The 53,396-nt window shown below is 58.3% G+C and carries 53 protein-coding genes, 1 tRNA gene, 1 other RNA gene and 1 pseudogene; 40 read left to right on the plus strand and 16 right to left on the minus strand.

Annotated elements, in window-relative coordinates:
- Positions 1-37: 37 nt before the first annotated feature.
- The 4 genes and pseudogenes from IV91_RS0106040 (at position 38) to IV91_RS0106055 (ending at position 3,256) form a co-directional block, all read left to right on the plus strand.
- Positions 38-364: a type II toxin-antitoxin system PemK/MazF family toxin gene (locus IV91_RS0106040; protein ID WP_031596839.1), complete on the plus strand. Its 327-nt coding sequence runs from the start codon at positions 38-40 to the stop codon at positions 362-364.
- A gap of 170 nt (positions 365-534) precedes the next feature.
- Positions 535-969, plus strand: a complete 435-nt coding sequence (locus IV91_RS16715; protein WP_150112405.1) for a c-type cytochrome — start codon at positions 535-537, stop codon at positions 967-969.
- Between the two features lie 26 nt (positions 970-995).
- Positions 996-1,106 (plus strand): annotated as a pseudogene (locus IV91_RS17140) (OsmC family protein); the annotation flags it as partial.
- A gap of 14 nt (positions 1,107-1,120) precedes the next feature.
- Positions 1,121-3,256, plus strand: a complete 2,136-nt coding sequence (locus IV91_RS0106055; protein ID WP_031596843.1) for a DUF748 domain-containing protein — start codon at positions 1,121-1,123, stop codon at positions 3,254-3,256.
- A gap of 7 nt (positions 3,257-3,263) precedes the next feature.
- Here IV91_RS0106055 and IV91_RS0106060 read toward each other — a convergent pair whose 3' ends face one another.
- Together IV91_RS0106060 and IV91_RS0106065 are read right to left on the minus strand one after the other, a co-directional pair.
- Complete coding sequence (locus IV91_RS0106060; RefSeq protein ID WP_031596844.1) at positions 3,264-3,905, minus strand: response regulator; 642 nt, start codon at positions 3,903-3,905, stop codon at positions 3,264-3,266.
- A 78-nt stretch (positions 3,906-3,983) separates the two neighbouring features.
- Positions 3,984-4,568, minus strand: a complete 585-nt coding sequence (locus IV91_RS0106065; RefSeq protein ID WP_084189949.1) for a chorismate--pyruvate lyase family protein — start codon at positions 4,566-4,568, stop codon at positions 3,984-3,986.
- A gap of 109 nt (positions 4,569-4,677) precedes the next feature.
- Here IV91_RS0106065 and IV91_RS0106070 point away from each other — a divergent pair, with 109 nt between their 5' ends.
- The 3 genes from IV91_RS0106070 to ribA all read left to right on the plus strand — a co-directional run bounded on the left by IV91_RS0106070 (position 4,678) and on the right by ribA (position 6,982).
- Positions 4,678-5,664: an NAD(P)H-quinone oxidoreductase gene (locus IV91_RS0106070; protein ID WP_031596847.1), complete on the plus strand. Its 987-nt coding sequence runs from the start codon at positions 4,678-4,680 to the stop codon at positions 5,662-5,664.
- Between the two features lie 7 nt (positions 5,665-5,671).
- Positions 5,672-6,319 carry a YjbE family putative metal transport protein gene (locus IV91_RS0106075; protein WP_031596848.1) on the plus strand — a complete coding sequence of 216 codons (648 nt, stop codon included), beginning with the start codon at positions 5,672-5,674 and terminating at the stop codon, positions 6,317-6,319.
- 69 nt (positions 6,320-6,388) lie between these two features.
- Positions 6,389-6,982 (plus strand): GTP cyclohydrolase II, encoded by a 594-nt coding sequence (ribA, locus tag IV91_RS0106080; RefSeq protein WP_035417296.1) that lies wholly within the window; start codon positions 6,389-6,391, stop codon positions 6,980-6,982.
- A gap of 2 nt (positions 6,983-6,984) precedes the next feature.
- On the opposite strand, the gene ispF is transcribed toward ribA, so the two are convergent.
- Both ispF and ispD read right to left on the minus strand, forming a co-directional pair.
- Positions 6,985-7,458, minus strand: coding sequence for a 2-C-methyl-D-erythritol 2,4-cyclodiphosphate synthase (ispF, locus tag IV91_RS0106085; RefSeq protein ID WP_031596850.1), 474 nt, complete (start codon positions 7,456-7,458; stop codon positions 6,985-6,987).
- Entirely contained in the window at positions 7,436-8,137 is a 702-nt protein-coding gene (ispD, locus tag IV91_RS0106090) for a 2-C-methyl-D-erythritol 4-phosphate cytidylyltransferase (protein WP_031596852.1), read from the minus strand. The genes ispF and ispD overlap by 23 nt, the downstream gene beginning before the upstream one ends.
- A 29-nt stretch (positions 8,138-8,166) precedes the next feature.
- On the opposite strand from ispD, the gene mltF reads away from it, so the two are divergent.
- Positions 8,167-9,681 (plus strand): membrane-bound lytic murein transglycosylase MltF, encoded by a 1,515-nt coding sequence (gene mltF / locus IV91_RS0106095; protein ID WP_051862185.1) that lies wholly within the window; start codon positions 8,167-8,169, stop codon positions 9,679-9,681.
- On the opposite strand, the gene serS is transcribed toward mltF, so the two are convergent.
- The 8 genes from serS to IV91_RS0106130 form a co-directional block, all read right to left on the minus strand.
- Positions 9,648-10,928: a serine--tRNA ligase gene (gene serS, locus IV91_RS0106100; RefSeq protein ID WP_031596856.1), complete on the minus strand. Its 1,281-nt coding sequence runs from the start codon at positions 10,926-10,928 to the stop codon at positions 9,648-9,650. The genes mltF and serS overlap by 34 nt on opposite strands.
- A gap of 16 nt (positions 10,929-10,944) precedes the next feature.
- Positions 10,945-11,547 carry a recombination mediator RecR gene (recR, locus tag IV91_RS0106105; protein ID WP_031596859.1) on the minus strand — a complete coding sequence of 201 codons (603 nt, stop codon included), beginning with the start codon at positions 11,545-11,547 and terminating at the stop codon, positions 10,945-10,947.
- A 6-nt stretch (positions 11,548-11,553) separates the two neighbouring features.
- Positions 11,554-11,877, minus strand: coding sequence for a YbaB/EbfC family nucleoid-associated protein (locus IV91_RS0106110; protein WP_031596861.1), 324 nt, complete (start codon positions 11,875-11,877; stop codon positions 11,554-11,556).
- The gene (gene dnaX / locus IV91_RS0106115; RefSeq protein WP_031596863.1) at positions 11,874-13,466 is read right to left on the minus strand and encodes a DNA polymerase III subunit gamma/tau; all 1,593 of its coding nucleotides are present in this window, start codon (positions 13,464-13,466) and stop codon (positions 11,874-11,876) included. The genes IV91_RS0106110 and dnaX overlap by 4 nt, the downstream gene beginning before the upstream one ends.
- Before the next feature lies 1 nt (position 13,467).
- Entirely contained in the window at positions 13,468-14,091 is a 624-nt protein-coding gene (locus tag IV91_RS16720; protein ID WP_084189959.1) for an acyloxyacyl hydrolase, read from the minus strand.
- A gap of 36 nt (positions 14,092-14,127) precedes the next feature.
- An RNA gene (gene ffs / locus IV91_RS17145) (signal recognition particle sRNA small type) lies at positions 14,128-14,226 on the minus strand.
- Positions 14,227-14,285: 59 nt separating this feature from the next.
- Entirely contained in the window at positions 14,286-15,659 is a 1,374-nt protein-coding gene (locus IV91_RS0106125; RefSeq protein WP_031596867.1) for a phosphomannomutase/phosphoglucomutase, read from the minus strand.
- A gap of 26 nt (positions 15,660-15,685) precedes the next feature.
- Positions 15,686-16,798 carry a YheT family hydrolase gene (locus tag IV91_RS0106130; protein WP_233418403.1) on the minus strand — a complete coding sequence of 371 codons (1,113 nt, stop codon included), beginning with the start codon at positions 16,796-16,798 and terminating at the stop codon, positions 15,686-15,688.
- Here IV91_RS0106130 and alr point away from each other — a divergent pair.
- The 8 genes from alr to IV91_RS0106170 all read left to right on the plus strand — a co-directional run bounded on the left by alr (position 16,792) and on the right by IV91_RS0106170 (position 24,061).
- A complete protein-coding gene (gene alr, locus IV91_RS0106135) occupies positions 16,792-17,865 on the plus strand; it encodes an alanine racemase (protein ID WP_031596869.1) in 1,074 nt (357 codons plus the stop codon). The two genes, IV91_RS0106130 and alr, sit on opposite strands and share 7 nt — an antisense overlap.
- Before the next feature lie 76 nt (positions 17,866-17,941).
- A complete protein-coding gene (locus IV91_RS0106140) occupies positions 17,942-18,922 on the plus strand; it encodes a CpaF family protein (protein WP_035417299.1) in 981 nt (326 codons plus the stop codon).
- Positions 18,897-19,247, plus strand: a complete 351-nt coding sequence (locus tag IV91_RS0106145) for a TrbC/VirB2 family type IV secretion system protein (protein WP_031596871.1) — start codon at positions 18,897-18,899, stop codon at positions 19,245-19,247. Before IV91_RS0106140 ends, IV91_RS0106145 begins: the two co-directional genes overlap by 26 nt.
- Entirely contained in the window at positions 19,247-19,564 is a 318-nt protein-coding gene (locus IV91_RS0106150) for a VirB3 family type IV secretion system protein (RefSeq protein ID WP_031596872.1), read from the plus strand. The genes IV91_RS0106145 and IV91_RS0106150 overlap by 1 nt, the downstream gene beginning before the upstream one ends.
- Complete coding sequence (locus IV91_RS0106155; RefSeq protein ID WP_031596873.1) at positions 19,558-22,011, plus strand: VirB4 family type IV secretion system protein; 2,454 nt, start codon at positions 19,558-19,560, stop codon at positions 22,009-22,011. Before IV91_RS0106150 ends, IV91_RS0106155 begins: the two co-directional genes overlap by 7 nt.
- Positions 22,008-22,787, plus strand: a complete 780-nt coding sequence (locus IV91_RS0106160; protein ID WP_031596874.1) for a TrbJ/VirB5 family protein — start codon at positions 22,008-22,010, stop codon at positions 22,785-22,787. Before IV91_RS0106155 ends, IV91_RS0106160 begins: the two co-directional genes overlap by 4 nt.
- A 6-nt stretch (positions 22,788-22,793) precedes the next feature.
- Positions 22,794-23,804, plus strand: coding sequence for a type IV secretion system protein (locus IV91_RS0106165; protein ID WP_031596875.1), 1,011 nt, complete (start codon positions 22,794-22,796; stop codon positions 23,802-23,804).
- Positions 23,801-24,061 (plus strand): hypothetical protein, encoded by a 261-nt coding sequence (locus tag IV91_RS0106170; protein ID WP_031596876.1) that lies wholly within the window; start codon positions 23,801-23,803, stop codon positions 24,059-24,061. Before IV91_RS0106165 ends, IV91_RS0106170 begins: the two co-directional genes overlap by 4 nt.
- Here IV91_RS0106170 and waaF read toward each other — a convergent pair.
- Genes waaF through IV91_RS0106185 form a run of 3 tightly spaced genes read right to left on the minus strand, consistent with a single transcriptional unit; the run spans position 24,058 to position 26,183 of the window.
- Positions 24,058-25,062 (minus strand): lipopolysaccharide heptosyltransferase II, encoded by a 1,005-nt coding sequence (waaF, locus tag IV91_RS0106175; RefSeq protein WP_031596877.1) that lies wholly within the window; start codon positions 25,060-25,062, stop codon positions 24,058-24,060. The two genes, IV91_RS0106170 and waaF, sit on opposite strands and share 4 nt — an antisense overlap.
- Positions 25,059-25,253 carry a zinc-finger domain-containing protein gene (locus IV91_RS0106180; RefSeq protein WP_031596878.1) on the minus strand — a complete coding sequence of 65 codons (195 nt, stop codon included), beginning with the start codon at positions 25,251-25,253 and terminating at the stop codon, positions 25,059-25,061. The genes waaF and IV91_RS0106180 overlap by 4 nt, the downstream gene beginning before the upstream one ends.
- Positions 25,254-25,256: 3 nt before the next feature.
- Entirely contained in the window at positions 25,257-26,183 is a 927-nt protein-coding gene (locus tag IV91_RS0106185; RefSeq protein WP_031596880.1) for a branched-chain amino acid transaminase, read from the minus strand.
- A 76-nt stretch (positions 26,184-26,259) separates the two neighbouring features.
- Between IV91_RS0106185 and IV91_RS0106190 the strand changes: the two genes are divergently transcribed.
- From IV91_RS0106190 to IV91_RS0106305, 24 genes are all read left to right on the plus strand, one after another.
- Positions 26,260-30,516 carry a YhdP family phospholipid transporter gene (locus IV91_RS0106190; RefSeq protein WP_031596881.1) on the plus strand — a complete coding sequence of 1,419 codons (4,257 nt, stop codon included), beginning with the start codon at positions 26,260-26,262 and terminating at the stop codon, positions 30,514-30,516.
- Positions 30,517-30,545: 29 nt separating this feature from the next.
- A complete protein-coding gene (locus IV91_RS0106195; RefSeq protein WP_197456359.1) occupies positions 30,546-31,439 on the plus strand; it encodes a carbon-nitrogen hydrolase family protein in 894 nt (297 codons plus the stop codon).
- A 53-nt stretch (positions 31,440-31,492) separates the two neighbouring features.
- The gene (gene tldD / locus IV91_RS0106200) at positions 31,493-32,932 is read left to right on the plus strand and encodes a metalloprotease TldD (RefSeq protein ID WP_084189961.1); all 1,440 of its coding nucleotides are present in this window, start codon (positions 31,493-31,495) and stop codon (positions 32,930-32,932) included.
- A 57-nt stretch (positions 32,933-32,989) separates the two neighbouring features.
- Entirely contained in the window at positions 32,990-34,060 is a 1,071-nt protein-coding gene (locus IV91_RS0106205) for a 3-deoxy-7-phosphoheptulonate synthase (RefSeq protein WP_150112406.1), read from the plus strand.
- Between the two features lie 3 nt (positions 34,061-34,063).
- Positions 34,064-34,639, plus strand: coding sequence for a DUF4337 domain-containing protein (locus IV91_RS0106210; protein ID WP_031596886.1), 576 nt, complete (start codon positions 34,064-34,066; stop codon positions 34,637-34,639).
- Positions 34,640-34,648: 9 nt separating this feature from the next.
- Complete coding sequence (locus tag IV91_RS0106215; RefSeq protein ID WP_031596887.1) at positions 34,649-35,611, plus strand: acetyl-CoA carboxylase carboxyltransferase subunit alpha; 963 nt, start codon at positions 34,649-34,651, stop codon at positions 35,609-35,611.
- Positions 35,586-36,578 carry a tRNA lysidine(34) synthetase TilS gene (gene tilS / locus IV91_RS0106220; RefSeq protein WP_051862192.1) on the plus strand — a complete coding sequence of 331 codons (993 nt, stop codon included), beginning with the start codon at positions 35,586-35,588 and terminating at the stop codon, positions 36,576-36,578. The genes IV91_RS0106215 and tilS overlap by 26 nt, the downstream gene beginning before the upstream one ends.
- 84 nt (positions 36,579-36,662) lie before the next feature.
- Entirely contained in the window at positions 36,663-37,088 is a 426-nt protein-coding gene (gene ndk / locus IV91_RS0106225; RefSeq protein WP_031596889.1) for a nucleoside-diphosphate kinase, read from the plus strand.
- 11 nt (positions 37,089-37,099) lie between these two features.
- Positions 37,100-38,182, plus strand: a complete 1,083-nt coding sequence (rlmN, locus tag IV91_RS0106230; RefSeq protein ID WP_031596891.1) for a dual-specificity RNA methyltransferase RlmN — start codon at positions 37,100-37,102, stop codon at positions 38,180-38,182.
- Positions 38,179-38,841: a helix-turn-helix domain-containing protein gene (locus tag IV91_RS0106235; protein WP_031596892.1), complete on the plus strand. Its 663-nt coding sequence runs from the start codon at positions 38,179-38,181 to the stop codon at positions 38,839-38,841. The genes rlmN and IV91_RS0106235 overlap by 4 nt, the downstream gene beginning before the upstream one ends.
- Positions 38,838-40,079, plus strand: coding sequence for a flavodoxin-dependent (E)-4-hydroxy-3-methylbut-2-enyl-diphosphate synthase (gene ispG, locus IV91_RS0106240; RefSeq protein WP_035417302.1), 1,242 nt, complete (start codon positions 38,838-38,840; stop codon positions 40,077-40,079). Before IV91_RS0106235 ends, ispG begins: the two co-directional genes overlap by 4 nt.
- A complete protein-coding gene (gene hisS, locus IV91_RS0106245) occupies positions 40,076-41,344 on the plus strand; it encodes a histidine--tRNA ligase (protein WP_031596894.1) in 1,269 nt (422 codons plus the stop codon). The genes ispG and hisS overlap by 4 nt, the downstream gene beginning before the upstream one ends.
- A gap of 4 nt (positions 41,345-41,348) precedes the next feature.
- On the plus strand, positions 41,349-41,981 hold the full coding sequence (locus IV91_RS0106250) for a YfgM family protein (RefSeq protein ID WP_031596895.1): 633 nt from the start codon (positions 41,349-41,351) through the stop codon (positions 41,979-41,981).
- On the plus strand, positions 41,978-43,105 hold the full coding sequence (gene bamB, locus IV91_RS15665) for an outer membrane protein assembly factor BamB (protein ID WP_031596896.1): 1,128 nt from the start codon (positions 41,978-41,980) through the stop codon (positions 43,103-43,105). Before IV91_RS0106250 ends, bamB begins: the two co-directional genes overlap by 4 nt.
- Entirely contained in the window at positions 43,092-44,525 is a 1,434-nt protein-coding gene (der, locus tag IV91_RS0106260) for a ribosome biogenesis GTPase Der (protein WP_031596897.1), read from the plus strand. The genes bamB and der overlap by 14 nt, the downstream gene beginning before the upstream one ends.
- A gap of 11 nt (positions 44,526-44,536) precedes the next feature.
- A complete protein-coding gene (gene thrS, locus IV91_RS0106265; protein ID WP_031596898.1) occupies positions 44,537-46,456 on the plus strand; it encodes a threonine--tRNA ligase in 1,920 nt (639 codons plus the stop codon).
- 62 nt (positions 46,457-46,518) lie between these two features.
- The gene (gene infC, locus IV91_RS0106270; RefSeq protein ID WP_082783237.1) at positions 46,519-47,112 is read left to right on the plus strand and encodes a translation initiation factor IF-3; all 594 of its coding nucleotides are present in this window, start codon (positions 46,519-46,521) and stop codon (positions 47,110-47,112) included.
- Between the two features lie 92 nt (positions 47,113-47,204).
- Positions 47,205-47,402, plus strand: coding sequence for a 50S ribosomal protein L35 (gene rpmI, locus IV91_RS0106275; protein WP_031596900.1), 198 nt, complete (start codon positions 47,205-47,207; stop codon positions 47,400-47,402).
- 12 nt (positions 47,403-47,414) lie between these two features.
- Positions 47,415-47,774: a 50S ribosomal protein L20 gene (gene rplT / locus IV91_RS0106280; RefSeq protein WP_031596901.1), complete on the plus strand. Its 360-nt coding sequence runs from the start codon at positions 47,415-47,417 to the stop codon at positions 47,772-47,774.
- A 56-nt stretch (positions 47,775-47,830) separates the two neighbouring features.
- A complete protein-coding gene (pheS, locus tag IV91_RS0106285; protein WP_031596903.1) occupies positions 47,831-48,853 on the plus strand; it encodes a phenylalanine--tRNA ligase subunit alpha in 1,023 nt (340 codons plus the stop codon).
- A 10-nt stretch (positions 48,854-48,863) separates the two neighbouring features.
- The gene (gene pheT / locus IV91_RS0106290; protein ID WP_031596905.1) at positions 48,864-51,239 is read left to right on the plus strand and encodes a phenylalanine--tRNA ligase subunit beta; all 2,376 of its coding nucleotides are present in this window, start codon (positions 48,864-48,866) and stop codon (positions 51,237-51,239) included.
- Between the two features lie 10 nt (positions 51,240-51,249).
- Positions 51,250-51,555 carry an integration host factor subunit alpha gene (locus tag IV91_RS0106295; protein WP_031596908.1) on the plus strand — a complete coding sequence of 102 codons (306 nt, stop codon included), beginning with the start codon at positions 51,250-51,252 and terminating at the stop codon, positions 51,553-51,555.
- Positions 51,533-52,006 (plus strand): MerR family transcriptional regulator, encoded by a 474-nt coding sequence (locus tag IV91_RS17150; RefSeq protein ID WP_082783236.1) that lies wholly within the window; start codon positions 51,533-51,535, stop codon positions 52,004-52,006. The genes IV91_RS0106295 and IV91_RS17150 overlap by 23 nt, the downstream gene beginning before the upstream one ends.
- Before the next feature lie 20 nt (positions 52,007-52,026).
- Positions 52,027-52,103 (plus strand) — tRNA-Pro (locus IV91_RS0106305).
- 14 nt (positions 52,104-52,117) lie between these two features.
- Here the strand turns inward: IV91_RS0106305 and IV91_RS0106310 are convergent.
- Positions 52,118-53,278, minus strand: coding sequence for a site-specific integrase (locus IV91_RS0106310; protein WP_051862193.1), 1,161 nt, complete (start codon positions 53,276-53,278; stop codon positions 52,118-52,120).
- Positions 53,279-53,396: the final 118 nt, after the last annotated feature.

The following is a 53,396-nucleotide window of genomic DNA, read 5'->3' on the forward strand; positions in this document are numbered from 1 at the left end:
TGGATGAAGCCTTGGCGGACATGGAAGGCTGGACGGAATGATGCGGGGTGATTTTGTAACCATTGTCATGCAAGGCGACTTTGGTAAACCAAGACCCGCCTTGGTAATTCAGGCCGATCAATTTGGCGAGCACGCAACTGTTACGGTGTTACCGATGACAAGCACGCTGGTTGCTGCTCCTTTGCTACGTACCCCTATTCAGCCAAGTGCCGAGAATGGCTTGAATAAGCCTTCGCAGGTGATGATTGACAAAGCCATGACCGTGAAGCGGGACAAGTTGGGTCAGGCCTTTGGACGCATCGATGGGGTGGTGATGACGGAAGTTGAGCGTTGCCTGGCCGTGTTCTTGGGGATCGCCAAGTGAGGTACCTCACCGTTTATGGGCGCGATGAAGGTGTCGTCATTACTATTCGGGTATCATCACTGCATCGAAAATTGTTTGCAACAGGAGTGGCGGACCCCCCTCTGTCAAGACGGAAATACGATGGGTTCAAGGGTGAAAAAATCATTGGTTTCAATTTCGGAGGGAAGATCATGACAGGAAGAACGAACATCAAGGGGTTACTGGGGTTGGTGTTGGGAAGCTGGATGGTGGTGGCCCAGGGGGCGGGACTGGATCCCGAGTTGGACAAGGTGGCGCAACAGGGGAAAGATCTGTTCAGTCATGCAACCTTTGACGGGAATGGCGCCTTTTGTGAATCCTGCCATCGCAATGGCGGGGTGGGACCAGGACGTCGTCCCGACGGCCAAGCCATTCCCAGTCTGACCAATGCAGCGGCCATCTTTCCCCGTTACAAGGCGAAGGCGGGGCGGGTGTTTACGTTGCAGGACCAGATTCGGGGCTGTGTGGGCATGGCCCTCCAGGGCAAGGCGCCTGCTTATGGCAGTGATGAACTGACGGCCCTGACCGTGTATGTGACCAGTCTGGCGCAGGGAAAACCTTTGGATATGGGTGGAAAACCCCAGTGAGTCCAGAGGGTCTGACGAAGTATGCCCATCTTGACCGTATCCTGGGTCAGTTTGAAGAATTTTGTACGGTGGGGCGTAGTGTGGCTCAGGGGATTCCGGTGCGGATGACCGTAGTGAACACTGCGGGGTCGTCTTGAAGGCTGTTTGAATCATGCGCCAGTTAGGGTGGGGGCTGGGGATCCTCTTGGGCGGCTTGTTGGTGGGCTTGCTGACCATGCCTGAGTGGTTGCCTGGGGTGATCCACCGGCAAGCGCAACACTGGGCAGAGGAGACCCATCACCGGTTGGAGATCGGCTCGCTCAAGGTGGAGATTTTTCCTTTTCGGGTCCAGGTGCATGGGGTTAGGCTCTACGAAGCCGATGGGCAGACTCTCGTTCTGGGGCTTGAGGATCTGGAAGCGTCCCTGGCGCTCCATTCGGGCCTGCGTCTCCTCCCTGTCATCGATGAACTGACCCTGACCCATCCCGTGGTTCATTTGGTACGTAATCCTGCGGGAGAATGGAACCTGGCAAGTCTGGCAGGACCCTCTTCCGGCGGTGGGTTCCCTTTTGTCGTGGAAAAGGTCCGGATCCTGCGCGGCGAAGGATCGGTGTGGGATCAGGGGAGCGATACCCATCACGATATTCGCAATCTTCAATTCCACTTGCCTCAACTGTTTTCCCGGCTTCGGGATAAAGACTCCTGGCTATCCCCTTCTCTTCATGCCGAGGTGGATGGTGCCTCCCTTGACCTGAAGGCACGGATTCGTCCTTTTTCCTCGGAATTGAGAGGAGAAGGAGACTTGTCCGTACAGGGACTTGATCTGGCGCCCTGGATTCCGTCGTGCTCGGTTTCTCCCGGTGCTCTGACCACGCACTTTGCCTTTTGGGGTCCTAACTGGGGCGCATTGCAGAGAGAATTGAGCGGACTTCGCTTATCCGTTCCTCAGATCAAGGGGCGGGTCGCCGGCCTGGAGATCCTCCTGCAAGATGTCCAGTTGAGCGCCCCGAGTGTGCGCTATAACGGGGGGGCGGTGAATTTTGGAGTGATTCACCTGATGGGGCATGATGGGCAGATTCGCCCGGTGGGGGTATCTGAAGCGGCGTTTCCCCCTTTGCCGCTGAGCAAACTCGAGGGAACCGTGGAAAAACTGGCCTGGCCTGTTTCCGTGCGGACTCCACTGCCCCTGTCGCTGACATTGCAGGTGGGGGCGCAGGGCCGTCTTCAAATTGCCGGTCCCGTGGACCTGAGGGCACAGGGGGCGCACTTGACCGTGCATGCCCAACATCTGGATTTACGACCGGTACAGCCCTGGTTGGCACGCTATGCACAGGTTCGGTTGGAAAGCGGGCAGTTATCCCTGGAGGGGGTGTTGGATGGGTCTTTCTCTTCGCCCCAGGTTTGGCAAGTGCGCTATCGAGGGCAGGCTCAGGCCGATGAGTTGGCGGTACGTGAAGGGCGCCGCGGTCAGTGGCTGTGGCGCAGCAAGACTCTGTTTGCACAGGGGGAGGCCACCTTGAATCCCCTGCGTTTGCGCTTGGATCAGGTAGCGCTCAGCGATTTTTATGTCCGGCTCCACCTCTTGCCGGATGCTACCCTGAACTGGGTGAATTTGCTGAATCCCTTGCCCGTCTCTTCTCCCTCTCCCTCGGTGCCAAAATCCGCAGGATCTTCCCCGCCCGAGAGTTCATCGGTGGTTGCGCAGGCGGCGGTGGTGATCCGCAAAGTCACCTTGCAGGGGGGGACGATCCACTATCGGGACGACTATGTGCATCCCCCCTATAAAGCCAATCTCACCCGTCTGGGCGGAAAAATCGAGGGACTGTCCTCGGCGGAAAATACCACGGCCCGTCTGGAATTGCGTGGACGGGTTCATGATGCCCCGTTGTTGATTGAAGGACAGATCAATCCGCTGGCGCAGAATCTGTTTCTGGACATGACGGCTCAGGTGACTGGAATGGATCTGATGCAGTTCAGTCCCTATTCAGGAAAATATGTGGGGTATGACATCGAACGGGGGAAATTGTCCTTCGATGCGCATTATTCGGTCCGGAATCATGACCTGCAAGCCACCAATCACCTGGTGTTGAATGAACTGACTTTTGGAAAACCGGTGGCCAGTCCCGGAATCACCCACTTTCCCGTGGCGTTGGCAGTTTCCCTGCTGCAGGATCCCCAGGGCAGGATCATGGTGAATCTGCCCATTGCCGGGTCGCTGGATGATCCCCAGTTTTCAGTGGGGGGGGTGCTGGCGCGTACGCTGGTTCAGGTGCTGGAAAAGGCAGTGGAATCGATTTTCGTCCACTGAGGGAGGATCAGGGAACCAGATGGTGCGTGATGGCATAATGGATCAACTCGGCGTTGGTGCGCATTTTCATTTTTTCCAGAAGACGGGCCCGGTAGACGCTCACCGTTTTAGCGCTCAGGATCATGATTCCGGCAATTTCACTCAATTTTTTCCCGGAAGCGATCAGACACAGGGTCTGGTATTCGCGGTGAGACAGGGTCTGATGGGGGAGATCCTGATTTTGATGAGTCAGGTTCTCCGCCAGTTGAACGGCCAGTTCGCTGCTGATGTACTTGCGTCCGGTGGAAACCTGGCGAATCGCAATCACCATCTGGCTCAGGGCATCCTGTTTGTTGATGTACCCGGCGGCACCCGCCTTGAGAGAACGGATGGCGTACTGATCCTCGGGATACATGCTGAGGATCAGGACCGGCAGGTTGGGTTTGAGGTCCTTGATCTTGATCAGTACGTCGATGCCATGTTCGCCGGGCATGCTGATGTCCAGCAAGACGACGCCATAGGCATTGTCCCGAATCAATTGCAGGGCTTCCGCCCCGTTTTGTGCTTCAGCCACCACTTCCATGTCTTCGGTGTCACGGAGGAGTTGGGTGATGCCTTTGCGAATGATGGCGTGATCGTCCACCACCAGAACTTTTATTTTTTCAGACATAAATCCTTGAGGCCGAAAGTTTGATGGGGTATGGGAGTAGCAGATTGAACATCCCAAGTATATAAGAAAACCTTAAGGTTATGCAAAAAAAGACAGTGCCTGGGCAGGGTCGGAACGGTGGGGGGGGAGTGTGAGAAAAATTTCGGTGACCAGCAAGGCGGATCCCTGACGCACATGCAGGGAACGGCGCGCCCAGGGGGGCAAGTCCAGGGGAAACCGGTCCAGTCGTACACGGAGGGGGTGGTTCAGGGAAAGTTTTTGGAAATGTAGGGGGGTACGCCGGATCCGGGCATCGGTAAAGAGGAACTCCCCGAGGGGGCGAGGATCACGGGCATCCAGAGTGGGCCAGGCGCGCGGCAAGTCCCTCAGGGACAGGATGCTACGGGCAAAAACCAAGGGCAACGCCCCGTTGCACAACAGGACTTCACGGCTCCAGACCTGTTGGTGACAGGAAATTTTGAGCAGACGCGCCTCGTCGGGAAAGGGAAAGCGGGTGCCGGTTTCCAGGATTTTGACCTGAAACCGGGGGCAGACGGTTTTGAGGGCGGACGTGAGGGAATCCGGCGTGGTCAGCCAGTTTCGATGGGCCTGGGACAGGTTTGAGCGCAAAGGACGAGCTGTCCATGTATCCCTGGGCCAGACAGGGGAGTTAGGGGGGATCATGGGCGGATTATCCCACAGACATGCTATGCTCCGCCTGCAGGATGGGCGAGTGACTCGCCCGGAGGATCTCTTCAGGGGGGAAAGGATTATGTGGGATGTACCGGTGAATATGGGGTGTGTGGAAATTTCCAGGGCGGGGGGGCCGGAGGTTCTGGTTTGGAACCATCGTCCCGTGCCGCGCCCGGGATTGGGGGAGGTTTTGATTCGGGTGGAAGCGGCAGGGGTCAATCGCCCGGATTGTTTTCAACGCGCCGGGTTTTATCCCGCGCCGCCCGATGCTTCTGACCTGCCGGGATTGGAAGTGGCCGGGGAAGTGATGGCAGTGGGCGAAGGCGTGACCCTGTGGGAGGAAGGAGACCGGGTCTGTGCCCTGCTGGCCGGTGGAGGGTATGCCGAATATTGTGTGGCGCCGGCCTTGACCTGCCTGCCCTGGCCCCGGGACTTTACCGCAATCATGGCGGCGGCCCTGCCCGAGACTTTCTTTACTGTCTGGAGCAATGTGTTTGAACGAGCCGCGCTCAAACCCGGAGAAACCCTGCTGGTGCAGGGAGGGTCCAGTGGCATCGGGACCACCGCCATTCAGATGGCGCATCACCTGGGACATCGGGTTTTCGTCACGGCGGGGTCTGCCGAAAAATGTGCGGCCTGTGTGGACCTGGGGGCCGAGCGCGCCATCAATTACAAGGAAGAAGATTTCCTTGAGGTGATCCGGGAGGTCACGCAGGGTAGGGGGGTCGATGTCATTCTCGATATGGTGGGGGGGGATTATCTGCCCCGGGAAATCAAGGCGCTGGCAGAGGATGGACGGCTGGTACTGATTGCCTTCCTGCGGGGTTCCAAGGGACAACTGGATTTGGCCGATCTGATGCGCCGCCGTCTGACGGTTACGGGTTCCACCTTGCGTTCCCGTTCCACCGGGTTCAAGGGTGAAATTGCCCGGCAACTTCAGGCACGCATCTGGCCGCTGCTGGACCAGAAACTCATCCAGCCGGTGATTCACCAGACTTTCCCCCTGCAACACGCATCCCTGGCCCATGAACTGATGGAATCCAGTGCCCATACCGGCAAGATCGTTCTGACCGTGAGACCTTCCTGATCCTCCCATGGACATGACGTTCTGGCTGGCTCTGGGACAGATCATCCTCATCAATCTGATCCTGAGCGGGGATAATGCAGCGGTCATTGCCCTGGCAGCCTGTCGGCTCGAGCCGGCCCAACGCAGCATCGCCCTGTGGTGGGGCAGTCTGGGCGCGGTGGGATTGCGCATTGGGTTGACATTATTGGCCACCTCCCTGTTGGCCTGGCCGGGGATTCAACTGTTGGGTGGCGCGGTGCTTCTGTGGGTGTCCTACGGGTTGGGGGCACCTGAAGCACCTTCGGAGATCGGAGAGTCTCCGGTGCAAGGGCGCTGGCGGGCCATTCGTACCATTCTGGTGGCCGATGTGTTCATGAGTCTGGATAATGTACTTTCCTTGGCGGGCGTGGCGCGCGGCGATCATCTGCTGCTCATTCTGGGTTTGCTCACCAGTTTGCCCCTGGTGGTGATGGGCAGTTCCCTGTTGCTGCGTCTCTTCGAACGATTTCCCTGGGTGGTGGTGCTGGGCGCTGCCCTGCTCGCCCAGGTGGGGGGGGCGATGTTGGCCAGCGATAGTCTCTGGCAGCGGCTGCCCTGGGGACCCTGGCCCCATGCTGCTCTGGTTTTTTCCCTCTTTTGTGCGTTTCTGGTGGGGCTGCTGCGCCTGCGTTCCTGAATGGGGAGCGCAGGGATTTGTTAGAATGCCTCTTTTGATGGGTTTTTCATCAATTTCTGGAGTTTATGGATGTCCTTCGATTCTTCCGCGATGCCTTGGGTGCGGATGCCAACGGTTCATGGCGAATTCAGCGCCCGGGTGTTTTCCGTGCAGGGCGAAGAACATCTGGTGCTCAAACGGGGGGATGTGGCCGGCACACCCGGCGTGCTGGTGCGGATTCACTCCGAATGTCTCACCGGGGATGCCCTGTTCTCCCGTCGTTGTGACTGTGGACCCCAGTTGGCGCGTTCCCTGGAATTGCTGGGGCAGGCCCAGGCCGGGGTGCTCGTGTATCTGCGCGGACAGGAAGGGCGCGGGATCGGGTTACGGGCCAAGTTGGCGGCCTATGCCTTGCAGGATCAGGGATTGGATACGGTGGATGCCAATCTGCATCTGGGCCTTCCCGTGGATGCCCGCAGTTATGAAGGCGTAGTGGAGATATTGACTACCCTGGGGGTGCGCCAACTGCGTTTGTTGACCAATAATCCGGACAAGATTCGCCAGTTGGAACAGCCGCCACTGGAAATCGTGGAACGGGTGGCCTTACAAGTGGCAGTGGACGAAGAACATCGTGCCTACCTGGAAACCAAGCGCCAGCGCCTGGGACATTGGCTCGATCTTTAAAATCAGAGCGGCATGAGCAGGCACACGGCCTGTGCTGCGACGCCTTCACCCCGTCCGGTAAACCCCAGTTTTTCAGTGGTGGTGGCTTTCAAGTTGATTTGCGGGCGCGGCGTTTCGAGATCGGCGGCCAGGTGGTCCAGCATCTGCGCCAGATAGGGTGCCACCCTGGGCGCTTGCAAGATCAGCGTGGCATCCAGATTGCCCAAACGATACCCACCTTCCCTGACGCGTCGATAAACGTCGCGGAGCAGGACACGACTGTCGGCATTTTTCCAGCCTGGGTCGCTGTCCGGAAAATGATGTCCGATATCGCCCAGTGCCGCGGCACCCAGCAAGGCATCGCAAATGGCATGGAGCAGGACATCTGCATCGGAGTGCCCCTCCAGTCCCCGCTCGAAGGGGATGGTTACGCCGCCCAGGATGAGCGGACGTCCAGGCACCAGAGCGTGTACGTCAAATCCCTGACCGATGCGCATGGCAAACCTCCAGGATGGCTTGGGCCAATATCAGGTCGGCGGGCCAGGTGACCTTCAGATTGGTGATTTCTCCCATGACCAGACGAGGCTCGAGGCCCATGCCCTCCAGTGCGGAAGATTCGTCTGTGGCGGCGGGGTGAGCGCGCAGGGCTTCCAGCAGACTTCCCAGACGAAACATCTGGGGGGTCTGGGCTGCCCACAGTCCGGTACGATCCAGGGTGGTTGCCACGCAGTCGTGATCGTTCTGGCGCTTGAGGGTGTCGCTCAGGGGAATGGCCAACAGTCCGCCCACCGGGTCGCCCTGCAGGGTCTGGATCAATCGGTCGAGTGCGGCGCGGGACAGGCAGGGGCGGGCGGCATCATGGACCAGCACCCAGGTGTCCGGCGGATGAAGGGACTGAAGGGATTGGAGGGCATTGAGCACGGTTTGGGCCCGGGTGGGGCCGGCGCAGGCCAGGGGTTGGACCCGCGTGGAAGAGAAGGGCCAAGCCAGACCGAGATCCTCGGGCAGGGCGGAGAGTACGGGATAAATCTTGAAAATGCGCGGGTGTGCATCAAAAATACGGAGTGTATGATGCAGAAGGGGAACCCCATCGAGCAGGGAGAATTGCTTTGGAACCGGACCACCAAACCGGCTTCCCGAACCGCCGGCGGGAATGATAACCACGCAAGGAGACATGATCGATCTTGAATAAAGGACAACACGGAATGGTAACACAAGCCCGGGTGATGACCCTGGGGCAGTGGCTGGGCGCACACCTGTGGCGTCGTCCGGAACGGCTGTTGCTATTGATTCTGCTGGTGCTGGGTGGGGGTGTGTGGTTGCGCCACAGCGAGCATCCCCCCGATCCGGGCGAACAAACCCTGGAAGAGGCACCCGTGCTTCCCCCGCTGACGGCCTTGGGCTCCCTGCCCGAGTTGGTGGTGGCAACCCGCCGGGCACCCGGCAGTTACTGGACCGAGCCAGACGGGCGGACGCTGGGTATCGAGCATGATCTGGCCCTTGGGTTGGGGGCGTTTCTGGGAAAACCGGTGCATTTCCTGGTCCTGGATGATCAGGAGCAAGTCGTGCGCGCACTGCGCACGGGAAAGGCCCATTTTGCCGCCCTGCCCGAAGGGGGGAAGGAATCCACCGCCCAGGGCTTCCTGTTCACCCCTCCTTACTATCACAGCCGTTTTCAGATCGTCTTCAATGCCTCGCGCCAGTCTGCCCCGCACTCCCTGGCTGATCTCGTGAAGGATCCGCTGACTCTGGTTCATAACCCGCAAATGGAGACCCAATTGCAAAATCTGCGTACCCAGGTGCCTGGGCTGCGCTGGAAATGGGCTCCGCGAGGTATGGGAGAAGAGGATTTGCTGCGCCAGGTTTATGAGGGACAGGTGGAGTATGCCGTGGGGGCCTCGGAGGAAATTGCTCTGGCCCAAAATGATTACCCTGATCTGGCGGTGGCTTTCGGCATTGGGCAGGAAATCCCTCTGGCATGGGCTTTTCCCGTCGGGTCATCCCTGTTGTACGAGGCGGCCCTGCATTTCATGGAAGGATTCCGGAATAGCGGAGGACTGGCCCAGGTGGTGGAACGTTATTATGGATCGGTGGGGGCGTTATCCCATGACGATGCCCTGGAATTTTTACAGAAGCGGGTGATTCGCCTGCCCAATCTAAGTCCGATATTCCGGGCGGCTGAACGTTTGTCGGGACTGGACTGGCGTTTGCTGGCTGCCTTGTCTTTTCAGGAATCGCGCTGGAACAATCAGGCCGTATCCCCCACCGGGGTGCGGGGACTGATGATGCTCACGGCAGATACGGCGGATCATCTGGGCGTGACGGATCGTCTCGACCCGAATCAGGCGGTGCCTGCTGCTGCGCGCTATCTGGCGCAGATCCGCAACGAACTTCCTCTGTCCATCGAGGAACCGGACCGAACCTGGATTGCTTTGGCGACCTACAATGTGGGGCAGGCCCATGTGGAAGATGCACGCCGACTGGCACGGCAAAAGGGACTGGATGACCGGACCTGGAATGCCCTGCGCCAGACCCTGCCGCTGCTGGCGGAACCACGGTATTACGAGAAGGTACGGTATGGGTTTGCACGGGGCGGAGAGCCCGTGCGGTTAGTGGAGAATGTACGGAGTTACTACGACGTTCTCGTGCATACCGAGCCGAATTCCCGCGTTTTTCCTGGGATGAGTCACGGCCCGATCAGATTTTCTCCGCCCATGTAGGGCTGCAGTACCGTCGGGATGCGCACGGCCCCGCTGGCGGTCTGATAGTTCTCCAAAACAGCCACCAGGGCACGTCCCACGGCAACCCCCGAACCATTGAGGGTGTGAACCAGTTCCGTGCGTCCCGCCTCATTGCGAAAACGGGCCTGCATGCGGCGTGCCTGGTAAGCCTCGCAGTTGCTGCAGGAAGAGATTTCGCGGTAGGTTTGTTGCGCCGGCAACCAGACTTCGAGGTCATAGGTCTTGCTGGAACCGGCACCCATGTCGCCGGTACACAGGACGATGACCCGATAGGGGAGTTCGAGCAGTTGAAGGATGCGCTCGGCGTGGCCCGTCAGTTCTTCGAGGGCCTCATAGGAACGGTCGGGATGAACGATCTGGACCAGTTCCACCTTGTCGAATTGGTGCTGGCGAATCAAACCGCGAACATCCTTGCCATAGGCCCCGGCTTCGGAACGAAAACAGGGCGTATGGGCGGTGAGGCGCAGGGGCAGGTCGGTTTCCTTGAGGATTTCGTCCCGTACCAGATTGGTGAGGGGGACTTCGGCCGTGGGAATCAGATAGTGGGTTTCCTGTTCACCGCGCGGAACCGCAAACAGGTCGGCTTCAAAACGGGGCAACTGGCCGGTGCCGCGCAGCGTTTCAGCATTCACCAGATAGGGGACATAGGCTTCCGTGTAGCCATGGGTCTGGGTATGGGTATCAAGCATGAATTGGGCCAGGGCCCGGTGCAGCCGTGCCAAACCGCCCTTGAGAACCGAGAAACGGGCGCCGGACAATTTGCTGGAAGCCTTGAAATCCAGTAACCCCAGGGTTTCGCCAATCTCCACATGGTCGCGTACCGGAAAATCAAAGACGGGGGGGGTGCCCACCTGGCGGAGTTCCACGTTGTCCTGTTCGTCACGGCCCACGGGAACGGATTCGTGGGGGAGGTTGGGCAACATCAAGAGCAGGGTTTCCAGGCGTTTTTGCAGGTCGGCCAGACGGGCTTCCAGTTCGCCCAACTGGCGGTTGACGGCAGCTGCCTGCTCCAGATGAACGGTGGCTTCCTCGCCGCGTGCCTTGCATTGACCGATGAGTTTGGCCAGTTGGTTGCGTTCGGATTGGAGGCTCTGGGTGCGTACCTGTACCTCTTTTCGTTCGCTTTCCAGTGCCTGAAACTGGGCGGGGTCGAAGGGGTAACCGCGCGTCCCCAGCCCTGCGGTGACGCGCTTCAGATCGTTACGCAACCATTGAATGTCCAGCATGAAAGTCTCCTGTAACTCAGTTGAGGGCCTGGCGTCGTTCCCGCAAGGCCTGGGCCAGGGTGCCGCTGTCGATGTATTCCAGTTCTCCACCCACCGGCACACCCCGGGCCAGACGGGACAGACGCAGTCCAAGCGGGCGCAGCAGGGTGGCAATGGCGTGGGCGGTGGCTTCCCCCTCTGCCGTCAGATTGGTGGCCAGGATCACTTCTTCCAGGGCGGAACCCTGAATGCGTGTCACCAGACGGGGTAAGTGAATATCCTGTGATCCAATTCCGTCCAGCGGGGAAAGGTGTCCCATGAGCACGAAATAATGGCCCTGATAAGCCAGGGTTTGTTCCATCATCAGGAGATCGGTGGGTGTTTCCACCACGCACAACAGGTGCGGATCGCGGGACTCATCCTGACACAGTTCGCAGATCGGCGTGGTGGAATAATTGTTGCAGTGGCTGCATTGGGTGACCAGGTCCAGGGTATGCACCAGGGCGGCGAGCAATTGCTCGGCGCCGCTACGCTGGCGCTGAAGCAATTGATAGGCCATGCGCTGTGCCGTCCTGGGTCCGACGCCGGGCAATACGCGCAGGGCATCGATGAGCCGGGACAGGGGATGGGCGCGGGACATGGAGGATCAAAAGGGTAGTTTCATGCCTGGAGGCAGGCCCATGCCCCCGGTCAGTCCGGACATATGTTGCTGGGAGACCTCATCGATTTTTCGTTGCAGATCCTTGAGCGCCACCAGCAGCAGGTCTTCCAGCATTTCGCGGTCACCCATCAGGCTTTCCTGGATACTGACTTGGCGGACTTCATGGGTACAGGTGCTGCGAATTTTGAGAGCGCCCGCACCGGCACTGCCTTCCACCTCGATTTGGGCCAAGGTGTCCTGGGCACGGCGCAGATTATCCTGCACCTTCTGAGCCTGTTTCATCAGGCCGGCAAGGCCACCTTTCATCATGATTTTTCTCCTTGGGGAAGGGGTTTGACGCTGGATTCTACCAGCGTCCCCCCCAGTACGTCACGAACCGCCTGGGTGAAGGGATCCTGAGCCAGAGTCTGAAGGGCTCGCTGGTGGGCCTGGGCCTGGGTTTGAGCTTCCTGTTGGGCGACGCTGGTGCCTTCCTCATCGCCCAACTCGATGGAAAGGCGCAGGTCACAATCCAGAACACTTTCCAGACCGGTTCGCAAATTTTCCTGGTAAGGCAGCAGATGGGCAAATTTACGCGCCAGGCGCAGACGGATCTGATGCTGGGTCATGCCCAACCATTCCACATGGCGGGCCAGTTCATGGGTCATGCCCATCAATTGCAGACGCTCCACCAGACCGGCCCAGTCATCGATGGCCGGCGGGAGGCGCGCACGCTGCGGGGCGGCGGCAGGCGCAGGCGCCAAATCGGGTACGGTGGGGTGAGCAAAGGGGACGACGGGCGATGGCGCAGGGAGCGGCACGGGCGGTCCGGGTTGAAAGGCCAGGAGACGCAGCAATGCCATGCGAAACCCGGCCCGTTCATCGGGTGCAAAGGGCAAATCGCGGCGTGCCTGCACGGTAATCTGATACAGCAATTGCAGGGTGGAGGCAGGCCAGCGTTCCCGCCAGGCCCCCAGCTCCCGGGCACTGTCCTGCAGGGCCGGCGCTTTGGGAATGGCTTGCAGAAGCGCCAGATCATGAAACAGGACGGCCAGTTCCTGCAAGGCATGGTCGAAGGACAGACTATGTTCGGCCAGGGTGTCGGCGCAGGCGATCAACGTTTCTCCATCGCTCTCGGCCAGTGCGCGCACCAGATCCAGCAGGGCGCTGCGCTCGAGGGTGCCAAGCATGGCCCGAACCGGTTCCTGACGCACTTCTCCGCCGCCAAAGGCGAGGGCCTGGTCAAGCAGGCTCAGGGCATCGCGCAGGCTGCCCTGGGCGGCAGCAGCCAACAAGGGCAAGGCCGAGGCTTCGAAAGACAACTGTTCCTGTTCGAGCACATGACGCAGACGGTCTGCAATCTGGGCGGGTGGCAAAGGGCGCAGAGAAAACTGCAGGCAACGGGAGAGCACCGTGACGGGTACTTTCTGGGGGTCGGTGGTGGCCAGAATGAACTTGACGTGGGGAGGCGGTTCTTCCAGGGTTTTGAGCATGGCATTGAAGGCCGAGCGGGACAACATGTGGACTTCGTCGATGAGGTACACCTTGAAACGGCCCGCCACGGGCAGGTACTGGGTGTTTTCCAGCAACTCGCGCATTTCCTCGACGCGGGTGTTGGTGGCTGCATCCACCTCCAGCAGGTCGGGAAAGCGCCCTTCCTCGATGCCGATGCATGCCGGGCAGTGCCCGCAGGGAACATCGGTGGGACCCTGTTCGCAGTTCAGGCCCCGTGCCATGAGGCGGGCCAGGGTGGTTTTGCCGACACCACGGGTTCCCGTGAGCAGATATGCCTGATGCAGGCGTCCGCTCCTGAGGGCATGGCGCAGGGCTTGCACGATCGTCTCCTGTCCCACCATGTCGTCGAAGGTGCGCGGACGCCACTTACGCGCTAGAACCTGGGAAGGGACGGGGGTGTTCACCTCAGAACCAGTGGGACACGCGCAGTTGCAGGAAATCGATGCCGGGGTTGGGGTTCTGTAGGCCGGCATTGGACAGGTGTTGAAAGCGCACCATGACGTCCCAGTCATGCTGGGGGCCCAGGGTGACTCCGGCACCGATGTGATCGCCAAACTGAAAGTGGGTGCTCATGTTGTGACCCTCATAGATGTCGTGTTGACTGAGGTAATGTGCGCCGATCCCGCCCTCCAGGAAGGGAATGCAATTGCCCGAGGGGTTGGTGGGCGCGTAGCGAAACACGGGGGTGATGCCATAGTCGTTGATTTCATGATTGCCGCCCGAGGCGGCATGGGGCGTCCAGTGTCCCACGCCGGCATCCCAATAGCCGCTCAGCGCCCAGGGCCGGTCGCTGAACCAACGCTTGCCCCAGGAGCGGGAAAAGGAAATCCGCTCCATTTCCGTATGGTAACCGTAACCGGCTTCCAGCGAGACGGCATCTCGAATGGGCACGGTGGAAACCGGGTCTCCCCAGGAAGAGGGGGAGGTTTGGGCGGAAGGGTCTTGGGCGGCCATTGCGGAAAAAGATACGACCATCGGGAAGCCTGCCGTGATCAACGAAAACAGGCAGCGCGAAAAGAAACGCGTCATCGAAAAACTCGTCGTCAAGGTAAAAAAATGGGGTGAGGTGGCGAGCCCGACCCCCGGCACTTGCAGGATGCGGCTGTGGCTGCTTCCTTCCGGACCTGACCCGATTCACCGCTCTGTAATGCGGGGAGACCCGCCAGAGGTCTATGATCCTCCAGAATGCGGAAAAATTCAAGGGGGTGGGCGGGTCTTTTCATTCAGTAGGGAAAAATGGCATCGGGTTTGATCTTCAGGATCTCGCGTTTGAAGTCCTGCTGGATGCGTGCCAGGGCCGTCGCATCCTCCGCTTCGAAACGCAGGACGATCACCGGAGTGGTATTGCTGGAACGTGCCAGGCCAAAGCCATCGGCATACTCGATGCGAAGTCCGTCCAGGGTGATGCGTTCCTGGGCATCAGGAAAGTCTCCGTTTTCCTGAAGGGTTGCGATGATGAGAAAATTTTCGCCTTCCTGCAAACGAATCTGCAGTTCCGGCGTGGTGACGGCATCGGGCAGGGCATTGAGAACTGCGCCCGGGTCGCTGAATCGGCTCAGGATTTCGAGCAGGCGGGCGCCGGCATACATTCCGTCGTCAAATCCGAACCAGCGTTCCTTGAAGAAGGTATGGCCGCTCATCTCGCCTGCCAGCAACGCGCCGGATTCCTTCATCTTGGCTTTGATCAGGGAATGGCCGGTTTTCCAGAGAAGGGGTTTTCCGCCGAGGGAACGAATCCAGGAAAACAGGTTGCGCGTACATTTCACGTCGAAGATGATTTCGGCCCCCGGATTGCGGGACAGGACATCTTCGGCAAAGAGCATCAACTGGCGGTCAGGGTAAATGATATGCCCTTCCCGCGTGACCACGCCCAGACGGTCTCCGTCGCCGTCAAAGGCCAACCCCAACTCGCCTCGTCCCTGCTTCAGGGCCAGGATGAGGTCCTGCAGATTCTCGGGTTGAGAGGGGTCCGGGTGGTGATTGGGGAAATGGCCGTCGACGTCGCAGAACAGTTCCACCACGGTACAGCCCAGACGCCGGTAAAGTTCGGGACCAAAACGTCCGGGGATTCCGTTCCCACTGTCCACCACGATTTTCATGGGACGGGCCAGTTGCACCGTACTCGTGATCTGCCTCAGGTAGTCTTCGCTGATGTCGAGGGATTCCAATGATCCTGATCCGGACACCAGGCGCTGCTGGCACAGCCGCTCATGGAGGGACAGGATGGTGGGGCCGGACAGGGTTTCTCCGCCCAGCATCATCTTGAGACCATTGTATTCGGGGGGGTTATGGGAGCCGGTGACCATGACTCCGGAACCATGGGTGCGGGTATGAGCCGCGTAGTACAACATGGGGGTGGCAACCATGCCCACATCCACGACCCTCAAGCCCGCGCTTTGCAGTCCTTGAGCCAGTGCATCGCTCAAGGCTGGTCCGGAGAGACGTCCGTCGCGCCCGATGGCCATGCTGGTCAAACCCCGTTCCCGGGCTTCAGAACCAATAGCCTGACCGATGGCAGTAACGCCTGCAACGGTCAGGGTCTGGTCGACCACGCCACGGATGTCGTAGGCCTTGAATATTTCTTTGGGCGGGCGCATGGCGGGTCCTTGTTGAGGGAAAAGGTTCATTCTGAAGGATTGTGACCGTTCTGTGAAGGGGGTAGAAAAGGGCGCAAATAATTCAGCAGGTGGGCGGGCATCCAGTCCGCTCTGGGCGGCAGAATCCCGGAAATGAATCCCACATGCCCCCCCCGGGTCTGGAAATCCAGCGTGACGTCCGGCGGCAAGGCATGACGGGAAGGCAGTGCGTGGGGGGGCATGAAGGGATCGTCCCGCGCCTGCAGAAGCAGCGTGGGGCAGCGGATATGCGGCAACAGGGGCAGGCAACTGCTGCGTTTCCAATAGTCGCTGGCATCGCGAAAGCCGTGCAGGGGGGCCATGCAATGGTCATCGAACTGACGCAGGGTACGTGCCGCCAGGGTTGCTTCGAGATCGAAGGACCCAGGGAATTGCGCATGTTTGGCCCGGGCCTTGGCTTTCAGGGTGGTCAGGAAATGACGGCCGTAGAACCGGTTCAGGCCCCGGGTCAAATGGTCGCCCACGCTGGTCAGATCAAAGGGAGTGGCCACGGCCACGCAGCGGTGGACCCATGGGCTGGCCCGGTCGCCCTGTTCTCCCAGCCATTTTAGAAGCATGTTGCCCCCCAGGGAAAACCCCGCTGCATAACGTGGTGTGTGGGGGTATTCGGTATGAATGCGCTGGAGAATCCAGTGGATTTCCGGGCTGTCTCCGGCATGGTAGAGACGGGGGCGAATATTGAGAAGAGAGCCACAGGCACGGAAATTAGGAGCCACCACACTCCATCCGAGGGCCTGTGCGGCATTGGCCAGGGCACGGATATAGGTTGATTCTGCACTGCCTTCCAGACCATGAAAGAGGGTCAGGACGGGCTGGTCCGGAGCGCCGGTGAGACGTTCGATCTGGAGGGTGTCCCCATCCGGACTGGCCCAGATTTCCTGCCGCCAAAGAGGGCGGGGGACCGATACCCAACGGGCTCCGCAAACGGTCTGGACATGGGGGTTGCGGAGCCAGAAGGAAGGGGAAAAGGGGGAAGGAAAGAACTGGGCAGGAGAAAGATGCATCATGACGACCTGAGGGCGCTTAATGTTAACCTTCAGAGTATACGTGGTGAGAACCGGCGAAAGGAAGGGAATTGGGGTAAAGTGCGCGAATGTCACGTCCTACCTCCATTCATGTCAATCTGGAACGTCTGTGCGAAAACTTTCGCTGCGCGCGACGTCTTCATGGAGGGTCCCTGCTGGCGGTGGTCAAGGCCAACGCCTATGGTCATGGCGCGGTGACCTGTGCCCGGGCCCTGGCTCCCCAGGCTGAGGGTTTTGCGGTGGCAACCCTGGAAGAGGGCGCGGAACTGCGCGCTGCAGGCATCACGCAACCCATCGTTTTGCTGGAAGGCATTTTTTCTGCCGCAGACCTGGAGCAGGTTCGGCATCAAGTCCTGACGGCAGTTCTGCATCAACCCTGGCAGGTGCAACTCCAGTTGGAGCAGGAGGTCCCTCCAGTGGGCGGATTCTGGCTCAAGTTCGACAGCGGGATGCACCGTCTGGGGCTGAATGAATCCGATTTGCGTCGGGCGGTGGACCAGTTGCGGCGCAAATTCCCTGGAGTGGCGGTCACGGTCATGACTCATTTTGCCCATGCCGATGGGGTACATCCAGGGGTGCTGGATCCGGCGCTGACCCTTTTTCGTCAGGCGACTCAAGGCCTGTCGGTTCAAACCAGTCTGGCCAATTCCGGTGCCATTCTGGGCTATCCGGAAGCCCGGGGCGATTGGGGACGCCCTGGACTGATGCTCTATGGCCTCGATCCTGCCGCTCCCGGACAGCCGGTGCGGGCCGGACTTCGTCCCGTCATGTCCTTGCGTTCCCGGATCATGGTCGAGCGTTGGGTAAAAACGGGCGACAGTGTGGGCTATGGCGGACTGTTTCAGGCGCGTCGCCCTTCCCGTATCGGGGTCATTCCCTGTGGTTATGCCGACGGTTATCCCCGCACGGCTCCCCAGGGGACGTGGGTGGGCGCAGGGGAGGACTTCGTGCCTCTGGCAGGACGGGTGTCCATGGACATGCTCACTGTGGACCTGACCGATGCCCCTCGGGTCACGGTGGGAACGGAAGTGGAGCTGTGGGGGGATCAGGTTTCGATCAGTACCCTGGCCCACTGTTGTGGCACGCTGGCCTATGAACTGGTGTGCAGGGCGCAACGTGCAGTGCGTTGCACAGAAGGTTAAATACTTCCTCGGAACAGAGGGACTCCAGGTCGTTTCTCCGCAAAGTCAGTGAATCCTATTGCCCTATGATGGGGGCATGTGGAACGAACCTTCCTATCTCGAATCCCTGCTGGATGACGCCCTGGGCGACCTCTCCCGGTTGCTGGAGGAGGCGGATATCCGTGAGGTGATGGTCAATGCTCCAGATGACGTTTGGGTGGAACGGGCCGGGCAACTGGAGCCGGCGCCCCTTCGCTTCAGCGCAGCGGCCACGCGCACCGTGATTCATGTGTTGGCGGCCTTGTCCGCTCGTACCGAAGGCTTTGAACATACGCGCCCCTTGCTCGACATGGGCTTCCGCGACTGGCGTATTTCAGCGGTGCTTCCTCCGGTGGCGGTACAGGGTCCTGCACTCTGTCTGCGCAAGCATGGAGGTCGAATTTTCCCTCTCCAGCAGTTTACGGAAGGCGTTTCCACAGGAAGCGAAACCACTCCCCCGGTTTTTGAAATACCCCGTCAACCCGATGTCCATGGCCAATTGCTGCATTGGATTCGGGAGAGAAAAAATCTGCTGGTCAGTGGCGGTACCGGAACCGGAAAAACTGCTTTGCTCAATGCTCTGATTGCCCAGATTCCAGAAACCCAACGCCTGGTGGTGATCGAAGATACACGGGAACTCCGGGTGGAGCATCCCAACCGAGTAATTTTCGAAGCCCATCCTGCCGCTGGCGTCACCCTGCGCGATCTGGTGCGTCAAGCCCTGCGTTTTCGTCCGGATCGAATCATCATCGGCGAAGTGCGGGGCGCGGAGGCCTTTGATCTGTTACAGGCGATGAATACGGGGCATGAGGGGTGTCTGGGCACGCTCCACGCCAACAGCGCCGAGGAAGCCCTGCACCGTCTCGTTCAACTGGTATTGCAGGCGGGTATGGGCTGGACGGAAGAGGCCATTGCGCGACAGGTAGGACGAACCATCGGGGGCATCATCCAGTTGGGGCGGGTAGAAGGACGGCGGCGGATCGATCACATTCAACGAGTGGAGGGGTATGAGCATGGACGATATCAGGGTTACCCATAATTGGGCGAGGAATCGGCGGGTCAAGGGGTATGTTCAAGGGGTGCTCTGCGGACTCCTGTGCGCGGCGCCTCTGGCCATGGCGGTGTATACCCCCATGCCCTGGGAGGGTCCCATCTGTATGGTGGCCAGCAGTTTGAAAGGGCAGGTGGCGGTGGTGTTGTCCGTGGTGGCCACCATCATGATCGGGATCATGTTCATGTATGCGGAAACAGGGGGCGTGGTGGCGCGCATTGCCAGTTGGTTGCTGGGCATGTCCTGTGCGCTCTCCGTGGTCAGTATCATTACGGCCCTGTTCCCTGGGGTGGTGATGCCTGGGTGTCTGTAATGAGCACTTCCTGCCGTCGGTCTCCTTGCCATCGGTGTTTGTGGGAACCCTTGCTGATCGGAGGGGTGGAAAAACCGTTTGCCATCGTCAACGCCACCCTGGCCATTGCGCTGGTGGGAGATCTGCATTTTTATGGCTGGTTGCTCGTGGCGGCGCTTTTTCACGGAGTGATGCGACACCTGACGGCCAGTGACCCCTTTTTGCGTCAGATCTATGCCCGTTACAATTGGCAGGCTGACCGGTATGTTCCCTGGCCTCCTGTATCCGGTTTGCGGGGAAGGCGCCCTGTGGGGTGGGGCAGGGGTCTGGCATGTTGAACGTGGGATCTCTCGCCAGAAAAAACCGGGAGCGGGGTCTGGCTGAAATCCTGCCCTGGCTGATCCAACTTTCCCCTGGGGTGGTATTGAACAAGGATGGCGGGTTGCTGGCCTGTTTTTCCCTGCGCGGTTTGTGTGCAGAAAACCATGATTCCCACACCCTTGATCAGGCGGCGGAGGATCTGGAGCAGGCGCTACACGGGCTGGAAGGTCGCTGTACTCTCTGGTGTACGGTTTTGCGCCGTCCGGTGACGCCGTTTCAGCCCGGTCTCTTTACCCAGGAAGCCAGTCAATGTATCGACAGGATTTACGGGGAAGGACTGGCTCGCCATCATCATCTGGCGAATCGTCACTATCTGTCCGTGTTATGGGCTGCGCCGAAAACGGGGGCATCGCTTTTGCAAAGGGCGTATCTCTGGGTCCGAAGTCTGGGCCATGGTCGGGTACGAACCCGGGAATGGGAACAGTTGCAACAGCGCCAGAAACAGTTCGAGGAAATCCTCGTCCAGTTCATGCAAGCGGTTCCAGCGCTGGGCGCGCAGCGTCTGGAGGGCACTGCCCTGCTGCGGTTTTTGCAGGAAATGTGCAGTCCTTCTGCGCCCGGTGACTTGTCCCTGGCGCTCCCGCAGGGCGCTTATCTGGATGGGGCTCTGGGGGAAGATGAGGTGGTGGTGGGCGCAGAATATCTGCGTTGTACCAGTATCCACGGTGTGCGGTACGGTGCCGCACTGACCCTCAAGGCCTGGCCCGATCATACGTTTCCGGGCATGCTGGACAGTCTTCTCGAAGTGCCCGCCAGTGTGACCTTGTCTCAGGTTTTTCGTTTGGTGGACAAGGACCAGGCCCAGCGTTACATCAAGAATGTCCAGCGGTTCCATCTCAATCTCCAGAAGTCGCTTTTCAGTTATGTGCGTGAGGCCCTCTCCGGCGAGGAGAGCGTGGTGCGCGATACCGGACGGGCGGTTTCCGCTGCAGAGGCGCGTCAGGCATTGACGGACATGACAGCTCAACGCCGTCTCTACGGCTATGTCAATGTAACCGTTTTGGTGTGGAGTCCCACCCCCGATAGCTTGGACGAGGCTGTGACCCAGGTGGCCCAGGCCATTCGGGGGGAAGGGTTTCTGGTTCTGCGGGAACGGCTCCATCTCAATTCGGCCTGGTCTGGAACCTTGCCCGGACAATGGGGCGAATTGGTGCGATGGCATTTCATCAGCAGCAGCAACTGGGCGGATTTGTTTGCTTTGCGTACCGTACCGGGCGGGCAACAGGAGAACGCCTACCTGACCCAGCAACGGGGGATTTTTTCTCCTGCCTTGACGGTATTCCGTACGCGTTTTGGCAGTCCCTATGCGTTCAACCTGCACCAGCAGGATCTGGCTCATACCTTTGTGGTGGGACCCTCCCGGGCGGGTAAATCGGTCTGGGTCAACTTCGTGATCAGCCAGTTTCAAAGGTATGCACCGGTGCATACGGTCATCTTTGACAAGGATCGCTCTTGCCGCATTCCTGCCCTGTTGCAGGGCGGGCGTTGTTTCGAGGTGGCCCAACAGGGGATGAGACTGAACCCCTTGAAAGGGATTCGGGACCCGGCGGAGCGGCTCTGGTTGTTGGGCTGGCTGGAGGGGTTGCTGAGTGCGCGCGGGCATCACTTGAGTTCCCCGGAACAACGGGTGCTACGCCAGGCACTGGAGGATCTCAGCCTCCGTGCCCCGGAACTGCATCGTCTGCGCAGTCTCAGCGGACTATTGCCCCGTCTTCTGGTGGAGGAACTGGAGCCCTGGCTGGCGGGAGGTCAATGGGGCGGGTATTTCGATCATGAAGACGACGACCTGCAGTGGGCTTCCCTAACCTGTTTCGAGATGGGGGAAGTGTTGCGCCATCCTGTGCTGGCCCGCTCTTTTCTGGAATACGCCTTTCGTCGCATCGATCAACGCTTCGCCCAACACGCGGGTATTCCCACGCTGATCTACATCGAGGAAGCCTGGTTCATGCTGGCAGACCCATTTTTTGCCGGACGCATTCGTGACTGGCTGAAAACTCTGCCCAAAAAAATGGGTTTTGTCATTCTTGCCACCCAGTCTCTGGACGATCTGTCCGGATCGCAGATCTTTGCAACCATCGCCGACAACGTGCCGACCCGCATCTTTTTGCCCAATGCCCAGGCTCAGGTGCACCGGGAACTGTATCGGCACCAGTTCGGCTTGCTCGAAAGCCAGATCGATCTGTTGGCGCGGGCCCGCCCCAAGCGACATTATCTGCTTCATACCCCTCGGGAATGCGTCCTGCTCGAGGCCACCTTCGATGCGGACCTGTTGGCATGGCTACGTTCCGATGTCCAGGCCCAGCGTCTGTTCGATCGGCATGTACGCATCGGGGAGCAGGGGGTGGAAGGGCGGGAAGCATATTTTCAGGCGTTGGCACAGGAAGAGGGGGTAAAGCGTTCATGAGAGGATGGGTGGGGGGAATGGTGGGGTTGCTCTGGACGGGATCGCTCCAGGCCATGGGGATGGTGGTCTACGACCCCATCAACCATATCGAAACGGCCCTGACTGCCGCCAATGCCGTTCAGCAAACGGCCCAGCAGGTTCAGGCGTATCTGATTCAATTGCAGCAATTCGCGGCGCAAATGCAGAATTTGCAAACCTTGCCCCAGGCCGTGCTGGCGCAGGTAATGTTGCCCTATACCCAGCAGAGTGCGATGGCCCAGTCCCTGGCCCAGACACTGGCTTTAACAGGGCAACAGATCACTTCCCTGCAACAGACCCTGCTCGATCAGTCCCGTCAGATGAACGCGCTCCAGTTGACGCCCCAGGACTATCTGACCCGCGAAATCCAGTGGTCCCAGACTCAGGGGGCCGGACTGGGGGTGACCCTGCAGGGTGAAGTGGGTGTCCTGCAGGGGCTTTCCGGTTCCTATGCACAACTGCAGCAATTACAGGGACAGATCGGGACGACGGGGGGGATGCAACAGAGTTTTCAGACGGTGAATCAGCATCTCAACCTGTTGGCAGGACAGAATGCCCAATTGATGGGATTGATCGCCAGCGCACAGGCCAATGTTTCTGCTCAGCAGCAACAGGACGCCCTGGTGGATACAGCGGCGGCACAGACAGTGCAGCAACGTCTGCAGAATGACCACCTCAAAATCCGGCAATGGCACAATCAGTTGCAACAGAATGAAAATGGCCTGGGATGGGGAATCCTGACGGCACCCGGACCCTGACGGGCCATGTTGTCTCTCGACCCCTCCCTCATCGACCAGATGGCCACAGCGCTTCTGGAGGGCGGACGTCAATTGCACGTCCGGATGAGTGGCGTGGCAGACAGTCTGTATGGTTCCTTGCTGGTTTTGACCTTCTCCTGGTCAACGGTGAACCTGTTGATCGAGTCGAGTGTGGGCGAGAGTTTGGGGGCGGTGTTGACGCACTTGATCCGCTTTATTTTTTTGGCGGGATTCACGCGCTGGTTTCTGGATTCCTATGATTTTGTCTTCTATGACGGTCTGTATCAGGGGTGCGTGACCCTCACCAGTGCCATTGCCGGACCGCAGGGACAAAGTCAGGGGTTTGCCACGGCCTGGAGCGTATTTGCCGATCTTATCGGGACGATCTGGGATGGGATGGTGTCCAGTCCTGGGCGCTATCTGGCGGGCGCCACCCCGTTGTCGAGCGCTTTCTGGACGGCTCTGGGCGGCTGGATGATTACCATGGCCTTTCTTTTCGTGGCCCTCTGTGTGTTTACCGTGGCACTGACTCTGGTGGCGGTGATTCATATCATGGGAAATTCCCTGGCAGGTCTGGCGCTGGCCCTCGGCCCGTTTTTCATTCCCTGGCTGTTGTGGGACAGTACCCGTGAATTATGTCTGGGGTGGATCCGTTTTCTCTTCGTTGCCTGTTTTTACCAGGTGGTGGCGGTGACGGTTCTGGTCATGGCCAAGCCGGTATTCATCCTGATCCAGCAATGGATGACGGCCCAATCCGGAGTCTGGACGCAGGCATCTCCAGCAGACAGTATGGCGCTGGCGCTGCTTCTGGTGGTCACCGCCAGCATTCTTGCCCATCTCATGAGTCACGTTCCTCAGATCGCGGCAGCCTTGATCGGGCACGGGCGGGTGGATACCGGCTTCGCCGGACAGACCCAGCGCTTCGTGCAGACCCGGATGGATCGGACCAATGACTGGCTGGCTCGGCAGATCAAAAGTTATGGCAAGGCGGAAGTGGAAAAGACCAAATCTTCATGAAACTGCGGCCCTACTTACTGACGGACCGGGAATGGAAACACCTGTGGATGGGGTTGCTCGAGCGGGCAGACTGGCCTGCGGAAACCCGGCGGGATTATCCTGCGCCAGAAGGATTGCGCCAGTGCTTTCGGGGCCAGTGTGCCTGGGTGCTGGCCATGGAAGCCTATGACCATCCTCTGCGCACGGCATTCGGGTTGGCCCTGGCGGTGGGCGAAGGCGTGCGCTGGGGCGGAGAAATATTGGGGCGTTGGTTTTAAGTCGGCTCAGGGAAGGATGCCAGGACCTGTTCCGGACCCAGAAGATTGAGACAATTCAGGTGCACCAGGGGGCAGGTGCGCTGGAAACAGGGGCTACAGGGCAACCCCAGACGCAAGACCCGGGCCTGTGCGCTGAGGGGTGGGGTGAACTGGGGGCTGGAAGAACCAAACAGGGCGACCAGAGGGCGCCCCAGGGCGGCAGCGACGTGCATCAAGCCGGAGTCGTTGGTTACCACCCGTTGTGCCAGGGCCATCAGGTCCACAGCCTCCTCCAGCGCGGTGATGCCGCAGAGATTCTGCACAGGGGCGGGGACCAGACGGACAATCTCTGCGCCTACCGGATGATCCTTGGCGGAACCCAGGATCCATATTTGCCAGCCCTGGGACATCCACTGTCGGGCGACCTGGGCAAAATGAGCTGCGGGCCAACGCTTGGCCGGGCCATATTCGGCACCGGGGCAGAGGATGGCGATGGGGTGGGCGCGGGATAAGTTCAGTCGTTCCAGGGTCCGGGATTGGCTCTCCGGATCCATGACCAGACGGGGATGGGGCAGAGGTTCGGGGCATTGGCCCTGCGGGTTGGCCAAAGACAGGAAGCGCTGCATCATGAGCGGCAGACGTTCGGGATTAAGGCGGCGCGCATCGTTCAGCAGCCAATGGCGCTGCTCTCCGATAAAACCGGTGCGTCGTGGAATTTTTGCAAACCAGGGGACCAGTGCCGATTTCCAGGAATTGGGCAGGACGATGGCTTGATCAAATCCCTCGGATCGCAGCGTGCGCCCCAGTCGCCAGCGCCCTGGCAGGTCCAGGCGGCCATGGGGGAACGGATGGTCGAGGAGGGCATCCACCTCGGGCATGCGCCGTAACACTCCATGGGTCCAACGGGGCCCCATCACCGTCAGGTGTACCTCTGGAGAAGTTGCGCGCAGGGCAGAGAAAAGGGGTTGAGCCAGGACGGCGTCGCCCACCCAGGCGGCGCCGACGATCAGGATTCGCTTCAATGGGCGGCAGGAGCCGGACCGCTCAGTTCATAGACCGTGCCGCAATAGGGACAGGCCATCCGTCCGGTGCGCGCCACATCCAGAAAAACGCGGGGATGGGCGTTCCACAGCGCATCCCTGGGCGGAGGGCAGTGGAAGGGAAGGTCGGCAGCGGTGATCTGTACCGGGGGACGGGTGGGCGAGGTGCTCATGCATTAGTCTCCAAGAAAGGTCAGCCAGTCCCGGTGCGAGGGCGCACGACCCTTGACGCAATCGAAATAGGCGGACTGTAATTTTTCTGTCAGGGGACCGCGGGTTCCTTGTCCAATGACCCGGCGGTCGATTTCGCGGATTGGGGTGACTTCGGCGGCCGTCCCGGTGAAAAAAACTTCGTCGGCCGTATAGAGTTCATCCCGGGAAATTCGCCGTTCCAGAACGGTGATTCCCCTTTCCTGTGCCAGTTGAATGATGCTGTCCCGTGTGATCCCTTCCAGAGCGCTGGACAGGTCAGGGGTATACAGGACCCCGCGCTTGACCATGAACAGGTTTTCTCCGGAACCTTCGGCCACGAATCCTTCCACGTCGAGGAGCAGGGCTTCGTCGTAGCCATCAGCGGTGGCTTCATTGTTGGCCAGGATTGAATTCATGTAATTGCCGCTGGCCTTGGCCTTGCACAGGGTGATGTTGGGATGGTGGCGGGTGTAGGACGAGACCTTGACCCGAATGCCCTGCTGCAAGGCTTCTTCGCCCAGATAGGCGCCCCAGGGCCAGGCAGCAATGGCGACATGGGTCTTGGCCCCCCGGGGGGAGACCCCCATTTTTTCCGAACCCAGGTAGACCAATGGGCGGATATACCCCTCTTTCAGGTGGTTTTGGGCAACGACCTGACATTGGGCTTCCATCAGGGTTTCCAGCGTAAAGGGCACAGGGATTTGCAGGATATGGGCTGAACGGAGCAAGCGTTCGGTATGTTCGCGCAGACGAAAGAGTGCCGTTCCTTCTGCTGTCTGGTAGGCCCGTACCCCCTCGAAAACCGCCATGCCATAGTGCAGGGAATGGGTGAGAACGTGGGTATTGGCAGTACGCCAAGGGATATATTGACCATCTAGCCAGAGGGTACCATCCCGGTCGGACATGGACATGAAAATGACTCCTGACACTGTAAAAGTATTCATTCTATCGGATGTCTTCTCCCGGCTCCAGAGGGACTGCTTTATAATGCGTCTTATGATCAGTCATCGGGCTTTACTTTACCATTCCCGCCGCGCTCTGCTTTGGTTGACGGTGGGGGTAGTCCTGCTATGCCTGCTTGCCTGGGGGGGGATGCAGTGGATCGTGTTGCATGACGTGGGGCGTTTTCGGCCTCAAGCCATGGCCCTGCTCACCAATGCCACAGGAAATCGGGTGGAAGTGGGGCGGCTTTCCGCGGGGGCATTCCACTGGATGCCCACCTTGGTGCTGGATCGTGTCGTCGTGTTTACGCCGCAAAACCAGCCTGGGATCACCATCAAACGGGTGCAGGCGCGCATCAATGTGCTGGATTTCCTGCGCGGCCAGGTGAATTTCGATCACTTGCAAATCGAGGAACCCCACCTGACTTTACGCCGCAGCCCGGAGGGACAGATGTTTCTGTCGGGGATTCTTTTGCCCTCGCCCGGACAAGGTCCCAGTCCCTTTCTCGAATGGTTGACACGGCAGGGGCAGATTCATGTCAGCGGCGGTGAACTGGTTTGGCAGGATGACCTTCGCCAAGCTCCCCCTCTGCGCCTGCAGAATATCCAGTTGGATTTGAGCAATGGCGGCGGCGTGCATCGCTGGGAAGTGACCGTGACGCCGCCCCACGACCTTGCCAGTCCGCTCCACATGGAGGGCCGGGTCCGTGGAATGGATCTGGGGCGTTGGTCGGATTGGCAGGGACGAGTACAACTGGATGCCGTCCGGGTGGACTGGGTTGCCCTCTTGCCTTGGGTGGAAGTATTGAACGGGGTTCAGCAGGCGCGGGGGGGGCTGCATGTGGTGGGCGAACTGACTCCGGCACACGGTTGGGATCTGCATTCCGATCTGGATTTGCATCCCCTGGTCTGGCATATTCCGGGTGCGGAACAATCCCTTCTGGTCAATCGGTTACAGGGGGAACTGACGATGCGCTGGCAGGGTGGTGTGCGCGCCTGGGCGCTGCATCAAGTCCGGTTGAGTGGGCCCTCCTTCGTGCATTGGGTGCGTCCTCTGGAGGTGAGTTTTCATACGGAGGGCGAGAACAATCAGATGGAGGCTTCCTGGGTGGATCTGGCGGTGCTGCACCCCTTTGTCAAGGTGTTGCCCCTCACCCCTCAGCAACAAAAAATCTGGCAAGATCTGTCCCCCAGCGGAGAGCTGGAAGGCCTTCGTCTCACTTGGAAAGAAGGCGGAGTCCTCTCCGATTCCCTGGGATTCCAGGGAACCTTGCATCACGTGTCGGTGCATGCCTGGCATGGCTTGCCTGCCCTGCAGGCCTTTTCCGGGCAGATAACCGGTGATGCGCGGGGCGGACAGGTCAAGGGAACGGGGTTGGGCGCTCAGTGGGACCTGCCTGATCTGTTCGTGGCCCCCCTCAAGGTGAATTCCTTTCGGGTGGATACCCAATGGCAGCGTCAGAAGGACCACCTGACCCTGACGATCCAGCAATTGCAGGTGAGCAATGATGATTTGGCCGGTGCGGTGGAAGGCAGTCTCGAAATGGGCCCTCAAGGGCCTGGGCAGGCTCATCTGAGCGGCAGTTTGACCCATGCGCGACCGGATGCGGTATGGCAGTATCTGCCGCGGATGATCCCCCCTCCGACGCGCCTCTGGCTTCATCAGGCGCTGCAGGGAGGTGAAGCCAATCCGGTGCGGTTTTCTGTGGCCGGTGATCTGTCCCGTTTCCCCTTCGTGGGGGATCAGGGCGGTACTTTTCGGGTGGACGCCCAACTTCATGACGTCAACCTGCACTTCGATCCGGCTTGGCCGGCCCTCACCCATTTGGATGGAACGCTTCAGATCCGGGGGGGCGAATTGCTCGTGCTGACCCAGTCAGGGGAAGTGCTCGGCACGCACCTCGGTGCCGTACAGGCCCGTCTTCCCGATATGACGGCACAAAATTCCGGGTTGACGATTTCGGGTCAGGCGCAGGGACCGGTGTCCGCCGGTTTGACTTTTATCCAGCGCAGTCCTCTGAATGCCCTGCTCGACCGGGCTCTGGAGGGTTGGTCAGGAAAAGGGGAGGGGCACTTGATCCTGCAACTGGAGATTCCCTTGGACCAGCCTGAAAAAACCAAGGTCCTGGGAGATTACGAATTTCTGGGAGCGGATCTGACGGAAGGGACGTTGGGTATCCCCCCCTTGACGAGAGTTAGAGGACATCTCCTTTTTACCGAAGGAGATCTGAATTCCCGGGATTTGACGGCTCGTGTTCTGGGGGGGGCTGCGGCGCTGGCGTTTCGTACGGACAAGCGCGGGGTCCTGCATCTCAAAGCCAGTGGACAGGGCGACTGGTCTCGGTTACAGGCCGTGTATGACGAGCCCATTCTGAAAGATGTGACGGGGCAGGAACCCTGGCAGGGAGAGTTTGCCTTTGGTCATGGAGGGGTGGACGCACAACTTCAGACGCAGGGAAACTATCTGGGGGAACCCTTTGCTTTTCAACTTTCCTCCAAACCCGATCAGGGGGTTGACCTGAAATTTGTAGGATCGACTTCTCGGAAAGCACTCCGGCGGCATTTCTCCCCATTCTGGACTCAGGGTCTGGAAGGGCCGGTGAATTGGGAAGGCCATGTGCGTCTGCACGACAAACATGTGCGTGCCGAGGTGCGGGGCGATGCCCTGTGGTTGGGGGGGCGCACCACCTTTGTGGCGATCCGGGGCATTCATCATACCCTGCGGGCTTCCTTCGCCGGACATATCGAGGCGACTGCCCTGAAAAAATGGACGGCCCTGGCTCCACTGGAGGCCTTGCAAGGAAAAACCGACTGGTCGGGACGGCTGGAAAAGAAAGAAAACGAAGATCCTCAACTGTGGATCAATACCTCTTTGGAGGGGATGGCGCTGAATCTTCCACAACCGTTGCAGAAGGATGCGGCAACGGCTCGACCTCTGGAAATCCATGCCCAACTGTTTGGGGCGGGACGGGAAGTGGAGGGGCGTCTGGGGGACCAACTGGCTTTTCAGGCACTGTATCGTGCCACGAAAACAGAACCAGAAGCGGGAGAGACCTGGCAACTGGAGCGGGGACGGTTGTGGCTGGGAAAAGCGGGAACCCATCTTCCTCTGGACCCTGGTTTTTCCGTGGAGGGAGCCTGGCCCTTGCTGGATCTGGGAGCTTGGCAGCGTTATCTGGACCGTTGGAGCCAGAAAGCGGGGGCGGCTCCGATCAGCGAGAGCAAAGTGGGTCATGTCAATGTGACGTTTGGGACCGTGTCCTGGGCCGGACGACTCTGGCCGGACGTGGGCATCGACGCACGGGTCGAAGGAAAACAGTGGCTGATCCGGACCCGGGGGCGTAGTATAGCCGGGGATTTGATCAGGGTGCAGGGGGAACCGGGACGTTTGGAGGGACATTTGGTCCATCTCGTCATTCCAGCGAGTTCTCATCCTGATGCCCCCGCCGGGGCAGAAAATCATACTCCGGCGCTGGCCGCACAGATGCCCACCATGGACCTGCAGGTGGAGCATCTGACCCTGCCGGGAGGTTTGGAGGGGCATGCCCATCTGGTGGGCACTCAGGAGGGCGCTCAGGAGGGCGCAGGGGTCTGGCATCTGCAGACCTTGACGCTGGTTTCTCAGGAAACCCAGATACAGATGGAGGGGGTCTGGCAAGATCAGCCCAAGCCGCAAAACCACTACCAATGGGACGTCAAAACAGAGGATTTGGGAAATTTTCTGACCGGATTGGGGTATCCCGGACTGGTGGCTCGTGGGAATGGTGAGGGACATGGGCATATCCAATGGCCCGGCGCGCTGGAAGACTTCAGTTTGACGGGGGTATCGGGGCATGCGTCCCTGAATCTCAAAGACGGGCAATTCTCCAAAGTGCAAACGGGGGGGCTGGGTCGTCTGATCAGTTTGTTCAGCCTGCAAACCTTGCCACGCCGAATCACCCTGGATTTCAACGATGTCTTTTCGGCGGGGTTTGCCTTTGATCATCTGACCGCAGACCTCGCTCTGGACCATTCCCGGCTGGATACGCGAGATTTCGAAATGGCCGGGCCCGCAGCCCACGTCAAATTGTTTGGGAAGGTGGATCTGGCCAATGAAACCAGCGATCTGACTGCCCAGGTGGCTCCGTCGGTAGAGGACAGTGTGACTTTGGCTTCCACCGTGGTGGGGGGGCCGGTGGTGGGTGCGGCTTCCTGGGTGTTGCAAAAGATTCTGGGTAACCCCTTTGATCAGGCGTTAAGTTATGCCTACACGATTCAAGGACCTTGGGACGATCCTCGGATACAATCCGTGGGTCATCCTTAGAATGACATGTTTGTCCATAGGGAGAATGAATGATGAAGCGGATTCTTGAGGTGGCGGGAGAGTCCATCGATTCCGGGTTTGGCAAAGCGCGTCCCCTGCCGGGCAGTTTTCGGGTGGCGGCGTTACAGATGGCTTCGGGGCCCCATCTTGATGCCAACCTGTGTGAGGCAGAGCGGCTGATCAAGATGGCGGCCGACGCTGGGGCCTCTCTGGTGGCTTTGCCCGAGTTTTTTGCCTTGATGGGGATGCGGGATTCGGACAAAATCGCCATTGCAGAACCCTTTGGGCGGGGATCGGTCCAGGAATTTTTGGCGCGCAGCGCACGGCGCTTCGGAGTCTGGCTTGTGGGTGGAACGGTTCCGCTCAAGGGGCATGACGACCGGCGCATCCGGAACAGTTGTCTGGTTTACGATACAGAGGGTCATTGTGTGGCACGCTACGACAAGATCCATTTGTTTGAGTTTCAACGGGCTCAGGAACGTTATGACGAGGCGCAAACCATCGAGCCGGGCGACGAGGTGGTGACCTTTGAGTCTCCTTTTGGCAAGATCGGGTTATCGGTCTGCTACGATCTGCGTTTTCCGGAACTGTACCGCGCCATGGGTGAAGTGGACCTGATTTTCATTCCGTCGGCCTTCACGGAAACCACCGGACGGGCTCATTGGGAACCCCTGGTGCGGGCTCGTGCCATCGAGAATTTGGCCTACGTGGTGGCTCCGGCCCAGGGCGGCTACCATATGAACGGACGAGAAACCCATGGAGCCAGCATGATCGTCGATCCCTGGGGCGTGGTTCTGGATCAGTTGCCCCGGGGTTCGGGGGTGGTGATGGCAGGCGTCAATCCCGTCCATCAGGCGGATCTGCGCAGTCAGTTGCCTGCCTTGTCCCGACGCCGGATTCCCTGGGAAAAAGGATTGGTTTGATTTTATGGTGGCACCGCATTTCATCTCGTACAGGAATATTTAGGATTATGTCCATGGACCCCATTTCCATTGCTAAAGCAACTTTGCTGGCACCGTTCGCCCTTGAAGAAGAAGATTTGTCCCGTACCCTGGGTTCGATGCTGACCCACGACGTGGATTATGCCGATCTGTATTTTCAGTATTCCCGTTCTGAGGGCTGGAGTCTGGAGGAGGGCGCGGTCAAGTCGGGTTCCTTCCATATCGAGCAGGGGGTGGGCATTCGTGCCATCAGCGGAGAAAAGACCGCTTTTGCCTATTCCGATGACATTCACGGTGAAGCACTGCAACAGGCGGCTCGAGCCACGCGGGCCATCGGACGTTCCGGTCAGGAGGCAACCTGCCCCCTATTGCGGGCAAAACCACACCCGGCGGCACCCCTCTATGCCCCCCAGGATCCTTTGTCGACTTTGCCTGACGAAGCCAAGGTACGGCTTCTGGAGCGTTTGGAGGGGATGGCGCGCCGGATCGATCCCCGTGTTGTCCAGGTCATGGCTTCCCTGGCAGGGGAATACGAAGTGGTATTGGTGGCGCGCAGTGATGGGGGATTCCAGGCTGACGTTCGTCCTCTGGTGCGGGTTTCCCTGCAGGTGATCGCCGAGCAAGGGGGGGTGCGTGAACAGGGATCGGCGGGGGGAGGAGGGCGTTGTGGCTACGATTATTTCAGTGACACCCTTCTGGAAGGGTACGCCCATCAAGCCGTGCAGCAGGCTCTGCTCAATCTGGAAGCCCGCCCCGCGCCGGCGGGCACCATGACGGTGGTCCTGGGCTCGGGTTGGCCGGGAATTCTCCTGCATGAGGCCATTGGGCACGGATTGGAAGGGGATTTCAACCGCAAGGGAACCTCGGCATTCAGTGGGCGAATCGGTCAACGGGTGGCAGCGGCAGGGGTGACGGTGGTGGATGACGGGACCTTGCCGGGGCGACGGGGTTCCCTGCAGTGGGATGACGAAGGTCAGCCGGGACAATGTACCCCGTTGATCGAGGATGGGATATTGCGGGGGTATCTGCAAGATGGTTTGAATGCCCGGTTGATGAAGATGGCGCCCACCGGAAACGGACGACGGGAGTCTTTTGCCCATCTGCCTCTGCCGCGCATGACCAATACCTATATGCGCAATGGAAATCGTCCGCCCGAGGAGATCATTGCATCCATAGACCGGGGAATCTATGCGGTGAATTTTGGCGGTGGGCAAGTGGACATCACCAGTGGCAAATTTGTTTTTTCCATGTCCGAGGCCTGGTGGGTGGAAAACGGGAAATGCCTGTACCCGGTCAAGGGCGCAACCTTGATTGGAAATGGACCGGATGTGCTCACCCGGGTCTCCATGATTGGTCATGATCTGGCTCTGGATCCGGGGGTGGGGGTTTGTGGCAAAGAGGGACAGAGCGTTCCCGTGGGCGTTGGTCAACCGACCTTGCGCATTGATGGTCTGACGGTGGGTGGGACGATCTGACCCCCCCTTTGGTAGAATGTTGCTTTTGGCCAGTCGGGAATTCGGGAAATGAAGGATATTTTGCCAGAGAATGACGATGTAAGGGTTCAGGGCATCGAGGAATTGGTGACCCCGGATAAGGTGTTGCAGGAGACCCCCAGCACCACCGCTGCTGGCCAGCTGGTCTTCGATACCCGTCAGCAGATCCATTGCATTCTCCATGGGGTGGATGACCGCCTGCTGGTGATCGTGGGGCCCTGTTCAATTCATGATCCAAAGGCCGCACTGGAATATGCCCAGGGGTTGATCCCCCTGATTCAGCACTGGAAGCAGGAATTGCTCCTCGTGATGCGGGTGTATTTCGAGAAGCCGCGCACCACGGTGGGGTGGAAGGGGTTGATCAACGACCCCGCACTGGATGGCAGTTTCAAGATCAATGAAGGGTTGCGGGTGGCCCGTCGTCTGTTGTTGACCATCAATGAAATGGGGGTTCCCGCCGGAACTGAATTTCTGGATTTGATCACTCCGCAGTATCTGGCGGATTTGATCAGTTGGGGGGCCATCGGGGCGCGTACCACGGAAAGTCAGGTGCATCGTGAGCTGGCTTCGGGGTTGTCCTGTCCCGTGGGGTTCAAGAATGGAACCGATGGAAATCTGCGGATCGCAGTGGATGCCATTCGGGCGGCTCAGCAGCCCCATCATTTTCTGTCGGTGACCAAGGCGGGGCGTTCGGCCATTGTGGCGACGCGAGGAAACGAAGATTGTCACGTGATTCTGCGGGGCGGAAAATTGCCCAATTATCAGGCACACCATGTGGAGGAGGCTGCCAGCCAGTTGGCTCAGGAAGGGTTGAGCGCGCGTATCATGATCGATCTCAGTCATGCCAACAGCGCCAAAAACCCGGAAAATCAGGTACAAGTGGGGCACGATGTGGCGCTGCAGTTGCGTCAGGGCGAACAACGCATCATGGGGGTCATGATCGAGAGTCACTTGCGCGCAGGACGTCAGGATCTGATTCCGGGGAAACCGTTGACCTACGGTCAGAGTATTACCGATGGATGTTTGGCCATGCCACAAACCGCGCACATTCTGGAAGAACTGGGCATGGCCGTGCGGGCCCGGCGAGCCCGGGAAAACGAGGAGGAATGAACGATGGAAGATGAATTTCATGTTCATGGTGCCCATGAACACGAAGTGGAACATGCGGCCACCCATGGGCAGGGAGGAACGGTGGCGCTGGCCCAGCAGGTGGCAATTTTCACGGCGATTCTGGCGGCGATTGGTGCGGTGGTGAGTTATCTGGGCGGGAATACGCAGAATGAATCGCTCATGCACAAGAATGAAGCAGTACTCTACAAAGCCCATGCCAGTGACCAGTGGAGTTTCTATCAGGCCAAAAGTACCAAGGCGCATCTGATGACTTTGGCGTCCCAACTGGCCCCGGAAGACAAGCGGCAGGGTTATGCCCAGGATTTGAAGCGTTATGAGACGGAAAAGAAGGAGATCAAGGCACGGGCCGAGGCTTTTGAGGCACAATCTCGATACGAGAACGAGTTGGCCGACAAGTATTTTCATCCACACCATGCTCTGGCGCTGGCCATGACTTTCATACAAATTGCCATCGCCCTGGCCTCGGTGACTGCGCTGACGCAGCGGCGCTGGTTGCTCTGGCCCGCCGGTCTGGGCGCGTTGGTGGGCTGTGGGCTGGCAGTTTGGGCTTATCTCTAAGGACAGGTAATGAAAACGGTATTTCTGGAATTTGAACAACCCATTGGAGAATTGGAAGCCAAAATCGAGGAACTGCGTTTCATGCAGGAAGATTCGGCGGTGGATATCTCCCAGGAAATCGAACGGTTGCAAAAAAAGAGTCAGACCCTGACCAAGGATATCTATGCGGGCCTCAAGGCTTGGCAGGTGGCGCAGGTGGCCCGCCACAGTCAGCGCCCCTACACTCTGGATTACATTGAGGCGCTGTTTACGGGGTTCGAAGAGTTGCATGGCGACCGGAGTTTTTCCGATGATCCGGCCATCGTCTGTGGGGTGGCCCGTTTTGGTGAACGCCCTGTGGTAGTGATTGGTCATCAAAAGGGGCGCGATACCAAGGACCGCATCTACCGGAATTTTGGGCAGGCTCGCCCGGAGGGTTACCGGAAGGCACTGCGTTTGATGCGTCTGGCGGAGAAGTTCCACTTGCCGATTTTTACCTTTATCGATACGCCCGGCGCTTATCCGGGGATTGGTGCCGAGGAACGGGGGCAGTCGGAGGCCATTGGGCGTAATTTGCTGGAAATGGCGGCCCTGCAGACGCCGATCCTCTGTACGGTGATTGGGGAAGGAGGGTCGGGCGGTGCATTGGCGGTGGGGGTAGGGGATGCCACCCTGATGCTTCAGTACGGAATCTATTCGGTGATTTCTCCAGAGGGTTGTGCTGCCATCCTGTGGAAAACGCCGGAAAAAACCAGCGATGCAGCGGAAGCTCTGGGCATTACTTCCGCCCGTCTAAAATCGCTGGGTCTGGTGGATAAAGTGGTGGCAGAACCGCTGGGGGGGGCGCACCGGGATCCCGTGACCATGATGCAGAACCTGCGTCGTGCCCTGCAGGATACCTTGAAGTCCCTGGATGCCTTGACCCTGGATGAATTGTTGGCGCGACGTTATGATCGTCTCATGGGGTATGGAAAGTTCAAGGAAAACCACTGATTCCCTGTCCCAGCAGGTGTCCCGACAGTTGACCGGATTCCTGCAACCGGGGCACCGTTTGGTGGTGGCCCTGAGTGGCGGACTGGATTCGGTCGTGTTGCTGCATGTACTGCGCGGACTCCGGTCTGACCTGGACTTTCGTTTGAGTGCGGTGCACGTCAATCATCAACTTCAATCTGCCGCCAATGACTGGGCGGCGTTCTGTGCACGGTTATGCCGACAGTGGCAAATCCCCTGCGCGGAATTTGTCGTGACGGTGATCCGGCAGGGGGGGGAAAGCCTGGAGGCGGTGGCCCGTGCTCGGCGTTATGAAGTCCTTGCCCGTCAGGAGGCAGAGTGGGTGGCATTGGCCCATCACCAGGACGATCAGGCGGAAACCGTCTTGTTGCAGTTGCTGCGGGGTGCCGGACTGCCGGGGTTGCAGGCCATGCCCGCGCAGCGTTTGCTGGCCCCGGAGGGACCCTGTCTGGTGCGCCCTTTGTTGGGGGTTTCCCGCGCCGTCTTGCACCGTTACGCCGTGGCGCAGGATCTGGAATGGGTCGAGGACCCCTCCAATCGAGATCCCCGGCATGCGCGGAATTTTTTGCGCCAACGCGTGGGTCCCTTGCTGGATGAGGCTTTTCCGGCCTGGCGCGCCACGTTGAGTCGGAGTGCGCGCCATCTGGCACAGGCGCAGGCAGTCCTTGAGGACCTGTCCGCCCAGGATGGGCAGCAGGTTTCCGATGAGCAGGGTTTGAAGGTCGCGGCATTGCACTCCCTGACGGAGGCTCGTGCGCTCCATCTCCTGCGCTGGTGGATTCGGCAACAGGGGGCACCGGCCTGCTCGGAACGGCGTTTACAGGAGATTTTGCGCCAGGGCAAGGCGCGACCCGATCACCACCCGGAAATTCATTGGGCCGGTTGGACCTTGGTGCGACGTCAAGGGTACTGGAGAATTTCGCCACCAGTAGGGCGGGATTCTTCCTGATTTCTCCGGGGGGACAGTCTGCGTTTTCTTCGGGCCCATGATAGAATGTAAAGGTTTTTACCCTATACTTTTTTGGAGCCCCGCATGTCCCTCGAGAGAACCCTGTCTATTTTGAAACCAGACGCCGTTGCCAAGAACGTGATCGGTGAGATTTATTCTCGCTTTGAAAAGGCCGGTCTCAAGGTGATTGCTGCCCGTATGGCCTGGCTGTCCCAAAGTGAAGCTGAAGGTTTTTATGCCGTCCACCGCGAACGTCCTTTTTTCAAGGATCTGGTTTCGTTCATGACTTCGGGACCGGTAATGATTCAGGTATTGGAAGGTGAGAATGCGGTCCTCACCCATCGGGATCTGATGGGTGCCACCGATCCCAAAAAAGCGGCTCCAGGCACGATTCGTGCGGATTTTGCTGAAAGCATCGATGCTAATGCCGTCCATGGTTCTGATGGTGCGGAGACTGCTGCGGTTGAAATCGCTTACTTTTTCCCGTCCTCCCAGATTCATTCCCGTTGATTTGATGAACGATGACCATCAACCTGTTGGGTTTGAATCGCACTGAACTCACCCAGTTTTTAACCGGATTGGGTGAGAAGCCTTTTCGTGCCCGGCAGGTGATGCGTTGGATTCATCAGGAAGGCGTGGCAGATTTTGGTCAGATGACCGATCTGTCCAAAACGGCCCGTCAACGTTTGGCAGAACATGCCCATGTGGACGTGCCTGCCTTGGTTTCCGAGCAAACTGCCGAGGATGGAACGCGCAAGTGGGTGCTCTCACTGGGACCCGGGAATGCCATTGAAACGGTTTTCATTCCCGAAGCCCGCCGTGGGACTCTGTGCATTTCCTCACAGGTGGGTTGTGCCCTGGAATGCTCTTTCTGTTCCACCGGGCGGCAAGGATTCAATCGCAACCTGACGACGGCCGAGATCATTGGGCAGGTGTGGTGGGCCAATCAGGCTCTGGGCGCCAATGAGTCGAACGAACGGGTCATCAGCAACGTGGTTCTGATGGGCATGGGTGAACCTTTGCTCAATTATGACGCGGTGGTGACGGCCCTGGATATTTTACTGGATGATTTTGGCTACGGTTTATCACGGCGCCGTGTGACCCTGTCCACCTCCGGCGTGATTCCGGCTCTGGATCGTTTGAGCGAACGAGTTCCCGTGGCGCTGGCGGTTTCCCTCCATGCTCCCACCGATGAATTGCGCGATCAACTGGTGCCGATCAACCGGAAATATCCTCTTGCCGCTTTGATGGCAGCTTGTGGACGCTATCTGAAGACAGCGCCCCGTGATTTTATTACCTTTGAATATGTGATGCTGGCGGGGGTCAACGATTCTGACCGGCAGGCACGGCAATTGATCGATTGTGTACGAGAGGTTCCCTGTAAATTTAATCTGATTCCCTTCAACCCCTTCCCGGGGTCCGGGTATCGACGCTCTGCGCCGGACAGAATCGCCCGTTTTAGAGATATCCTCATGGCATCGGGACTGATCGTGACGGTGCGCAGGACGCGCGGGGATGACATCGATGCTGCCTGTGGCCAATTGGCAGGGAAAGTGGTGGATCGCAGTCGGCGGCACGAGAAACGCGAGGAAGAACGGATATGAATGAGGAAACGGGCGAGCAATCCAGCGTAGGTCAACGTCTTATTGCATTGCGCGAGCAGAAGGGGCTCACGCTTCAGGACATGGTGCAACGACTGCGTTTTTCTCCGCACCAGTTGCAGTTGCTGGAAGCCGGCGACTATGACGCTTTACCCGATATCATGTTTGTGCGTGCTCTGGTGCGCACCTATGCCCGTCAGTTGGGCGAACCTCCTGAAGTCTTGCTGGCCCAGCTCGAGCGGGAACGACAGGATGCACGACCCCCCCATCTCACGCCGCTGTTTTCCCCCTCTGTTCCGCCCAAAAAGCACCGAACCTGGGGCCAGGAAATTTCGACTTTCTGGAAACAGGTGCCGCGCGCGTTCTCCATGGGCGTGTTGCTGATCATGGTCATCCTGGGGGTGGCCGGCATGGTGGGTTGGAAAACCGGCGTTTTTTCGGGAAAGAATCTTCTGGAAGTGGTGACCGTGGTGCATTCCTCTGCCCCTCGATCCTCGTTTTCCAATGCGCTTCCTCCCCTGGAATCCGCTCCGGTTCTGCCTGAACCGGCGCGCCCCCTTCCCGCCGGGAACGTCTCTGAAGAAAACAGGATGCCCCTGTTGTCCGACGCCCCACCCGTGTACCCTGCACCCCTTCAGGGATCGGTGACGGAGAAGCCATGAGCCGCGGCAGTATGCAGGGGGTCATCCCGCGTCGTCATTCCCGTCCGGTTCAGGTGGGGGGGCTATGGATCGGTGGGGATGCGCCTATCGTTGTGCAATCCATGACCAATACCGATACTGCGGATTTTGAGGCGACCCTTCACCAGATTCAGGCCCTGGCCCAGGCGGGTTCGGAATTGGTACGGGTGACTGTGAATACGGCGGAAGCCGCCCGTCAGGTCCCTGAATTGCGCCAGGCCCTCGACCGGTCGGGGTATGACGTTCCTCTGGTGGGAGACTTCCACTTCAACGGACATAAATTGTTGAGCGAATTTCCCCACTGTGCCCGGGCACTGGCTAAATACCGCATCAATCCTGGCAATGTCGGGCAGGGCTCCCGACGCGACGAACAGTTTGCACGTTTGATCGAACTTGCGCGATCCTACGATAAACCAATTCGGATTGGCGTGAACTGGGGTAGCCTGGACCCTCAGGTCATGGCCCGTTGCATGGATGAAAACGCCCGTTTGGCGGAGCCCCATCCGGTTTCCTGGGTCATGCGTCAGGCGCTGGTGACTTCGGCGCTGGAAAGTGCTGCACAGGCGGTGGATTGGGGGTTGGCACCCGAGCGCATCACCCTGTCCTGCAAAGTGAGTGGAGTGCAGGATCTGATTGCCGTTTATCGGGATCTGGCCCGGCAGTGTGACTACCCGTTGCATCTCGGTTTGACGGAGGCCGGCCTGGGGAGCAAGGGGATCGTGGCGTCCACGGCAGCTATGGCCGTGCTGCTACAGGAAGGGATTGGGGATACCCTGAGGGTGTCATTGACGCCGGAGCCCGGCGGTGATCGTACCCTGGAAGTGCGGGTGGCCCAGGAAATTCTTCAGACTCAGGGATTACGCGCCTTTACGCCGCAGGTGATAGCCTGTCCCGGATGTGGGCGAACCACCAGCACCTATTTCCAGTCCCTGGCTCAACAAATCGAGGGTTACCTGCGCCGTCAAATGCCTCTTTGGCGACATCGATATCCTGGGGTGGAGCATCTGCAGGTGGCAGTGATGGGCTGTGTGGTCAATGGTCCCGGCGAAAGCAAGTTGGCCAATATTGGCATCAGTCTTCCCGGTTCGGGCGAGCGTCCGGTGGCCCCCGTCTACGTGGACGGAGAAAAGACCGTAACGCTCAAGGGCGAGCGGATTGCAGAAGAATTTCAAGCGCTGGTGGAAACTTATGTGGCCCGGCGTTACGGAGTGGGAACATGAAAGGTGAACAATTTCAGGCCGTCCGGGGGATGAACGATGTCATCCCCGGGGTGAGCGAGCAGTGGGCATTTCTCGAGGAAGAAATTCGTCAGTGGTTGCGTGCTTACGCTTATCGGGAAGTCCGGTTTCCTGTGGTGGAACCCACTGCTCTCTTCGTTCGTTCCATTGGGACGGCGACGGATATCGTGGAAAAAGAGATGTACAGTTTCGTGGATTCACTCAATGGGGAAGCCTTGACCTTGCGGCCCGAAGGAACGGCTTCCTGCGCCCGACTGGTCATACAACATCATCTGTTGTATGACGGACCTCAACGACTTTGGTACATGGGCCCCATGTTTCGCCATGAACGTCCCCAGAAAGGACGTTACCGGCAGTTTCATCAATGTGGCGTGGAAGCGATGGGCTTTGCCGGCCCCGAGGTGGATGCCGAACTGATCCTCATGACTGCCCGGTTATGGCAGCGTCTGGGGCTGAAAGAGGTTTTCCTGCATCTCAATACCATTGGTTCCAGCGCTACTCGGGCGCGTTATCGTACGCGTTTGCAAACCTATTTTTCGGCCCACACGGACCGCCTGGACGAGGACTCACGGCGTCGTCTCGGTACCAATCCCTTGCGTATTCTGGACAGCAAGAATCCGGCCATGACCGACCTGATCGAGAATGCTCCCCGTCTCATGGACGATCTGGACGAGGAATCCCGTATTCATTTCGAGAAATTGCAAAGGTTGTTGCAGCAGAATGGCGTGGAATATCAAATCGATACGCGCTTGGTGCGCGGATTGGACTATTACAATGCCACGGTGTTTGAATGGATGACTCCCTTGCTGGGGGCACAGAGCACCATTTGCGGTGGGGGACGGTACGACGGACTGCTGGAGCAGTTGGGCGGGAAGCCCGCTCCGGCCTGTGGTTTTGCCCTTGGAATGGAGCGGCTCCTGGCGTTGCTGGAACAGCAACCGCATTGGGCACAGCGGTTCGGGGCCCATCCTGAGGTGTATGTCATGCACCAGCACCAGGAAGCCTGGGCTCTATGCGTGGCCGAGACATTGCGTTCCTCCGGGCTGGCCGTGCACTTTCACGCGGGGGGAGGAACTTTCAAGTCCCAGATCAAACGTGCCGATGCCAGTGGTGCGGGTTGGGCCATCATTCTGGGCGAAGAGGAGGCAGCACACCAGAAGGTTTCGCTCAAACCGCTCCGTGGTCAGGGTGACCAGTTGACACTGGATGTCATGGAAGCGATCCAACAAATCAAGTCGAGTGAGTGAAGCCATGTACGATCTAGAAGAACAGGAACAAATCGATTCCCTGAAAGCCTGGTGGCGTCAGTTTGGCAAGTGGGTGATGGCGGGAACCGTGGCAGCTTTGCTGGGGGTGGGCGGATACAATGGCTGGCTCTGGTATGGACAACGGCAGGAAGCAGAAGCCGGACGTGCTTTTGAAGCCGTACGGGTAGCTGCCCGCACGGGGGAGGTTGCCCCCACGCTGGGAGCCGCCCGCGCATTGCAGTCTCAGCAGCCCGACAGTGCACTGGCCACCCGGGGCGCTTTGATTGCCGCTGCGATTTGCCACGCCCATGGCAAGGACGGGGATGCCCAGGGGGAGTTGGAATGGGTCATCGAGCATTCTCGGGAACTGGCACTGGTTGACCTGGCCCGGTATCGTCTGGCGGGTCTGCTGGCTGACCAGAAAAAATTCGAACAGGCCTTGCGTTTGTTGGACGATAATCGTGCTCCGGACTTTGCGGCACTGACTCTGGATCTGCGTGGCGATATCCTGTTGGCCTTGAACCGGTTGGCCGAGGCCCGTGCTGCCTATGGAAGCGCCATGGAAAAATCGCAGCCAATGAATGCATTGCATCAACTGGCACAAAACAAATGGGAAGCCCTGGGAGGGGGACGATGAAGAAAATCCAATGGCTGGGCATTGCCCTGGCTGCTCTGAGCGCCGGTTGTGCGGACAAGTTGCCCATCACCTCCATGCTGCCTCTGAAACCCACGGTGGAGGTGGAGGTGGACTGGAAACTTTCCCTGGGTGAAACGGAAGAGGGTTTTCTGGTGCCACTTTTGCACGATCACATGCTCTATGTAGCCGGAGAGAAGGGTGAATTGAGGGCAGTGGACCCGGAGAACGGGAAAACCCAGTGGGATCTGAAAACCGGTGAATCCTTTGCGTCGGGTATTGGCGTGGGAGAGCACGAGATTTTGTTGAGCAACAAGAAGGGAGAAGTGCTGGCCTGGTTGCCCACAGGGCAGTTTTTATGGCGCACCTCCATTGACAGCGAATTGCTGGCTGCCCCGCAAGGAGCCGATGGCATGGTGGTGGTGCGGACGGCAGAAGGCAAAGTGATGGGGCTGAGTGAAGCGGAGGGCAAGGTTCTGTGGACCCAGGCCCGTCCCATGCCGGCCCTGGTATTGCGGGGTGTGGGCGGGATGACCCTGGGGCATGGCGTGGCGCTGGTCAGCATGCCGGGGGGAAAGTTGATGTCTTTAAACCTGTCCGACGGCACCATTCAGTGGGAGTCGTTGGTTTCTTCACCCCATGGGGCAACGGAGCTGGAACGGATGAATGATGTGTTGGGAGACCCCCTGGTGGGCGATGGTATGGTATGTACGGCCAGTTATCAGGGACGGGCCGCGTGCCTGGACAGCGAACATGGCCAGTTGGTCTGGTCCCGAGATGTGAATGCTTTGGGTCCCGTGGTCGAAGCGGGCTCCCAGTTGGTGCTAACGACGGCTAAATCCGATGTTATGGCGCTGGATCGCAGTTCTGGAGGAGTGATGTGGAAAATGAGTGATCTTGAGGGACGTTATCTGTCTCCGCCCACCGTGACGGCTTCCTATGTCGTGCTGGGAGATGCGGAGGGCGTGGTGCATTTCATCAGTCGGGAGAATGGCGCCGAGGTAGGACGATTGGCCACTGACAAGACCCCCATCGTTCAGGCTCCCGTTTATCTGGGGAATGAGCGGGTACTGGTGGTGAATCGTACGGGTAAAATGTTTGCGTTGACAGCCCATGCAACCCATTGATTTTCGCCCCCTGACCACCGTGGTTATCGTGGGACGACCCAATGTGGGTAAGTCCACCCTGTTCAATCGTCTGACCCGCAGTCGGGATGCCCTGGTGGCGGATCTGCCGGGTTTGACCCGGGATCGTCACTATGGACGTGCCCTATGGGAAGAACGACCCTATCTGGTCATCGATACAGGGGGCTTCGAACCCGTGGCAAAGGACGGTATCCTGCGCGAAATGGCGCGCCAGACGGAGCAGGCGCTGGATGAGGCGGATCGGGTCATTTTTTTGACCGATGGACGCAGCGGGTTGACTCCCGGGGATCGCACCATTGCCGAACGCCTGCGCCAAAGGGGGAAACACGTGACCCTGGCGGTGAACAAGGTGGAAGGTATGGCGCGCGCCGTTGTTACCGCCGAATTTCATGAACTGGGGTTGGGCGATCCCTTGGCCATCTCCTCTTCCCATGGTGAAGGGATCGGGGATCTCATGGACGAGGTTTTGGGAGGGATTCCGGTTCCCGAATCCTCCACTTCTTCCGAGAAACGTCCGGATCGTCCGCGCATCGCCATTGTGGGACGGCCCAATGTAGGGAAATCCACCCTCGTTAATCGATTGCTGGGAGAAGAGAGAGTCATTGCCTTTGACCAACCGGGCACGACACGGGACAGCATCGAGGTGGATTTTGAGGAAAACGGACGGCTTTATACCCTGATCGATACTGCGGGGTTGCGCCGCCGGGGCAAGGTCTTTGAGGCCGTGGAAAAGTTTTCTGTGTTCAAGACCATGCAGTCCATCGAGGAAGCCAATGTCGTGGTTCTGACCCTGGATGCGCGCCAGGACATCTCGGATCAGGATGCACATATTGCGGGACATGTGCTGACCACAGGGCGAGCGGTGGTATTGGCGGTGAATAAATGGGAGGGACTGGATGCTCATCGGCGCGACAGGCTGCGCCAGGATATTGCGCGCAAATTGGGTTTCCTTGATTTTGCCCACCATCTGTTCATTTCTGCGCTGGACGGATTGGGGGTCAATGGGTTGTTGCCGGCGGTGGATGCCGCCTACCAGGCCGCCATGGCTCGTTTGCCTACGCCACGCCTGACCCGTACGCTAATGGCGGCAGTGCAAAAGCACCAACCTGCCAAGGCGGGGCCGTTTCGTCCGAAACTGCGTTATGCCCACCAGGGGGGGCATAATCCGCCCATCGTGGTGATCCATGGATCTGCGGTTGCTCATATCCAGGATAACTATCGTCGTTACCTGGAAAATACTTTTCGGGAAGCCTTTGAATTGCGTGGGACTCCACTGCGGGTCGAGTTTCGGCAGGGAAATAACCCCTTTGCGGATCGCAAACCCAAGCCCCTGACCGAATCCGAGGAAAACAGCCTGCGCCGTCAACGGCGGCGTGGACGTAAATTATTTGGGAAACGTTGAAAGGAAAAACCGTGATTACGATACAACTGCCTGATGGTTCCCAGCGTACCTTCCCGACTCCCTTGACCGTGGCGGAAGTGGCCAAAAGCATTGGGTCAGGGCTGGCCAAGGCGGCCCTGGCCGGCAAGGTGGACGGACGTCTGGTGGATACCTCGACCTTGATCGAACAGGACGTCACCCTGGCATTGGTGACGGCAAAAGATCCGGAGGGGGTGGATATTCTGCGTCATTCCACTGCCCATCTACTGGCGCATGCTGTCAAGGAACTCTATCCTGAAGCGCAGGTGACCATCGGTCCGGTGATCGAGAATGGGTTTTATTATGATTTCTCCTATCTGCGTCCCTTTACGCCGGAGGATCTCGAGCGTATTGAAAAGCGCATGGAAGAGATTGTGCGCCGGGATCTGCCCGTACAACGGGAACTGATGGCACGGGGCGAGGCGGTTCGATTTTTTGAAGAACTGGGAGAAAAATACAAGGCAGAGATCATTGCGGCCATTCCCACGGATGAGCCCATTTCCCTCTACCGACAGGACAATTTTGTTGATTTGTGTCGCGGTCCCCATGTGCCTTCCACGGGTAAACTCAAGGTATTCAAATTGACCCGTGTGGCTGGTGCGTATTGGCGGGGAGATGCAAAGAATGAAATGCTGACCCGGGTATACGGAACGGCCTGGGCAACCCGTGAGGATCAGGAGACCTATCTGCATCGACTGGCAGAAGCCGAACGACGGGATCATCGGCGCCTGGGTCGGGAACTGGACTTGTTTCACCTGCAGGAAGAGGCACCGGGAATGATCTTCTGGCATCCCAAGGGGTGGGCCCTGTGGCAGGAGATCGAGCAGTATATGCGCCGTATCTACCGGGAAAATGGGTATCAGGAGGTACGTTGTCCGCAGATCCTGGATCGGGCCCTGTGGGAAAAATCAGGACATTGGGGGCATTTTCAGCAAAATATGTTTACCACCCTGTCAGAAGAGCGGGAATTTGCCATCAAGCCGATGAACTGTCCGGGGCATGTCCAGATTTTTAATCAGGGGGTGCGTAGTTACCGGGAATTGCCGGTTCGTTATGGAGAATTCGGTTCCTGTCACCGCAATGAACCCTCGGGTGCCTTGCATGGCGTCATGCGGGTGCGCGGGTTCACTCAGGATGACGGACATATTTTTTGTACCGAGGATCAGATACTGGAAGAAGTATCCGCCTTCATCCAGTTGTTGCGCCGGGTTTATGCGGATTTTGGATTCACTGAAATCCAGTACAAATTGGCGACCCGGCCCACTTCGCGGGTGGGCTCCGAAGCCATTTGGGATAAAGCGGAAGATGCACTGCGCACTGCGCTGGAGCATAACGCAGTGGATTTTCAAACCCTGCCCGGGGAAGGGGCCTTCTATGGTCCCAAGATCGAATTTCATTTGAGCGACAGTCTGGGGCGTACCTGGCAGTGTGGTACCATCCAGGCAGATTTTTCCATGCCGGAACGGTTGGGCGCGACCTTTGTGGCAGCCGACAACAGCCGTCAGACCCCTGTCATGTTGCATCGTGCCATTCTGGGTTCTCTGGAACGGTTCATAGGAATTTTGATCGAGCACTATGCGGGGGCTCTACCCCTGTGGTTGTCACCTGTACAGGCCGTGGTGGCAAATATCAGCGAAGCCCAGCGGGGAGCTGTGGAAAATGTGGCACAGCAATTGCGCGAAGAAGGGGTGCGGGTGGAGATGGACTTGCGTAATGAGAAAATCAGTTATAAAATACGGACGCACAGTTTACAGAAGATCCCTTATCAACTGGTGATGGGAGATCGGGAAGTTGAATCTGGTCAGGTGTCGGTGCGCTTACGGGGAGGAAAAGACCTGGGCGCACAGCCTGTGGAAGTTGTCGTGTCCCGCATGAAGGCTGAAATTCTGGCCAAGAGCGAACTCACTGACTGAAGTGGAAGGATTGGGATCAAGATCGGGTCAGGTCTTGGTCAATTATTGTTTTTTTGGGAGAAATGGCGATCGCTCAGGATAAGGAAGTCCGGATCAACGGGGAAATCACCGTCGCAGAAGTGCGGTTGGTGGGGGTAGATGGAGAACAACTGGGGATCATGCGTCTGAATGACGCATTGCGTCAGGCGGAAGAAACTGACGTTGATCTGGTGGAAATTGCCCCGACGGCAAACCCACCGGTCTGTCGCCTGATGGATTTTGGCAAGTTCAAGTATCGTGAAAGCAAGCGACAGCACGAAGCCAAGGTCAAACAGAAACAGATTCAAGTCAAGGAAATCAAATTCCGTCCCGGTACTGATGATGGAGATTACGCCATCAAGGTGCGCAACCTGATTCGCTTTTTGTCCGAGGGTGACAAAACCAAGGTGACCTTGCGGTTTCGCGGTCGCGAGATGACGCACCAGGAATTGGGATACAACCTGCTTAAACGGGTAGAAGCCGATCTGGCAGCCCATGGAGTCGTGGAGCAGTTTCCCAAGATGGAAGGGCGTCAGATGGTAATGGTGCTGGCCCCCCGCAAAAAGGCTGAAGTAGTCGCCAAAGCCGGCAAGGAAAATAATAAAGTCGAAGCTACGTCGACGGAAGTAGATGCGTAGCAAGCAGTGCCCACAAGGCGCGGCGGGTCATCAAGTATCAGGCGCGTAGCCTGTTCACCCGACGCGGATTACTATAACGATTGGAGCTTTCCATGCCCAAAATGAAAACCAAAAGCGGAGCTGCAAAACGCTTCCGCGTGCGAGGGAGTGGCAGTATCAAGCGCTCTCAGGCATTCAAACGCCACATCCTGACCAAAAAAACCACCAAGACAAAGCGTCAATTGCGTGGGACGGCAGAAATTCATTCCACCAACATGGGCTCGGTCAAAGCCATGTTGCCCTACGCTTAAGGAGAACCGTCCATGCCACGAGTTAAACGGGGAGTAACGGCCCACGCACGTCACAAGAAAATTCTGGATCAGGCCAAGGGGTACCGCGGTCGGCGCAAGAATGTCTATCGGATTGCCAAAGAAGCGGTGATGAAGGCCGGACAGTATGCCTATCGGGATCGCCGGCGCCGCAAGCGTGATTTTCGTGTTTTGTGGATTGCCCGGATCAATGCGGCAGCACGGGAATGCGGCATGACCTACAGCGTATTCATGAATGGTCTGAAGAAAGCCTGTATCGAGATCGATCGTAAGGTGTTGGCCGATCTGGCGGTTTTCGACAAACCGGCTTTTAGCCAAATGGTGGAAACGGCTCGTACCGTTTTGTCTGCCTGACGTTGAATCCAACCCCCGGGGTTCTCCCCGGGGGTTTTTCTATTCCGGGATCGTTCATGCAAGTTTTGATGTCATTGCAGGAGGAGGCGCTGGCCCTTTTTGCCCGTCTCGACACCCCCCATGCGCTGGAAGAAGCCAAGGCCCGTTATTTAGGTAAAACCGGTGCGTTGACGGAACGCCTCAAGGGATTGAGCGTGCTTCCTCACGAAGAACGCAAGTCTGCGGGGGCTGCGATCAATCAGGTCAAAGGTATACTGGAAAGGGCGTTGCAGCAACGCCGCGAGGCGCTGGTACAAGCCCAGCAGGAACGGGAATTGCGTGCCTCGGCTCTGGATGTGACACTGCCGGGACGGCAACACGGAAGGGGAGCGACTCATCCGGTGACACGTACCCTTGAGCGCATCGAAACCTTGTTTCGAAGTCTTGGCTTCGAGGTGGCAGAGGGACCGGAAGTTGAAAGCGACGACTATAACTTTACTGCGCTCAATATCCCTGCCGATCATCCGGCGCGGGCCATGCACGATACCTTCTATTTGGCACCGGGGGTGGTGTTGCGAACCCATACTTCTCCCGTTCAGGTTCGTTATCTGAAATCCCATGGGTTGCCGGTGCGTATCATTGCTCCAGGGCGAGTGTTTCGCTGTGATTCCGATGTCACTCATACCCCCATGTTTCACCAGGTGGAAGGGCTCTGGGTTGCGGAAGAAGGGGTTTCTCTGGCAGCCCTCAAAGGATTGCTGAGTGAGTTCATGCGCCATTTCTTTGAACAGGAAGACTTGCCCACTCGTTTCCGTCCTTCGTTTTTCCCTTTTACCGAACCTTCGGCTGAAATGGATATCGGCTGCGTCATCTGTCAGGGTCACGGATGCCGGGTATGCAGTCATACAGGGTGGCTGGAGGTGCTGGGGTGCGGGTTGGTTCATCCCAATGTTCTGGAACCCTTGGGGATCGACAGCGAGCGGTATGTGGGACTGGCCTTTGGTCTGGGCGTCGAACGCCTGGCCATGATCCGGTACGGGGTGGATGACTTGCGTACTTTTTACGAGAACGATCTGCGTTTTCTGAAGCACTTTCAATAGGAGATGCGCGGTGAAATTTTCTGAAGCATGGCTGAGAACCTGGGTAGATCCAGACCTCGATGCCGCCGAGTTGGCCCATGTCCTGACCATGGGGGGGCTGGAAGTGGAAGCCCTGAGCCCCTGCGCGCCTCCTTTTGATCAAGTGGTAGTGGGCCAGATTCTGACGGTAGAGAAGCATCCTCAGGCCGATCGGCTGAATTGTCTGACGGTGGACGTGGGCACTTCTGAGCCCCTGCCCATCGTTTGTGGTGCACCCAATGTAGCGGTGGGGATGAAAGCCCCTTGTGCTCTGGTGGGTGCGGTCCTTCCCGGCGATTTGACCATCAAGGCGGCCAAGGTGCGGGGAATCGAATCCCAGGGCATGATGTGTTCGGCTCGGGAATTGGGTTTGAACGAAGAAAGCGAGGGCTTGCTTGCGCTCGATGCGCAGGCCCCGGTGGGACAATCCCTTCGTGTCTGGCTGGATCTGGATGATCAGCAATTTACCCTCAAACTAACTCCCAACCGGGCAGATTGTTTGAGTATGCGGGGGGTGGCCAGAGAAGTGGCCGCATTGACTCAATGTTCGCTCACGCCCCCAATTTTCATTTCCAGAGAGGCAAATCCCGAATTTGGTACGCGTACCGTCCAGATTGATGCAAGGGAAGGATGCGCACGCTATGGTGGACGGGTGATCCATCTCGAACAGCCAGACCAGCCCACCCCGGACTGGATGGTGCGTCGTCTGGAACGCGCTGGCCTGCGTGCCAAGGCGCTGGTGGTGGATGTGACCAACTACGTCATGCTGGAATTGGGACAACCCCTTCATGCCTTTGCCGATGCTGCACTGACCGGAAATCTCACCGTGCGTTGGGCGCGGGAAGGAGAATCCCTCACCGTACTTTCCGGCCAAACTCTTGCATTGACTGCGGATCTATTGGTGGTAGCCGATGAAGCGGGGCCCCAGGCTCTGGCAGGACTCATGGGGGGGCAGAATTCTGCAGTTTCTGCACAAACCCAGGACATTTTTCTCGAGGCGGCCTGGTTTTCTCCCGGGGCACTGGCAGGGCGTGCCCGTCGCCTGGGGTTGGCCTCAGAAGCCGCTTTCCGGTTTGAACGGGGCGTAGATGCCAGTCTTACCCAGGAAGCCCTGGAACGGGCTACCCAACTGTTGTTGGACTATGCCGGCGGAGGGCAGGCGGGTCCCATTCTCGATCTCGTTCACCCCGAAAAGTTGCCCCGGCGACTTCCGGTGCGGGTTCGTCCTGATCGTGTGCGCCGTTTATTGGGCTTTGAAGTCGCGGTGGACACGATGCGACAAATCCTGACCCGGTTAGGCGTTGGCCTGGAAGGAAACGATGTGGGTTGGACCGCTACGGCACCTACCTGGCGCGTGGATCTGGAACGGGAAGTGGATTACGTGGAAGAAATAGCCCGCTGTGTGGGCTACGACCAGATCCCGATGCAGGTGCCCAGGGCGCCTTTGAGGGCAATCCACCTGCCGGAACGTGAACGCTCCCGGCAGACTGTCGCCCAGCGTTTGCAGGCGCGCGGATTTCAAGAGGTCATCACCTACAGTTTTGTTCCGCCAGAAGGGGAGCAGCGTCTGGCCATGCAACCCTCGATCCTCAATTTGCTCAATCCCCTGTCGCAGGATCTGGCCGTCATGCGTTCCACCTTGTCGGTGGGCTTGATGGAAACCCTGGTATTCAACCTCAAACGCAAACAGGAACAGGTGCGGATTTTTGAGTGGGGACGGTGTTTTCTTCCTGCCCGGGATACGGACGGTCTTTGCGCTCAGCCCTTGCGTTTAGGTGGTTTGTGGTACGGAACCCGTTTTCCTGAACAGTGGGGGATCGAGAGCGAGTCCGCCGACTTTTTCGATCTCAAGGGGGTTGTGGAAGAACTTCTGCCGTCTGGCGCAAGTTTCGTTTCAACCCAACATCCTGCCTTGCATCCCGGACGTTCTGCCGAGGTTTGGTGGAATGGGCAAAGTATCGGGTGGTTGGGGGAGTTACACCCCCGCTTGGGTCCCTCCTATGACCTTTCCCGCATGCCTTTGTTGTTTGAGTTAGAATGGATCCCCTTGACCCGGGAATCATGGCCCGAGTATGGTCCTACACCGCGTTTTCAGCCTGTACGGCGTGATCTGGCCTTGGTGGTGGAAGAAAGTATCCCGGCCATGACTCTGTGGGATGCCCTGCGTGCAGCGGCTCCGAAAAATGTGGCAGACATCCTGTTGTTCGATGTTTATCAAGGGGCTGGAGTGGAGGAAGGAAAGAAAAGTTTGGCATTTTGTGTGAAAATCCAAGATACGGAACGCTCTTCCACCGAAGGGGAATTGGAGCAGATTTGCCAGGAATTGATAGGGGTCGCAGAACGACGTTTCGGTGCGGTCTTGAGATAGGGAGCAGGATATGACATTGACCAAAGCAGAACTCGCAGAACAGTTGTTTGAGCGGGTGGGTTTGAACAAACGGGAAGCCAAAGCGTTTGTGGAGTCCTTCTTTGAAGAAATCCGTCTCTCACTGGAAGCGGGTAAGGAAGTAAAACTTTCGGGTTTCGGTAACTTTCAGGTACGCACCAAACCCCAGCGACCGGGACGCAATCCCAAGACCGGCGAAGAGATTCCGATTACTGCGCGGCGCGTGGTGACTTTTCACGCCAGCCAGAAATTGAAGTCCATGGTAGAGGAACGCCGTGGTAAGGCTTCAGCGCGCTGAACGCGATCTTCCGCCCATCCCTCCCAAGCATTACTTTACCATTGGGGAGGTGAGCCAGTTATGCGATATCAAACCCCATGTCCTGCGTTACTGGGAACAGGAGTTTCTGCAACTTCGCCAGGTCAAACGGCGTGGGAATCGCCGCTATTATCAGCCCCGTGAAGTGGAACTGATCCGGCATATCCGTTCTTTGCTCTATGAACGAGGTTTTACCATCACGGGTGCGCGTCATGAACTGTCTCAACTGGGGAAAGATGGGCGGCAGTCGGTTTCCCGTCTCCCTGAGGAAAAAGAAGTCACTCCCTCTGAAGAAATGAATACCCCCCAGACATTGGTTCCAGATCACCCTGATGAACCGAGTCTTTGTGAAGTCCCTTTCATTCATAAAATGCTCATGGGCGAAACACTGCGCGCGGAATTGAACGAAATCCTACTTCTCCTTTCGCGCTGACTGTGTCATAATAACAAACTCGGGGCGTAGCGCAGCCTGGTAGCGTACCTGCATGGGGTGCAGGTGGTCGGAGGTTCGAATCCTCTCGCCCCGACCAGTCAAATCAGATAGTTATAGCAGTGTTTTGGTTTTTTGTGGCGCTGCTGTGGCTATGGGATCAAAGGCTGTGTCGATTTTTGCGCGTTCTGCGCTCTTGTCAGCACCGTCAATCCATCGTGAATAAGTGGTAAGGAGCATGGCCATCGTCGCGTGGCCGAGTTGCTTTGCTACCCACATTGGGTTTGCGCCAGCCATCAGATTCAGCGTGGCATAGGTGTGCCGAGTCTGGTAAAAATTCCTCTCGCGCAAGCCCAGCGCTTTTAATGTCGGGTTCCAGTACGCCCGGCGTAGCGGTCTTTCTTCTGAATACGGTTCGCCCGTCACCGGATTGTTGAACACATAGCCGCCCTTCAAAAACGTCCATTCTTTTTGCCGAGTCAATGCGGCCAGCGCACGAGCGTTCAATTCCACGTCACGCACTTTGAATGTCTTGGTTTCGTGTTCCTCGCCAAACGTGCGCGCACGTTTCACCCGCACCAATCCGCGCTTAAAATCCACCTCACCCCATCGTAACGAGATTGTTTCAGATGGCCGCAGACCTGTAAAAATGGCAAACTCGAAAATGTTTACGATCTGCACATCATATTTTTGCATGTGTGCAAGCACGAAATCAACCTCATCTGGGGTCAGTGGGTCTGGCGGCTCCTTCTGGACTTTGGCGTTGCGGATACGCCCTGCTGGATTGGACTGGATTGTCCCATCCAGGTATGCCATTTCCAAAACCTGGCGCAGAGGGATCAAGATGTTGTTGCGGTTTTTGGGGCCCCATCCTTGTGAGTTGGCCAAGGCGGCAATAGTTGAATACTTGATCTGATCTATCGGCGTTTCTCCAATCTTGCCAAGCCAAAATTCCAGTGCTTGGCGGTATTTGATCAGAGTTCCGTTGGATAGGTGGCTGGATACGGCCAGCCATTTTTGTGAAACTGTTCTGAATGTGTCGGGCTGTAGTTTCTCGGGTGATGATCTGGCGATCCGCGACGTTGGGAAGTGTGATGTATACTGCTCAAGAGTATACGTTCCGAGAGCGATGGCACGCTCAATTTCCGCCTTCAGGCGTTCTGCGTACCTGATATTCGATGCCGTCGGGGGGATTTTGATTGTTGGCCGGTAGCGTTCGCCGTTCCAATAGAAGGTGATTTGTAACCCTTTGCCGTGTGACTTGATTCCACCCATTGTAAATACGCCTCAACGATAAAATGTATACGTCCGTCAGGTGACTTGATGTAATGGACGCCTTCGGCAAACTCGCCGCGAGCTATTTTAGACCGCAATGCGTCCTCAGTATAGCCGG

Source organism: Ferrovum myxofaciens, from assembly GCF_000735045.1.
Taxonomy (GTDB): Bacteria; Pseudomonadota; Gammaproteobacteria; order Burkholderiales; family Ferrovaceae; genus Ferrovum; species Ferrovum myxofaciens.

What these genes read in the sequence shown, in the direction of transcription:
- rpmI (WP_031596900.1), top strand. Translation starts at nt 47,205, where the DNA reads ATGCCCAAAATGAAAACCAAAAGCGGAGCTGCAAAACGCTTCCGCGTG.
- IV91_RS0106170 (WP_031596876.1), top strand. Translation starts at nt 23,801, where the DNA reads ATGAAACTGCGGCCCTACTTACTGACGGACCGGGAATGGAAACACCTG.
- tilS (WP_051862192.1), top strand. Translation starts at nt 35,586, where the DNA reads ATGGAAAGTTCAAGGAAAACCACTGATTCCCTGTCCCAGCAGGTGTCC.
- IV91_RS0106125 (WP_031596867.1), bottom strand. Translation starts at nt 15,659, where the DNA reads ATGCGCCCGCCCAAAGAAATATTCAAGGCCTACGACATCCGTGGCGTG.
- IV91_RS0106195 (WP_197456359.1), top strand. Translation starts at nt 30,546, where the DNA reads ATGATGAAGCGGATTCTTGAGGTGGCGGGAGAGTCCATCGATTCCGGG.
- IV91_RS0106040 (WP_031596839.1), top strand. Translation starts at nt 38, where the DNA reads ATGATGCGGGGTGATTTTGTAACCATTGTCATGCAAGGCGACTTTGGT.
- tldD (WP_084189961.1), top strand. Translation starts at nt 31,493, where the DNA reads ATGGACCCCATTTCCATTGCTAAAGCAACTTTGCTGGCACCGTTCGCC.
- ispF (WP_031596850.1), bottom strand. Translation starts at nt 7,458, where the DNA reads ATGCGCATCGGTCAGGGATTTGACGTACACGCTCTGGTGCCTGGACGT.
- IV91_RS0106065 (WP_084189949.1), bottom strand. Translation starts at nt 4,568, where the DNA reads ATGATCCCCCCTAACTCCCCTGTCTGGCCCAGGGATACATGGACAGCT.
- IV91_RS0106180 (WP_031596878.1), bottom strand. Translation starts at nt 25,253, where the DNA reads ATGAGCACCTCGCCCACCCGTCCCCCGGTACAGATCACCGCTGCCGAC.
- IV91_RS0106295 (WP_031596908.1), top strand. Translation starts at nt 51,250, where the DNA reads ATGACATTGACCAAAGCAGAACTCGCAGAACAGTTGTTTGAGCGGGTG.
- ispG (WP_035417302.1), top strand. Translation starts at nt 38,838, where the DNA reads ATGAGCCGCGGCAGTATGCAGGGGGTCATCCCGCGTCGTCATTCCCGT.
- IV91_RS0106110 (WP_031596861.1), bottom strand. Translation starts at nt 11,877, where the DNA reads ATGATGAAAGGTGGCCTTGCCGGCCTGATGAAACAGGCTCAGAAGGTG.
- IV91_RS0106210 (WP_031596886.1), top strand. Translation starts at nt 34,064, where the DNA reads ATGGAAGATGAATTTCATGTTCATGGTGCCCATGAACACGAAGTGGAA.
- IV91_RS0106060 (WP_031596844.1), bottom strand. Translation starts at nt 3,905, where the DNA reads ATGTCTGAAAAAATAAAAGTTCTGGTGGTGGACGATCACGCCATCATT.
- IV91_RS0106160 (WP_031596874.1), top strand. Translation starts at nt 22,008, where the DNA reads ATGAGAGGATGGGTGGGGGGAATGGTGGGGTTGCTCTGGACGGGATCG.
- IV91_RS0106215 (WP_031596887.1), top strand. Translation starts at nt 34,649, where the DNA reads ATGAAAACGGTATTTCTGGAATTTGAACAACCCATTGGAGAATTGGAA.
- IV91_RS0106165 (WP_031596875.1), top strand. Translation starts at nt 22,794, where the DNA reads ATGTTGTCTCTCGACCCCTCCCTCATCGACCAGATGGCCACAGCGCTT.
- ispD (WP_031596852.1), bottom strand. Translation starts at nt 8,137, where the DNA reads ATGTCTCCTTGCGTGGTTATCATTCCCGCCGGCGGTTCGGGAAGCCGG.
- serS (WP_031596856.1), bottom strand. Translation starts at nt 10,928, where the DNA reads ATGCTGGACATTCAATGGTTGCGTAACGATCTGAAGCGCGTCACCGCA.
- bamB (WP_031596896.1), top strand. Translation starts at nt 41,978, where the DNA reads ATGAAGAAAATCCAATGGCTGGGCATTGCCCTGGCTGCTCTGAGCGCC.
- mltF (WP_051862185.1), top strand. Translation starts at nt 8,167, where the DNA reads ATGGTAACACAAGCCCGGGTGATGACCCTGGGGCAGTGGCTGGGCGCA.
- ribA (WP_035417296.1), top strand. Translation starts at nt 6,389, where the DNA reads ATGTCCTTCGATTCTTCCGCGATGCCTTGGGTGCGGATGCCAACGGTT.
- IV91_RS0106145 (WP_031596871.1), top strand. Translation starts at nt 18,897, where the DNA reads ATGGACGATATCAGGGTTACCCATAATTGGGCGAGGAATCGGCGGGTC.
- IV91_RS0106070 (WP_031596847.1), top strand. Translation starts at nt 4,678, where the DNA reads ATGGGGTGTGTGGAAATTTCCAGGGCGGGGGGGCCGGAGGTTCTGGTT.
- IV91_RS0106235 (WP_031596892.1), top strand. Translation starts at nt 38,179, where the DNA reads ATGAATGAGGAAACGGGCGAGCAATCCAGCGTAGGTCAACGTCTTATT.
- IV91_RS0106055 (WP_031596843.1), top strand. Translation starts at nt 1,121, where the DNA reads ATGCGCCAGTTAGGGTGGGGGCTGGGGATCCTCTTGGGCGGCTTGTTG.
- IV91_RS16715 (WP_150112405.1), top strand. Translation starts at nt 535, where the DNA reads ATGACAGGAAGAACGAACATCAAGGGGTTACTGGGGTTGGTGTTGGGA.
- IV91_RS0106155 (WP_031596873.1), top strand. Translation starts at nt 19,558, where the DNA reads ATGTTGAACGTGGGATCTCTCGCCAGAAAAAACCGGGAGCGGGGTCTG.
- pheS (WP_031596903.1), top strand. Translation starts at nt 47,831, where the DNA reads ATGCAAGTTTTGATGTCATTGCAGGAGGAGGCGCTGGCCCTTTTTGCC.
- IV91_RS0106075 (WP_031596848.1), top strand. Translation starts at nt 5,672, where the DNA reads ATGGACATGACGTTCTGGCTGGCTCTGGGACAGATCATCCTCATCAAT.
- ndk (WP_031596889.1), top strand. Translation starts at nt 36,663, where the DNA reads ATGTCCCTCGAGAGAACCCTGTCTATTTTGAAACCAGACGCCGTTGCC.
- IV91_RS0106310 (WP_051862193.1), bottom strand. Translation starts at nt 53,278, where the DNA reads ATGGGTGGAATCAAGTCACACGGCAAAGGGTTACAAATCACCTTCTAT.
- IV91_RS0106250 (WP_031596895.1), top strand. Translation starts at nt 41,349, where the DNA reads ATGTACGATCTAGAAGAACAGGAACAAATCGATTCCCTGAAAGCCTGG.
- hisS (WP_031596894.1), top strand. Translation starts at nt 40,076, where the DNA reads ATGAAAGGTGAACAATTTCAGGCCGTCCGGGGGATGAACGATGTCATC.
- der (WP_031596897.1), top strand. Translation starts at nt 43,092, where the DNA reads ATGCAACCCATTGATTTTCGCCCCCTGACCACCGTGGTTATCGTGGGA.
- IV91_RS0106190 (WP_031596881.1), top strand. Translation starts at nt 26,260, where the DNA reads ATGCGTCTTATGATCAGTCATCGGGCTTTACTTTACCATTCCCGCCGC.
- IV91_RS0106185 (WP_031596880.1), bottom strand. Translation starts at nt 26,183, where the DNA reads ATGTCCATGTCCGACCGGGATGGTACCCTCTGGCTAGATGGTCAATAT.
- infC (WP_082783237.1), top strand. Translation starts at nt 46,519, where the DNA reads ATGGCGATCGCTCAGGATAAGGAAGTCCGGATCAACGGGGAAATCACC.
- IV91_RS16720 (WP_084189959.1), bottom strand. Translation starts at nt 14,091, where the DNA reads ATGACGCGTTTCTTTTCGCGCTGCCTGTTTTCGTTGATCACGGCAGGC.
- IV91_RS0106140 (WP_035417299.1), top strand. Translation starts at nt 17,942, where the DNA reads ATGTGGAACGAACCTTCCTATCTCGAATCCCTGCTGGATGACGCCCTG.
- rlmN (WP_031596891.1), top strand. Translation starts at nt 37,100, where the DNA reads ATGACCATCAACCTGTTGGGTTTGAATCGCACTGAACTCACCCAGTTT.
- recR (WP_031596859.1), bottom strand. Translation starts at nt 11,547, where the DNA reads ATGTCCCGCGCCCATCCCCTGTCCCGGCTCATCGATGCCCTGCGCGTA.
- rplT (WP_031596901.1), top strand. Translation starts at nt 47,415, where the DNA reads ATGCCACGAGTTAAACGGGGAGTAACGGCCCACGCACGTCACAAGAAA.
- IV91_RS0106150 (WP_031596872.1), top strand. Translation starts at nt 19,247, where the DNA reads ATGAGCACTTCCTGCCGTCGGTCTCCTTGCCATCGGTGTTTGTGGGAA.
- alr (WP_031596869.1), top strand. Translation starts at nt 16,792, where the DNA reads ATGTCACGTCCTACCTCCATTCATGTCAATCTGGAACGTCTGTGCGAA.